Source organism: Streptomyces sp. NPDC088124, assembly GCF_040685895.1.
Lineage (GTDB): Bacteria > Actinomycetota > Actinomycetes > Streptomycetales > Streptomycetaceae > Streptomyces.
Genome location: NZ_JBFBJB010000032.1, coordinates 56,741 through 111,133 on the forward strand (window position 1 = coordinate 56,741; position 54,393 = coordinate 111,133).

51 protein-coding genes and 1 pseudogene (1 of these 52 running past the window's edge) are annotated in these 54,393 nt (G+C 73.0%); 34 read left to right on the top strand and 18 right to left on the bottom strand.

The features are described from left to right. The 3 genes from AB0P17_RS25485 to ssuE all read left to right on the top strand — a co-directional run. Positions 1-751 carry the 3' portion of an NtaA/DmoA family FMN-dependent monooxygenase gene (locus AB0P17_RS25485; protein WP_365814234.1) on the top strand. 587 nt of this gene lie to the left of the window's left edge, so the window shows 751 of its 1,338 coding nt (coding positions 588-1,338); its start codon lies beyond the left edge, outside the window; it ends in the stop codon at positions 749-751. Between the two features lies 1 nt (position 752). Further along, positions 753-1,520 carry an alpha/beta hydrolase gene (locus AB0P17_RS25490; protein ID WP_365814235.1) on the top strand — a complete coding sequence of 256 codons (768 nt, stop codon included), beginning with the start codon at positions 753-755 and terminating at the stop codon, positions 1,518-1,520. A 94-nt stretch (positions 1,521-1,614) separates the two neighbouring features. Then, positions 1,615-2,172, top strand: coding sequence for an NADPH-dependent FMN reductase (gene ssuE / locus AB0P17_RS25495; RefSeq protein ID WP_365814236.1), 558 nt, complete (start codon positions 1,615-1,617; stop codon positions 2,170-2,172). Positions 2,173-2,196: 24 nt separating this feature from the next. On the opposite strand, the gene AB0P17_RS25500 is transcribed toward ssuE, so the two are convergent. Then, positions 2,197-3,651, bottom strand: a complete 1,455-nt coding sequence (locus AB0P17_RS25500) for a glyceraldehyde-3-phosphate dehydrogenase (protein WP_365814237.1) — start codon at positions 3,649-3,651, stop codon at positions 2,197-2,199. Between the two features lie 120 nt (positions 3,652-3,771). On the opposite strand from AB0P17_RS25500, the gene AB0P17_RS25505 reads away from it, so the two are divergent. Continuing rightward, complete coding sequence (locus AB0P17_RS25505; RefSeq protein WP_365814238.1) at positions 3,772-4,197, top strand: SRPBCC family protein; 426 nt, start codon at positions 3,772-3,774, stop codon at positions 4,195-4,197. Positions 4,198-4,348: 151 nt separating this feature from the next. Here AB0P17_RS25505 and AB0P17_RS25510 read toward each other — a convergent pair whose 3' ends face one another. After that, the gene (locus AB0P17_RS25510) at positions 4,349-4,906 is read right to left on the bottom strand and encodes an NAD(P)H-dependent oxidoreductase (RefSeq protein ID WP_365814239.1); all 558 of its coding nucleotides are present in this window, start codon (positions 4,904-4,906) and stop codon (positions 4,349-4,351) included. Positions 4,907-5,026: 120 nt separating this feature from the next. On the opposite strand from AB0P17_RS25510, the gene AB0P17_RS25515 reads away from it, so the two are divergent. Continuing rightward, a complete protein-coding gene (locus AB0P17_RS25515; protein ID WP_365814240.1) occupies positions 5,027-5,695 on the top strand; it encodes a helix-turn-helix domain-containing protein in 669 nt (222 codons plus the stop codon). A gap of 123 nt (positions 5,696-5,818) precedes the next feature. Here the strand turns inward: AB0P17_RS25515 and AB0P17_RS25520 are convergent, their stop codons facing one another. Then, positions 5,819-6,322, bottom strand: coding sequence for a MarR family transcriptional regulator (locus AB0P17_RS25520; protein ID WP_365814241.1), 504 nt, complete (start codon positions 6,320-6,322; stop codon positions 5,819-5,821). Positions 6,323-6,429: 107 nt separating this feature from the next. Between AB0P17_RS25520 and AB0P17_RS25525 the strand changes: the two genes are divergently transcribed. Then, positions 6,430-6,840, top strand: a complete 411-nt coding sequence (locus AB0P17_RS25525; protein ID WP_365814242.1) for an organic hydroperoxide resistance protein — start codon at positions 6,430-6,432, stop codon at positions 6,838-6,840. A 33-nt stretch (positions 6,841-6,873) separates the two neighbouring features. On the opposite strand, the gene AB0P17_RS25530 is transcribed toward AB0P17_RS25525, so the two are convergent. From AB0P17_RS25530 to AB0P17_RS25540, 3 genes are all read right to left on the bottom strand, one after another. Further along, a complete protein-coding gene (locus AB0P17_RS25530; RefSeq protein WP_365814243.1) occupies positions 6,874-8,076 on the bottom strand; it encodes a cytochrome P450 in 1,203 nt (400 codons plus the stop codon). Positions 8,077-8,159: 83 nt separating this feature from the next. Beyond that, the gene (locus tag AB0P17_RS25535) at positions 8,160-9,353 is read right to left on the bottom strand and encodes a cytosine permease (RefSeq protein WP_365814244.1); all 1,194 of its coding nucleotides are present in this window, start codon (positions 9,351-9,353) and stop codon (positions 8,160-8,162) included. Positions 9,354-9,432: 79 nt separating this feature from the next. Then, positions 9,433-9,900 carry a flavin reductase family protein gene (locus AB0P17_RS25540; protein ID WP_365814245.1) on the bottom strand — a complete coding sequence of 156 codons (468 nt, stop codon included), beginning with the start codon at positions 9,898-9,900 and terminating at the stop codon, positions 9,433-9,435. On the opposite strand from AB0P17_RS25540, the gene AB0P17_RS25545 reads away from it, so the two are divergent. Next, on the top strand, positions 9,893-10,372 hold the full coding sequence (locus AB0P17_RS25545; protein ID WP_365814246.1) for a GntR family transcriptional regulator: 480 nt from the start codon (positions 9,893-9,895) through the stop codon (positions 10,370-10,372). The two genes, AB0P17_RS25540 and AB0P17_RS25545, sit on opposite strands and share 8 nt — an antisense overlap. 35 nt (positions 10,373-10,407) lie before the next feature. Here AB0P17_RS25545 and AB0P17_RS25550 read toward each other — a convergent pair whose 3' ends face one another. Both AB0P17_RS25550 and AB0P17_RS25555 read right to left on the bottom strand, forming a co-directional pair. Continuing rightward, positions 10,408-11,571, bottom strand: coding sequence for an FAD-dependent oxidoreductase (locus tag AB0P17_RS25550; RefSeq protein WP_365814247.1), 1,164 nt, complete (start codon positions 11,569-11,571; stop codon positions 10,408-10,410). Between the two features lie 116 nt (positions 11,572-11,687). Further along, positions 11,688-11,981, bottom strand: a pseudogene (locus AB0P17_RS25555) (bifunctional 3-phenylpropionate/cinnamic acid dioxygenase ferredoxin subunit); the annotation flags it as partial. Between the two features lie 149 nt (positions 11,982-12,130). Between AB0P17_RS25555 and AB0P17_RS25560 the strand changes: the two are divergent. From AB0P17_RS25560 to AB0P17_RS25575, 4 genes are all read left to right on the top strand, one after another. Further along, positions 12,131-12,940 (top strand): IclR family transcriptional regulator, encoded by an 810-nt coding sequence (locus AB0P17_RS25560; protein WP_365814248.1) that lies wholly within the window; start codon positions 12,131-12,133, stop codon positions 12,938-12,940. Positions 12,941-13,289: 349 nt separating this feature from the next. Next, the gene (locus AB0P17_RS25565; protein ID WP_365814249.1) at positions 13,290-15,746 is read left to right on the top strand and encodes an FAD-dependent oxidoreductase; all 2,457 of its coding nucleotides are present in this window, start codon (positions 13,290-13,292) and stop codon (positions 15,744-15,746) included. Positions 15,747-15,791: 45 nt separating this feature from the next. Beyond that, positions 15,792-16,952, top strand: coding sequence for an N-methyl-L-tryptophan oxidase (gene solA / locus AB0P17_RS25570; RefSeq protein WP_365814250.1), 1,161 nt, complete (start codon positions 15,792-15,794; stop codon positions 16,950-16,952). A gap of 14 nt (positions 16,953-16,966) precedes the next feature. Further along, entirely contained in the window at positions 16,967-18,115 is a 1,149-nt protein-coding gene (locus tag AB0P17_RS25575) for an aromatic ring-hydroxylating dioxygenase subunit alpha (RefSeq protein WP_365814251.1), read from the top strand. A 32-nt stretch (positions 18,116-18,147) separates the two neighbouring features. On the opposite strand, the gene AB0P17_RS25580 is transcribed toward AB0P17_RS25575, so the two are convergent. Together AB0P17_RS25580 and AB0P17_RS25585 are read right to left on the bottom strand one after the other, a co-directional pair. Continuing rightward, on the bottom strand, positions 18,148-18,882 hold the full coding sequence (locus tag AB0P17_RS25580; protein WP_365814252.1) for a ribonuclease H: 735 nt from the start codon (positions 18,880-18,882) through the stop codon (positions 18,148-18,150). A 112-nt stretch (positions 18,883-18,994) separates the two neighbouring features. Next, a complete protein-coding gene (locus AB0P17_RS25585) occupies positions 18,995-19,375 on the bottom strand; it encodes an MmcQ/YjbR family DNA-binding protein (RefSeq protein ID WP_365814253.1) in 381 nt (126 codons plus the stop codon). Between the two features lie 243 nt (positions 19,376-19,618). Between AB0P17_RS25585 and AB0P17_RS25590 the strand changes: the two genes are divergently transcribed. Together AB0P17_RS25590 and AB0P17_RS25595 are read left to right on the top strand one after the other, a co-directional pair. Then, entirely contained in the window at positions 19,619-20,971 is a 1,353-nt protein-coding gene (locus AB0P17_RS25590; RefSeq protein WP_365814254.1) for a M14 family metallopeptidase, read from the top strand. A gap of 179 nt (positions 20,972-21,150) precedes the next feature. Continuing rightward, a complete protein-coding gene (locus AB0P17_RS25595; RefSeq protein WP_365814255.1) occupies positions 21,151-21,975 on the top strand; it encodes a peptidoglycan-binding domain-containing protein in 825 nt (274 codons plus the stop codon). A 3-nt stretch (positions 21,976-21,978) separates the two neighbouring features. Here AB0P17_RS25595 and AB0P17_RS25600 read toward each other — a convergent pair whose 3' ends face one another. The 4 genes from AB0P17_RS25600 to AB0P17_RS25615 form a co-directional block, all read right to left on the bottom strand. After that, positions 21,979-22,731, bottom strand: coding sequence for a hypothetical protein (locus AB0P17_RS25600; protein ID WP_365814256.1), 753 nt, complete (start codon positions 22,729-22,731; stop codon positions 21,979-21,981). Further along, on the bottom strand, positions 22,731-23,294 hold the full coding sequence (locus AB0P17_RS25605; RefSeq protein WP_365814257.1) for a SigE family RNA polymerase sigma factor: 564 nt from the start codon (positions 23,292-23,294) through the stop codon (positions 22,731-22,733). Before AB0P17_RS25605 ends, AB0P17_RS25600 begins: the two co-directional genes overlap by 1 nt. 202 nt (positions 23,295-23,496) lie before the next feature. Further along, positions 23,497-25,080, bottom strand: a complete 1,584-nt coding sequence (locus AB0P17_RS25610) for an arabinogalactan endo-1,4-beta-galactosidase (RefSeq protein WP_365814258.1) — start codon at positions 25,078-25,080, stop codon at positions 23,497-23,499. Positions 25,081-25,255: 175 nt separating this feature from the next. Then, positions 25,256-27,283 carry a beta-galactosidase gene (locus AB0P17_RS25615; RefSeq protein ID WP_365814259.1) on the bottom strand — a complete coding sequence of 676 codons (2,028 nt, stop codon included), beginning with the start codon at positions 27,281-27,283 and terminating at the stop codon, positions 25,256-25,258. A 231-nt stretch (positions 27,284-27,514) separates the two neighbouring features. Between AB0P17_RS25615 and AB0P17_RS25620 the strand changes: the two genes are divergently transcribed. From AB0P17_RS25620 to AB0P17_RS25635, 4 genes are read left to right on the top strand one after another with little or no spacing between them, the layout of a single operon-like run. Beyond that, positions 27,515-28,843, top strand: coding sequence for an extracellular solute-binding protein (locus AB0P17_RS25620; RefSeq protein ID WP_365814260.1), 1,329 nt, complete (start codon positions 27,515-27,517; stop codon positions 28,841-28,843). Beyond that, positions 28,843-29,787, top strand: coding sequence for a sugar ABC transporter permease (locus AB0P17_RS25625; RefSeq protein ID WP_365814261.1), 945 nt, complete (start codon positions 28,843-28,845; stop codon positions 29,785-29,787). Before AB0P17_RS25620 ends, AB0P17_RS25625 begins: the two co-directional genes overlap by 1 nt. After that, positions 29,784-30,704, top strand: coding sequence for a carbohydrate ABC transporter permease (locus tag AB0P17_RS25630; RefSeq protein ID WP_365814262.1), 921 nt, complete (start codon positions 29,784-29,786; stop codon positions 30,702-30,704). The genes AB0P17_RS25625 and AB0P17_RS25630 overlap by 4 nt, the downstream gene beginning before the upstream one ends. Before the next feature lie 33 nt (positions 30,705-30,737). Beyond that, on the top strand, positions 30,738-31,769 hold the full coding sequence (locus tag AB0P17_RS25635; RefSeq protein ID WP_365814263.1) for a LacI family DNA-binding transcriptional regulator: 1,032 nt from the start codon (positions 30,738-30,740) through the stop codon (positions 31,767-31,769). A gap of 55 nt (positions 31,770-31,824) precedes the next feature. On the opposite strand, the gene AB0P17_RS25640 is transcribed toward AB0P17_RS25635, so the two are convergent. Both AB0P17_RS25640 and AB0P17_RS25645 read right to left on the bottom strand, forming a co-directional pair. Next, positions 31,825-32,337: a hypothetical protein gene (locus tag AB0P17_RS25640; RefSeq protein WP_365814264.1), complete on the bottom strand. Its 513-nt coding sequence runs from the start codon at positions 32,335-32,337 to the stop codon at positions 31,825-31,827. A 76-nt stretch (positions 32,338-32,413) separates the two neighbouring features. After that, a complete protein-coding gene (locus tag AB0P17_RS25645) occupies positions 32,414-33,757 on the bottom strand; it encodes a DUF1254 domain-containing protein (protein WP_365814265.1) in 1,344 nt (447 codons plus the stop codon). Positions 33,758-34,024: 267 nt separating this feature from the next. Between AB0P17_RS25645 and AB0P17_RS25650 the strand changes: the two genes are divergently transcribed. The 6 genes from AB0P17_RS25650 to AB0P17_RS25675 all read left to right on the top strand — a co-directional run bounded on the left by AB0P17_RS25650 (position 34,025) and on the right by AB0P17_RS25675 (position 41,414). Next, a complete protein-coding gene (locus tag AB0P17_RS25650) occupies positions 34,025-35,608 on the top strand; it encodes a glycosyltransferase family 39 protein (RefSeq protein ID WP_365814266.1) in 1,584 nt (527 codons plus the stop codon). Positions 35,609-35,932: 324 nt separating this feature from the next. Beyond that, positions 35,933-36,967, top strand: coding sequence for an iron chelate uptake ABC transporter family permease subunit (locus tag AB0P17_RS25655; protein ID WP_365814285.1), 1,035 nt, complete (start codon positions 35,933-35,935; stop codon positions 36,965-36,967). Then, positions 36,964-38,043, top strand: coding sequence for an iron chelate uptake ABC transporter family permease subunit (locus tag AB0P17_RS25660; RefSeq protein WP_365814267.1), 1,080 nt, complete (start codon positions 36,964-36,966; stop codon positions 38,041-38,043). The genes AB0P17_RS25655 and AB0P17_RS25660 overlap by 4 nt, the downstream gene beginning before the upstream one ends. Positions 38,044-38,125: 82 nt before the next feature. Next, positions 38,126-38,971 carry an ABC transporter ATP-binding protein gene (locus tag AB0P17_RS25665; protein WP_365814268.1) on the top strand — a complete coding sequence of 282 codons (846 nt, stop codon included), beginning with the start codon at positions 38,126-38,128 and terminating at the stop codon, positions 38,969-38,971. Between the two features lie 25 nt (positions 38,972-38,996). After that, positions 38,997-40,028: an iron-siderophore ABC transporter substrate-binding protein gene (locus AB0P17_RS25670; protein ID WP_365814269.1), complete on the top strand. Its 1,032-nt coding sequence runs from the start codon at positions 38,997-38,999 to the stop codon at positions 40,026-40,028. A 102-nt stretch (positions 40,029-40,130) separates the two neighbouring features. Then, the gene (locus AB0P17_RS25675) at positions 40,131-41,414 is read left to right on the top strand and encodes an acyltransferase (protein WP_365814270.1); all 1,284 of its coding nucleotides are present in this window, start codon (positions 40,131-40,133) and stop codon (positions 41,412-41,414) included. Between the two features lie 63 nt (positions 41,415-41,477). On the opposite strand, the gene AB0P17_RS25680 is transcribed toward AB0P17_RS25675, so the two are convergent. Beyond that, on the bottom strand, positions 41,478-43,535 hold the full coding sequence (locus tag AB0P17_RS25680; RefSeq protein ID WP_365814271.1) for an FUSC family protein: 2,058 nt from the start codon (positions 43,533-43,535) through the stop codon (positions 41,478-41,480). A gap of 389 nt (positions 43,536-43,924) precedes the next feature. Here AB0P17_RS25680 and AB0P17_RS25685 point away from each other — a divergent pair, with 389 nt between their 5' ends. Then, positions 43,925-44,641, top strand: a complete 717-nt coding sequence (locus AB0P17_RS25685; protein WP_365814272.1) for a hypothetical protein — start codon at positions 43,925-43,927, stop codon at positions 44,639-44,641. Between the two features lie 91 nt (positions 44,642-44,732). On the opposite strand, the gene AB0P17_RS25690 is transcribed toward AB0P17_RS25685, so the two are convergent. Next, a complete protein-coding gene (locus AB0P17_RS25690) occupies positions 44,733-45,488 on the bottom strand; it encodes an alpha/beta fold hydrolase (RefSeq protein ID WP_365814273.1) in 756 nt (251 codons plus the stop codon). A gap of 261 nt (positions 45,489-45,749) precedes the next feature. Between AB0P17_RS25690 and AB0P17_RS25695 the strand changes: the two genes are divergently transcribed. The 10 genes from AB0P17_RS25695 to AB0P17_RS25740 all read left to right on the top strand — a co-directional run. Continuing rightward, positions 45,750-46,598, top strand: coding sequence for a metallophosphoesterase (locus AB0P17_RS25695; RefSeq protein ID WP_365814274.1), 849 nt, complete (start codon positions 45,750-45,752; stop codon positions 46,596-46,598). Continuing rightward, on the top strand, positions 46,595-47,278 hold the full coding sequence (locus AB0P17_RS25700; RefSeq protein ID WP_365814275.1) for a 4'-phosphopantetheinyl transferase superfamily protein: 684 nt from the start codon (positions 46,595-46,597) through the stop codon (positions 47,276-47,278). The genes AB0P17_RS25695 and AB0P17_RS25700 overlap by 4 nt, the downstream gene beginning before the upstream one ends. Before the next feature lie 290 nt (positions 47,279-47,568). After that, positions 47,569-48,537: a glycosyltransferase family 2 protein gene (locus AB0P17_RS25705; protein ID WP_365814276.1), complete on the top strand. Its 969-nt coding sequence runs from the start codon at positions 47,569-47,571 to the stop codon at positions 48,535-48,537. Between the two features lie 87 nt (positions 48,538-48,624). Beyond that, a complete protein-coding gene (locus AB0P17_RS25710; protein ID WP_365814277.1) occupies positions 48,625-50,154 on the top strand; it encodes a DUF6056 family protein in 1,530 nt (509 codons plus the stop codon). A gap of 67 nt (positions 50,155-50,221) precedes the next feature. Further along, positions 50,222-50,599: a hypothetical protein gene (locus tag AB0P17_RS25715; RefSeq protein WP_365814278.1), complete on the top strand. Its 378-nt coding sequence runs from the start codon at positions 50,222-50,224 to the stop codon at positions 50,597-50,599. Positions 50,600-50,667: 68 nt separating this feature from the next. Beyond that, entirely contained in the window at positions 50,668-51,318 is a 651-nt protein-coding gene (locus tag AB0P17_RS25720) for a DUF6629 family protein (protein ID WP_365814279.1), read from the top strand. Positions 51,319-51,418: 100 nt separating this feature from the next. Then, entirely contained in the window at positions 51,419-51,820 is a 402-nt protein-coding gene (locus AB0P17_RS25725; RefSeq protein WP_365814280.1) for a hypothetical protein, read from the top strand. Between the two features lie 179 nt (positions 51,821-51,999). Then, positions 52,000-52,755 carry a beta-glucanase gene (locus AB0P17_RS25730; RefSeq protein ID WP_365814281.1) on the top strand — a complete coding sequence of 252 codons (756 nt, stop codon included), beginning with the start codon at positions 52,000-52,002 and terminating at the stop codon, positions 52,753-52,755. Positions 52,756-52,904: 149 nt separating this feature from the next. Then, on the top strand, positions 52,905-53,624 hold the full coding sequence (locus AB0P17_RS25735) for a VOC family protein (RefSeq protein ID WP_365814282.1): 720 nt from the start codon (positions 52,905-52,907) through the stop codon (positions 53,622-53,624). Positions 53,625-53,743: 119 nt separating this feature from the next. Beyond that, on the top strand, positions 53,744-54,393 hold a 650-nt coding region (locus AB0P17_RS25740; RefSeq protein ID WP_365814283.1), incomplete at its 3' end, for an FAD-dependent oxidoreductase.

A 54,393-nucleotide genomic window follows, 5' to 3' on the forward strand; every position in this document is an offset into this window, starting at 1 on the left:
CACGGTCGCCGGGCCGCTGAACCTCTCCCGCTCCCCGCAGGGTCAGCCGGTGATCTTCCAGGCCGGGGTCTCCGAGGAGGGCCGCGACCTCGCCGCGCGGGTCGCCGAGGGCATCTACGCGCCGGGCGGCACCCTGGAGCAGGCGCGGGAGTACTACGCGGACATCAAAAGGCGCACCGCGTCGTACGGCCGCGACCCCGACCACATCAAGATCTTCATCCACGGCGGACCGGTCGTCGCGGCCACGGACGGGGAGGCCCGGCGGCGCGAACGGGAGATCTTCGAGGAGGACAACGACTTCGACCGGAATCTCGCCCTGCTCGGCCGCTCGTTCGGCGCGTACGACTTCCGTGCGCACGACCTGGACGCGCCCTTCCCCGATGTGGCGCACCTCGCCGAGAAGGGCGGCCGCACCGGCGCCGCCAGGATCGTCGAGCGGGCCCGGGCCGAGGAGCTGACGTTGCGTCAGGTCGCCGAGTCCGTCGCCCAGTTCCGCCGGTCGCCGTTCGTGGGGGCGCCGGGGACCGTCGCCGACACCATCGAGCGGTGGTTCGCCGCGGGCGCCTTCGACGGCATCAACCTCGCCTTCCGCACCGACGACGACCTCGGCCTCTTCGTCGACGGCGTCGTGCCGATCCTCCAGGGGCGCGGCCTGTTCCGCACCGAGTACGCGGCGGACACCCTGCGCGGCAACCTCGGCCTGCCGGTCCCGGCCAACCGTCACACCGAGCCCGTATCCGCAGGAGTGTGACATGACCCAGTACGACGACCACCACGGCCCCGAGGGGCTGCGCACCCGCGGCACCGTCCTCGTCGTTCCCGGCCGCGGTGAGACCCGGGCCACCTACGCCCGCTTCGGCAGGCGGCTCGCCGCCGACGCCTACCGCGTCCGGGTGGTCGAGGCTCCGGTCCTCGACGCCGGTGACCCGGCCGCCTCCCTGGACCGGCTCGCCGTCCAGCTCTCCGACGCCGTCGAGGACACCGGGCCGCAGGACGGCGCCGTCCGGCCCGTCGTCCTCGTCGGAGCCGACTCGGGGGCCGTCGCCCTCGCCGCGTTCCTCGGCCGGGCGGGGGCTCCGGCCGTCCGGCCGCCGGACGCCCTCGTCCTCGCGGGCCTGCCCGGCCGGACCGGCGGCACCGCCGGCGCCTGGGACCGCGAGCTCGACGTCCGCACCGCCTGCCCCGCGCACCGCGGGGTGCTCACCGAGGATCCCCGGGTCCGGCGGGGCGCGCTCGACGAGGCGGTGCCGGAGTCCCTGCTGGCCGCCGCCGACGAGGGCGAGGTCACGGTCCCGGTGCTGCTCCTCACCGGCGACGCCGATCCCCTCGCCGATCACGAGGCGCTCGTGCGGACCGCGAAGTCATGGCCGCGCGCCCGGCTCTCGGTCGTCCACGGCGCCCACCACGACGTCCTCAACGATCTCCAGCACCGCTCGGTGGCGGCCGAGGTCGTCACCTTCCTGGAGACGCTGCGCAATGAACTGCGGCCGCTGATCACGGTGCGGTCCAGCCCGTGGTGAGCCCCTGGTGAGCGCCCGGCAGGGGGGACCATCCGGCCCCGCCCGCCCGCTCCGTACGTACGAACCCCCCATCCCGAACCCGAAAGGTCCCGCCATGGCCGTCATCCTGTCCGTCTCCGGAAGCCCTTCCCCCACCTCCCGCACCAACCGGCTCCTGCGCCACCTGGACGACCGGCTCCGCCGTCAGGGCCACGACGTGACCCCGTTCGAGGTGCGCACCCTCCCCGCCGACGCGCTGCTCGGCGCCGACTTCGGCCATCCGGCGATCGTCGCGGCCACGGCCCTGTTCGAACGGGCCGACGGGGTGGTGATCGGCACTCCCGTGTACAAGGCCGCGTACTCGGGACTGCTGAAGTCGCTGCTCGACCTGCTCCCCCAGTACGCGCTGGCCGGCAAGACCGTGCTGCCGCTGGCCACCGGCGGCAGCACGGCCCATGTCCTGGCCATCGACTACGCCCTGCGCCCGGTGCTCAGTTCCATGGGCGCGGGGCACATCGTGCCCGGCTGGTTCACCCTCGACAAGGACATCACGGCCGGCGGCGCGGGCGGCGCCGTGGTCGCGCCCGCCGCCGCGGAGGCGCTGGCGCAGGTCACGGACCAGTTCTCGGCCGCGCTGGGAGGGCGCCCGACCGTACTCGCGCCGACCGGGTGAGCACGGCCCGCCCGAGCGCCCGGGTCAGACGGCCGGGGCCGGGTAGGTCGGGTACTCCACCCCGGAGACGTGCTGCACGACACGGATGACCTGGCAGGAGTAGCCGAACTCGTTGTCGTACCAGAGGTAGAGGATCGCGTTGTCGCCGTCGACCTTGGTGGCGCCGGCGTCGACGATCGAGGCGTGGCGCGAGCCGATGAAGTCGCTCGACACCGCGTCGGGGGCGCTGATGAAGTCGATCTGGCGCTTGAGCGGCGAGGTGAGCGAGACCTCCCGGAGGTGGTCGAGGACCTCCTCACGGGTGGTCTCGCGTCCGAGCCGCAGGCTGAGGATCGCGATCGAGACATCCGGCACCGGGACCCGGATCGAGCTGCCGGTGATCGGTGCGTCGAGGTCGGGCAGCGCCTTGGCGACGGCGGAGGCGGCGCCGGTCTCGGTGATGACCATGTTGAGCGCCGCCGAGCGGCCGCGGCGGTCGGACCCGTGGTAGTTGTCCAGCAGGTTCTGGTCGTTGGTGTACGAGTGGACGGTCTCGACGTGGCCGCGCAGGACACCGTACTCGTCCGCCATCGCCTTCAGCGGCGGGACGATCGCGTTGGTGGTGCAGGACGCGCAGGACAGGATCCGCTCGTCCGGCTTGACCGTGTCGTGGTTGACGCCGTGGACGACGTTGGGGACGTCGCCCTTGCCGGGCGCGGTCAGGACGACCTTGGCGATGCCGGGGCGCAGGTGCTTCGAGAGGCCCTCGCGGTCGCGCCACCTGCCGGTGTTGTCGATGAGGATGGCGTCGTTGATGCCGTACGCCGTGTAGTCCACCGACGTGGGGTCGTCGGAGTAGATCATCTTGATCTCGTTGCCGTTGGCGATGATCCTGCTGTTCGCCTCGTCGACGCTGATCGTGCCCTGGAACTGGCCGTGGATGGAGTCCCGGCGCAGCAGCGAGGCGCGCTTGACGAGGTCGTCGGCGGCCCGGCCGGCGCCCTGGCGGACGACGATGGCGCGCAGCCGCAGGCCGTTGCCGGAGCCGGCCTTCTCGATGAGCAGGCGGGCGACGAGGCGGCCGATGCGGCCGAAGCCGTAGAGGACGACGTCCCGCGGGGCGCGGCGCTCGGTCTTGTTGGCGCCGGTGGCTCCGGCCACGGCCTCGGCGGTGAACTCGGTGACGGAGAGCCTGCGGTCGTCGCTCCGGTACGTCGCGGCGAGCATGCCGAGGTCGATCTGGGAGGGACCGAGGTCGAGCGTGGTGAGCGCTTCCAGGAACGGCAGCGTGTCGGTGACCGAGAGTTCCTCGCCGGCGATCTGCCGGGCGAACCGGTGGGTCTTGAGAATGCTGACGACCGATTTGTTCACCAGGGAGCGGCTGTGGAGCAGGACCGTGACGTCCCGCTCGCGGTGCAGCTTCCCGATGATCGGGATCATCGATTCCGCGATCCTCTCGCGGTTGTTCCAGTTGGTGAACGAATCCTCAATGACAGTCACAGACACATCTTTCGAGCTAGGCGGCGCTCATATGTTAACCCACTGACTGTTCGGCTCTTCGAACAGAGGTGGCCGATTCGTTCAAGACCACGACGTCGGAGGCTCGGTACCGTCACGCCCATGGAGAGTTTCACCGCGGAGTCGCGGCACATCAGCACGCATATCGACCGTCCCGCCGAGGAGGTGTACGACTACGCGTCGGACCCCGCCCATCTGCCCGAGTGGGCGCGGGGACTGGGGGACTCCATCGACAGGATCGACGGGCAGTGGATCGCGGAATCGTCGCCCATGGGGCGGGTCGTGGTCGCCTTCGCACCCCCGAACGAATTCGGCGTGCTCGATCACGATGTCACGCTGCCCTCGGGCGAGATCGTCCACAACCCGGTACGGGTGATCGCCGACGGCACCGGGTGCGAGGTGGTCTTCACGCTGCGCCGGGCGCCGGGGACGAGTGACGAGGAGTTCCGGCGCGACGCGGAGATGGTGTCCGCCGATCTCGCGCGGCTGAAGCGGGTGCTGGAGCGGGGCGGCGACCGGTCCGGGTGAACTCCGCCTCGCCCCTCGGCGGGGCCTCGCCCCTCGGAGGGGATATGACCGGAGGCGATACGACACCGCCCCGCGCCGGTGGTCCGGTGCGGGGCGGGGCGGGTGACGGAGAAGGCGCCGGCGGCGCGGGGTGCCGGATGCCGATGCCGGGTCAGGCGGCCACGGGGGTGGCGGCGGCGAGCTGGGCGAGGATCCCGGGGAGCTGCTCGGTGACCTCGGCGTCGTCCTGCGGGTGCAGTTCCGCGAAGCGGACCACGGAGCCGGGGATGGAGAGCTTCGCGTCGGCCAGGACCGCGCTGCCCGCGATACCGAGGGCCTTGCGGGTCTCGTCCTGGGCCCAGACGCCGCCGAACTGGCCGTAGGCGGTGCCGACGACGGCGGCCGGCCTGCCGGTCAGCGCGCCCGCGCCGAAGGGGCGGGACAGCCAGTCGATGGCGTTCTTCAGCACGGCGGGGATGGTGCCGTTGTACTCCGGCGAGAACAGCAGGAAGGCGTCCGCCTGTCCGGCGGCCTCACGCAGGGCGGCGGCACCGGCGGGGACAGCACCCTCGACGTCGATGTCCTCGTTGTAGAAGGGGACGTCCGCGAGACCTTCGTAGAGGACGACCTCGACACCCTCGGGGGCGAGCTTGACGGCCGCCTCGGCGAGCTGACGGTTGTGCGAACCGGCACGCAGGCTGCCGACGAGGGCGAGGACACGTACAGACATGACGGGCTCCTGAGCAGAGGGGGGAGATCGAAGTGGACCATGGTCCGCTTCCCTTTCCCTCATTAAACACCCCAAGCGGACCAGGGTCCACTTTCGCCGGAGCCGGTTAAGGTGAGTCTCATGAACGCGGACAGCGCCCCTCCGGAGAAGCGATCAACAGGCCTGCGGGAACTGCCCGTTCTTGGCCAGCCCGCCCGCGAACGCGCGGACGCCGCACAGAACCGCGTCCGGTTGCTCGACGCCGCCGCGACGCTGGTGCGCGACCTCGGCGCGCGGAACGTGACCATGGAGGCGGTGGCCTCGGCCGCCCGGGTGGGCAAAGGCACACTGTTCCGCCGCTTCGGGGACCGCGCGGGGCTCATGCTGGCGCTGGTGGACCACACCGAGCGGGAATTCCAGCGGGGGTTCCTGAGCGGGCCCCCGCCGCTCGGCCCCGGCGCCCCGGCGGCCGAGCGGCTGGCCGCGTTCGGCACGGCCACCATCCGCCTCAACCTGGACCACCTGGACCTGTTCCTCGCCGCCGAGCTCAGTACCGAGCGGCGCCATCTGGTCCCCGCCCTGACGGTCCGGCTGACGCACGTGATGGAGCTGCTGCGCCAGGCGGGGGCGAGCGGCGACATCGAGATGCTCGCCCACGCGCTCCTCAACTACCTGGACACGGCGCTGCTCCACCACCTCCATGTACAGCGGGGGTTCTCGCTCGCCCGGATCGAGGAGGGCTGGCGGGAGCTGGTCGCCAGAGCGGTGCTCCCGGCACCGGCCCGCGCACACGACGAGCGGGACGCGTAGCGCCGTACCCGCGCGGCCGGGACCAGGCCGGGCCGTACCCGCGCGGCCGGGACCAGGCAGCGCCGCACCCGCATTGCCGGGCGCACGGCCCGGCCGCGCGGGTACGGCCGCGTGGGTACAGCCTCAGAGCCCCGGCTCGGCGCGCGGGCCGTCGTCGAGTTCCACCGCGTCCAGCGCGCGGGTGAGCCGGTCCAGCCGGGACCGCAGGTCGTCGATCTCGTCGACGCCGAACCCGGTAGCCGCCGCGATCCTGCGCGGCACGCTCAGCGCGCGCTCCCGCAGGGCCGCTCCCCGCTCGGTGAGGTACACCCGCACCGAGCGTTCGTCGCGCGCGTCGCGCTCGCGCCGGACGAGCCCCGCGCCCTCCATCCGCTTCAGCAGCGGGGACAGCGTGCCGGAGTCGAGCCGCAGATGCTCGCCCACCTCCTTGACCGGAAGCGTGCCGTGCTCCCACAGCACGAGCATGACCAGGTACTGGGGGTAGGTGAGCCCGAGGTCCTTGAGCAGCACGCGGTAGACGCCACCGAAGGCACGCGAGGCGGCGTTCAGGGAGAAGCAGATCTGCCGGTCCAGGCGGAGGAAGTCCGCATCGGGCACGGCAGCGGTCGGCGTCGGCGTCGCGGTCATGGGTCCAGGATAGCCCGACCGGGCTATTAGATTGTGCACAACTTAATTGTGTACTCTCATGATGACGGCGGCACACCGGACCGCCGACGACGAGAGGGATGGTTTCGATGGACGCGCTGTACACCGCTGTGGCGACCGCCAACGGCCGGGAGGGACGTGCGGTCAGCTCCGACGGCCGGCTGGACCTGCCGCTGGCCATGCCGCCGGCCCTGGGAGGCTCCGGCGAGGGCACCAACCCCGAGCAGCTCTTCGCCGCCGGATACGCCGCCTGCTTCGCCAGCGCGCTGGGACTGGTCGGCAGCAAGGCGAAGGTCGACACGAGCGACGTGTCGGTGACCGCCGAGGTCGGCATCGGCAAGGACGGGGCCGGCTTCGGCCTCACCGTCACGCTGCGGGTCGAGCTGCCCGAGTCGCTCGCGGGCGAGACGGGTGAACTCCTGGTCAAGCAGGCCCACGAGGTCTGCCCCTATTCCAAGGCGACGCGGGGCAACATCCCGGTCGAGCTCGTCGTCGAGTAGTCGCCCGCAGGGCGCCCCGCGGGCCCCGTTCCGTCACACCTGGACCGGCAGTCCTTCCAGTCCCCGGATCACGAAGTTCGGCTTGCGCACCGGCTCCCCCGCCGGGCGCAGGCCGGGGGCCAGGTCCAGCAGCGCGGAGAGCGAGGCCGCCAGTTCGATACGGGCCAGCGGGGCGCCCACGCAGTAGTGGATGCCCGCGCCGAAGGAGATGTGCGGGTTCTCGCGACGCGAGAGGTCCAGGGTCTCCGGCGCCGCGAAGACGGCCGGGTCGTGGTTGGCCGAGCCGAAGAGCAGCGCGACCTCGGCGCCGCGCGGCACCCTCGTCCCACCGACCTCGATCTCGTCGAGCACCCACCGCTCGAAGAGCTGGAGCGGGGTGTCGTAGCGCATCAACTCCTCCACCGCCGTGGACAGCAGGGCCCGGTCCGCGCGGAGCGCGGCGAGCTGACCGGGGTTGCGGAAGAGCGCGTGCCAGCCGTTGACCGTGGCGTTCACCGTCGCCTCGTGTCCGGCGTTCAGCAGCAGCGCGCAGGTCGCGACCATCTCGGCCTCCGTCAGTCTCTCGCCGTCGTCATGGGCGGCGATGAGCCCCGAGACGAGATCGTCGCCGGGCTTCTCCCGGCGGGCCGCGATCAGTTCACGCAGATACGCGGAGAACTCCACCGAGGCGGTGACCGCGCGCCGGGCCGTCTCCTCCGGCGGATTCAGCTCGTACATCCCGCAGATCGCCGCCGACCACGGCCGCAGCAGCGGGCGGTCCGCCTCGGGCACGCCCAGCATCTCCGCGATGACCGCGACCGGCAGCGGCTCCGCGACGGCGGTCAGCAGATCGCCGCCGCCCCGCTCCACCAGCCGCGCCACGAGGGTACGGGCGAGCTGCCGTACGTACGGGGCGAGCCGCTCGACGGTGCGCGGGGTGAACGCCTTCGACACCAGGCGCCGGATCCGGGTGTGGTCCGGGGGCTCCAGCTCCAGCATCCCCTGGTCGTTCAGCTCGTGGAACGGTTCGTGCCCGGCCGGCGGCGGGGTCCTGCCGAACTCCTCGTGGGTGAACCGGTGCCCGTAGGAGCGGCCGAGGCGGCGGTCGCGCAGCAGCGCCGAGACATCCGCGTGGTGCGGGACGAGCCACTGGTCGCTCGGCTCGTAGTAGTGCGCCCGGCCGCGGGCCCGCAGTTCGGCGTAGGCGGGGTACGGGTCGGCGAGGAAGGCGGGAGACCCTGGGTCGAAGTCCGGCATTCCAGGACCGTAACGGGAGCGGGGGGCCGGCACCAGGTGCGCCCGCGCCGGGCTCCGGGCACACCTCCTTCCGGAAGGCGGCGTCAGCCCGTCGGGCCGGTGGCCGCCGGCTCCCGTTCCGCGGCGTGCGCGTCCGGCGGCGAACCGGTGCCGGGGGTACGCGTCCACAGCGGTTTCAGCCGGTAGGTCAGCAGGTAGAGGACGACGGCGGTGCCGGCCGCGACGAACATGCTCAGGTCGCCCGCGCCCGGGTACGCCGCCGCGAACGGGCCGGTGAAGGCGCTGGACTGCCAGAACGGCACCGAGGCCAGCACCCCGGCCACCCAGACGACGATGCCCCAGTCGAGGATCCGGTTCCGGTCGTAGAGTTCGGCGATCCTCGCCGGGTCGGCCCGGCCGCCGAGCACGTAGTCCAGCAGGACCACGGCCGCGAAGGGCGCGATGAAGTTCGCGGTCAGGTTGAGGAAGACCTTGAACTTCTCCTCCGTGCCCGTCTCGCCCCACAGGCTGATCCCGTACGCCAGGGCGCAGATGATGGTCACCGCCTGGGTCCGGCTGACCGGCACCTTGAGCGTCTGGACGGAGATGGCGCCGCCGTAGACGTTGAGGAAGTTCTGGGCGAGCGCGGAGAGCGCGATGGCGATCAGCGCGGGAACGGCGAAGGGGCCCGCGAGCTGGTGGAGTGCCGTGATGGAGTCCGTGCTCGTGGAGCTGGAGCCCACCAGCACGCCCAGGATGCCCAGCCAGCAGATGGTGACGAAGTCGCCGAGGCCGGTGTACCAGGCCGTACGGCGCACCACGTGGTCCGTGTCGGGGAGATAGCGCGAGTAGTCCGAGGCGAACGGCACCCATGCGACGAGGAACGACAGGAACCAGCCGCCGAAGGTGACCCAGCCGCCGGTGGCGCCGACGTATCCGTCGGCTCCCGGGTCGGCCCCGAAGGTGCCGCCGCTGCCGTAGAAGCCGAGGGGGCCGCGGGCCTGGATCTGCTGCGGTACGCCGAGCCGTACCCCCATCCGGGACATGACGGCCATCAGCACCGAGCCCAGGCCGGCGCCGGCGACGATCGCGGTGACCGCGGCGCCGAAGCTCAGCCCGAACCGGGCCGCGCTGAACCCCAGCAGGATGATGGGGAAGTTGAGTCCGGCGGCGAACCAGACGAAGAACTGGGAGCTGGGCTTCCCGTGGCGCTCGCTGTCGGGGATGTGGTCGACCCCGAAGGGTTCCACCTTCGTGACCGCGCTCCCGTACACCGGTGGCGGGGCGTCGTGCGTCATGGCGTGCTCCTGGGAACAGAGGGAGGCATGAACGGAGGGGCGGGGTTCGGAACGAGGGGCGGGCGGCGGGTCCGGTGGCTCACCACGGCAGGGGCGCCGTCTGCGAGATGTCGAAGAATCCGCCCCCGCTGTAGACCAGCGGGGCCAGGTCGTCGTGACGGGCGGAGACGACCCGGCCGGTGAAGACGGTGTGGCTGCCGGCCTGGAGGCGTTCACCGATCTCCACCTCCAACTGGGCGCAGGAACCGCCGATCAGCGGCGCCCCGTGGGGACCGGGGGTCCAGGCCGGCCCGGCGAACTTGTCCTCCGCCTTGGAGGCGAAGGTCCTGGCGACGTCGAGCTGGTCGGCGGCGAGGATGCTGATGCCGAGATGGCTCGCGCGGCTCAGGGCCGGGTGGGTGCTGGAGCTGTTCTGTACGCAGACCAGGACCATCGGCGGGTCGAGGGAGATGCTGGAGAACGCGTCGGTGTGAGCCGCACCCCGATCCGGGAGGCCCTCAAGCAGCTTCAGATCGAGGCTGGTCGAGGTGCGGCCCCGGGTGGGCACCTTTGTCGCGGTGCCGTCCCGGCGGGAGCTGACCGAGTTGTTCCAGATGAAGGAGCTGCTGGAGGGCGCCGCCGCCCGGCTGCCGGCCTTCCGCGGGAACGTACCGGAACTGGCCACGCTGGAGGCGAACATGCGCGCGGCCGACGACGCGGTCCGGGACGGTGACACCGACCGTTACGCCTCGCTCGTCCACGAGTTCCACGACCTGATCGTCAGCGGGGCCGACAACGGAAAGCTGGAGGCCCACTACCGCACCCTGATGTACCAGTTGGCGTACGCGCGCCTGGTACGCACCTCACTGTCGCGGCCCGGGAGGCTGAACGCGTCGGACAGCGAGCACCACCGGGTGCTCGGCCTCATCGCCGCCAAGGACGGCGACGGCGCCGAGCGGGTGATGCGCGAGCATGTCCGGCTCAGCCACCAGGCGTTGATGGCCGGGATCGACGAACGGCGGGGCGAGGAGCTGCTGTAGGGCCCCGGACACCGGCCGTACACAAAAAACCAACCTCAGGCTCGGGCGAGTTGGCGGCGCAGCCGGGTGAAGGGGCGCGGCCGGTTCGCGGAGAGGACGGCCGTGGTCCTGCCGTCGCGTTCGTACACGGCGAGGAAGTCGCCCAGCGCCGGCTCGCCCTCGACGACGCGTACGGTGTCGCCCGGCGCCCGGTGGCCGGCGAACTGTACGCGTACACCGTACTGGTCGGACCAGAAGTAGGGCCGCGCCGTGTACGTGCCGACGGTGTGCCCCGCGAGGAGGTTGCGGACGGCCACGGCCGGCTGTTCGACCGCGCTGGTCCAGTGTTCCGCCCGTACGGGTGCGCCCAGTTGGGGCCGGTGGACCCGGGCGACATCGCCGACGGCGACGATGTGCGGCGCGGCGGTCACACACCCCGCGTCGCAGAGCACACCGTCGTCCACACCGAGCCCGGAGCCGGCCAGCCAGTCGGTGCGCGGGGTGACACCGATACCGACGACGACCACCTCGGCCGGGAGTGTGCGCCCGTCGGCCAGCTCCACCGACTCCACCCGGGTACGGCCGCGCAGCGCCACCACCCCGGTGCCGCACAGGAGTTGTGTGCCCCGCAGAGCGTGCAGCGCGGCGAGCGCCGCCGCCATCTCCGTGCCGAGCTGGGGCAGCAGCGGCCAGGCGGCGGCCTCGACCACGGTGACGTCGTGGCCCAGTTCCCGGCAGGAGGAGGCGACTTCGGCGCCGATGAAGCCCGCGCCGATCACCACCACCCGGCGGGGCCCCGTGTGCAGATCGGCCCGCAGTGCCACGGCGTCGTCGAGGGTGCGCAGGGTGTGGGCGCCCGGCGGCCTGCGCGCGGCGCCGGGGAGGGCCCGCGCGGCGGCGCCCGTGGCGAGGACGAAGCCGTCGGCACGGAGCCGGCGCCCACCGGCCAGGGTGATCTCCCGCGCGGCCGGGTCGAGATGCGTGGCGCGCGCGCCGAGGAGCCATTCCACGTCGAGCGCCTCGTCGTCGGGTTCGAGCAGGGCCTCGGGGGCGGGCGGCGCCGCGGCGGTGAGGAACCGTTTGGAGAGCGGCGGGCGGTCGTAGGGGCGGTGGGGCTCCTCGCCGATCACGGTGACGCGTCCGTCGAACCCCTGGTCGCGCAGCGCCCGTACGGCGTGCACCGCGGCCAGCGAGCCGCCGACCACGGCGACCGACCTCATACGGCGCCGCCTTCGGCGGCGACGGCCAACGGCACGGCCACCTCGGCCGACACCGACACCGACACCGGTACCGCGACGCCGGCCACGGCCACGGCCACGGCAGGGGCCGGTGTGGCCACCCGTACATGGATCACACCGTCGATAATCTCGACACGGTGGGTCCGGACGGGCCTGCGCGCGGGCGGGCAGCTCGGCGCGCCCGTGCGCAGATCGAACGAGGCGGCGTGCAGCGGGCATTCGACCTGGCAGTTCTCGACCCAGCCCTCGGAAAGCGAGGCATCCTGGTGGGTACAGGTGTCATCGATCGCGTAGAACTCACCCTCGGCGTGGAACACGGCGATGGGTGGTTCTGTGTCGATGCGTATGGCTTCGCCCTCCGGCAGATCCTCAAGGCGGCAGACAGGAATCACAGGCCCCCCTCACGCGAATCAATATCGTACGGTTGTACATGACGCATCGCGAGGCGCGATGCGCAACAGAATCCTGGCCGAACGCCCGGCCGTCAAGGGCTTCCAGAAACGACGGCCGGAACGGGACGCCGGTGGATGGGATCGGAAACGTGGCGGACACAACTGAAGAGACGAACGAGGGAAAACGGAGCCCTTCGGGCTCCGTCCAGTCGGTCGACCGGGCGGTGAGCGTGCTGGAGATCCTCGCACAGCAGGGCGAGGCCGGAGTCACCGACATCGCCGACGAGTTGGGCGTCCACAAGTCGACCGCGTTCCGGCTGCTCGGGGTGTTGGAGAGCCGGGGACTGGTCGGCCAGGAGAAGGACCGCGGGAAGTACTACCTCGGCGCCGGCGTGCTCCGCCTGGCCGGCGCGGCGGCGCTGCGCCTGGACATCTCCCAGGAGGGCGTCGGGGTGATCAGGACGCTGGCGGAGGAGACCGGCGAGACGGCCAACATCGCGATCCTGGACAGCGACGCGGCGGTCAACATCATGCAGGCGCGCGGCCCCGCGGCCGTCACCGCGCACAACTGGCTGGGGCGGCGCTTCGCCCTGCACGCGACGGCCACCGGCAAGGTCCTGATGGCCCACCTCCCGAAGGAGCGGCGCGAGGTGCTGCTCGCGGACCCGCCCGAGCGCTTCACCGAGCGGACGATCACCGACCGGACGGTCCTGCGGGCGGAGCTGGCGGTCGTGGCCGAGCAGGGGTACGCCTGCACGACGGAGGAGCTGGAGAGCGGACTGAACGCCGTCGGGGCCGAGGTCAGGGCGCACGACGGCTCGGTCATCGGGGCGATCGGGGTCTCCGGGCCCGCGTACCGCATGACCGGCGACGCACTGCCGGAGGCGGTCAAGAAGGTGGTGGAGGCGGCCCAGGAACTCTCCCGCCGCATGGGGCACAGCGCCCGGGACACCACCTGACGGCACGTCGGATTTTCTTTGCCGTCGCGCGGGGACCGGTGAGCAGCGCTTCCCCGGGGGCCTTTACCTGTCGTTAACCGGGCACCCTTGACACCCCCTGCCGCCGTTCCCAGGATGTCTCACATAGCGCAACGCGCACCGCACCACGCAACAGGACGGGGCGGTGTGGCCGGTCCCCTCTGTCCGGCCACAGCCCCGCCCTGTCGCCGCCGCACACCGCACACCTCGCATCGCACCGCATACCGCGCATCGCACGCCGCACCGCACACCTCGCGTCCGCACGCCGCACCGCACACCTCGCACAGCCCGTACCTCGCACACCCCTGACCGCACCGATCCGAGGAGGGGTATGTCCCGCACGCTCGACCCCGCAGCGCGTGTCGTCATCATCGGGGCCGGCATCGTCGGCTGCTCGCTCGCCGACGAGCTCACCGCCCGCGGCTGGCGCGACGTCACCGTACTGGAGCAGGGGCCGCTCCCCGCCCCCGGCGGCTCCACCTCGCACGCCCCCGGCCTGGTGTTCCGGACCAACCCCTCGAAGACCATGACCGAGTTCGCCCGGTACACCGCCGAGAAGTTCGCCGGTCTCGACGTCGACGGGCTGCCCTGTTTCCACCGGGTGGGCGGGGTGGAGGTGGCCACGACACCCGAGCGGTGGGCCGATCTGCACCGCAAGGCCGGTTACGCCGCCTCCTGGGGCGTGGCCGGTGAACTGATCACTCCCGAGCGGTGTGCCGAGCTGTGGCCGCTACTCGATCCCGGTCAGGTGCTCGGCGGCTTCCACACCCCCGGCGACGGGCTGGTCCGCGCCGTGCTCGCCTGCCGGGCACAGACCCGCCGGGCCGAGGAGCGCGGTGCCCGCTTCCTGGAGCGGCACACCGTGACCGGGATCGACCGGGCGGACGGCCGGGTCACCGGGGTCGTCACCGACCGGGGGAACTTCCCCGCCGATGTCGTGGTCTCGGCGGCGGGCTTCTGGGGGCCGGTCATCGGCGAGCTGGCGGGGGTGCCCGTACCCCTGCTGCCGCTCGCCCACCAGTACGTACGGACCGCGCCGCTGCCCGCACCGGCCGGTCCCGACGGCCCGCGGACCGGGACGAGCCGGCCGATCCTGCGCTTCCAGGACGCCGACCTCTACTTCCGCGAACACACCGACCGCATCGGCATCGGCTCGTACGACCACCGGCCGCTGCCCGTCGACCCGTTCACGCTGCCCGCGTACGACGACGCCGACGTCATGCCGTCCTCGCTCGCCTTCACCGAGGACGACTTCGCCCGCGGCTGGGCGGAGGCGGCGCGGCTGCTGCCCGCGCTCGCCGCGAGCCGTGTCGAGGAGGGCTTCAACGGGGTCTTCTCCTTCACCTCCGACGGGATGCCGGTCCTCGGCGAATCCCGTGAGCTGCGCGGATTCTGGCTGGCCGAGGCCGTGTGGGTGACTCACTCCGCCGGGGTGGCGAAGGCCGTCGCCGAGTGGCTGACGGACGGGCGGCCCTCGGTCGATGTCCACGAGTGCGATCTCCACCGCTTCGAGGAGGTCGAGCTCTCCCCCGGTTACGTGGCCGAACGCGGCGCGCGCCAGTTCGCCGAGGTGTACGACATCGTCCATCCGCTCCAGCCCGCCGAGCGGCCCCGGCCGCTGCGCGTCTCGCCCTTCCACGCCCGCCAGCGGGAGTTGGGCGCGGTGTTCCTGGAGAGCGGCGGGTGGGAACGGCCGCACTGGTACGAGGCGAACGCGCCGCTCGCCGCCTCGGTGCGGCTCCCCGGACGGGACGCCTGGTCGGCCCGGTACTGGTCGCCCGTCGCGGCGGCCGAGGCCCGCGCCACCCGCGAGAGGGTGGCGCTGTACGACATGACACCGCTGCGGCGGCTGGAGGTCACCGGCGCCGGGTCCCTGGACTTCCTCCAGCGCATGACCACCAACCAGCTCGCGAAGAAGCCGGGCGCGGTCACGTACACCCTGCTGCTGGACGAGGCCGGCGGGATCCGCAGCGATCTGACCGTCGCCCGCCTCGGGGAGCGGCACTTCCAGGTCGGCGCCAACAGCGGGCAGGACCTGGACCGGCTGCTGCGGCACGCGCCGGACGGCGTCCAGGTCAGGGACATCACCTCCGGCACCTGCTGCATCGGGGTCTGGGGCCCGCTCGCCCGCGCGCTGGTCCAGCCGCTGACCCGCGACGACTTCTCGCACGGGGCGTTCGGCTACTTCCGGACCCGGCGTACCTGGATCGGGGACGTACCGGTGACCGCGATGCGGCTGAGCTACGTCGGGGAGCTGGGCTGGGAGCTGTACACCGGCGCCGACACGGGGCTGCGGCTGTGGGACACGCTGTGGGAGGCGGGCCAGGAGCTGGGGGTCGTCGCCGCCGGGCGCAGCGCCTTCGACAGTCTGCGGCTGGAGAAGGGGTACCGCGCCTGGGGCCGGGACATGACCACCGAGCACGATCCGTACGAGGCGGGCCTCGGCTTCGCCGTGCGGATGGACAAGGGCGACTTCGCCGGCCGGGACGCCCTGGTGGGCCGCTCGACGGAGAGCCGCACACGCGCCCTGGCCTGTCTGACACTGGACGATCCCGCGGCGGTGGTGCTCGGCAAGGAGCCGGTGCGGGTGGACGGAACCGTGGTCGGGTACGTCACCAGCGCCGGGTACGGCTACTCGATCGGCAGGACCGTGGCGTACGCCTGGCTGCCCGCGGCCCACGCGGTGCCGGGGACGGCGGTGTCCGTCGAGTACTTCGGGGAGAAGATCTCCGCGACGGTGGCGGCGGAGCCGCTCTTCGACCCGGGCATGTCCCGTATCCGCCGCTGACCCGCTGACGCCCCGGCCCGCCCCGCTCGTCCCCTGGAGGAACCCATGGCACCGACGTATGACGTGATCGTTCTCGGACTCGGCGGTATGGGCTCGGCCGCCGCCTGCCACCTCGCGGCGCGCGGCGTCCGGGTGCTGGGCCTGGAGAAGTTCGGTCCGGTCCACAACCGGGGCTCCAGCCACGGCGGTTCCCGGATCACCCGGCAGTCCTACTTCGAGGACCCGGCGTACGTGCCACTGCTGCTGCGCAGTTACGAGCTGTACGAGCGGCTGGAGCGGGACACCGGGCGCCGGGTGGCGACGTTGTGCGGCGGTGTGATGGTGGGCCGTCCCGGGAGTCTCGCCGTGTCGGGGTCGCTGCGTTCGGCGCGGCAGTGGGATCTGCCGCACGAGATGCTCGACGCGAAGGAGATCCGGCGGCGCTTCCCGACCCTGACACCGCGCGACGACGAGGTCGCCCTGTTCGAGGCGCGCGCGGGCCTGGTCCGCCCGGAGAACACCGTCGCCGCCCATGTCCAACTGGCCACCCGGGCGGGCGCGGAGCTGCGCTTCGAGGAGCCGGTGACCCGCTGGGAGGAGCTGCCGGGCGGCGCGGGCGTACGGGTGCACACACCGGAGAACACGTACACCGCGGGCCAGTTGGTGATCTGCCCCGGCGCGTGGGCGCCGGAGCTGCTGGCCGATCTGGGGGTGCCGTTCACCATCGAGCGGCAGGTCATGTACTGGTTCCGGCCGGAGGGCGGGATCACCCCCTTCCTCCCCGAGAACCATCCCATCTACATCTGGGAGGACGCCGACGGGGTACAGGTGTACGGCTTCCCCGCCATCGACGGCCCCGGCGGCGGCGCCAAGGTCGCCTTCTTCCGCAAGGGCACGGTGTGCACCCCGGAGACCATCGACCGGACCGTGCGCGAGGAGGAGACCGAGGCGATGGCCGCGCACATGCGCCGCCACATCCCGGCCCTGCCGGGCACCTTCCTGCACGCCGCGACGTGCATGTACTCCACCACCCCCGACGAGCACTTCGTCATCACCCGGCATCCGGCCCATCCGGCGACCGTGACCGTGGCCTGCGGCTTCTCCGGGCACGGCTTCAAGTTCGTCCCCGTGGTCGGCGAGATCCTCGCCGATCTCGCGCTCACCGGCACCACCGGTCACCCCATCGAGCTGTTCGATCCGCGCCGGCTCTCCGCCGCGGCCAGCTGAGAGGCAGAACCGCCATGACGACCACGCCTCCGTCCGTGCGGAGCGGCACGGCCCCGAGCCTGATCTCCACACTCCCCGGCCCCTGCTACACCGACCCCGCGATCTTCGCCCTGGAGCAGGAGAGGATCTTCGAGTCGCTCTGGTTCTGCGCGGTGCGCGGCTCCGATCTCGCGGGCCCGGGCGCGTTCCGTACCGTACGGATCGGGCGCGAGTCGGTGCTCGTCACCCGGAACAGAAAGGGTGAGCTGCGCGCCTTCCTCAACGTGTGCCGGCACCGGGGGGCCCGGCTGTGCACCGAGGGGTCGGGCGAGGTGCGCCGCACCCTCCAGTGTCCGTACCACGCCTGGACCTACGACCTGGACGGGAGGCTGATCGCGGCGCCCAACCTGGTGAAGATGCCGGATGTCGACCGGGTCGCGTACGGGCTGCGCCCCGTCCATCTGCGGGAGTGGCTGGGGTACGCGTGGCTGTGCCTGGCCGAGGAGCCGCCGTCCTTCGAGGACACGGTGCTCGGCGCGGCGGTGGAGCGGCTGGGGGACGCCGCGTCCATCGAGCGGTACCGCACCGAGGAGCTGGCGCTCGGCCGGCGCATCACCTACGACGTGCGGGCCAACTGGAAGCTCATCGTCGAGAACTTCATGGAGTGCTACCACTGTGCGACGATCCACCCCGAACTCACCGAGATCCTGCCGGAGTTCGCGGAGGGTTTCGCGGCCCAGTACTACGTGGGACACGGCGCGGAGTTCGCGCCGGAGGCGCGGGGCTTCACGGTGGACGGCAGCGCGGGGCAGGGCCGGCTTCCGTCGATCGCCGACGAGCAGGACCGGCGGTACTACGCGATCACGGTGAAGCCGACCGTCTTCGTCAATCTGGTCCCCGACCATGTGATCCTGCACCGGATGTTTCCGCTGGCCGCGGACCGTACGGTGGTGGAGTGCGACTGGCTGTACGCGCCCGAGGTGGTGGCCCGGGGCGCGGACCTCTCGAAGTCGGTGGAGCTGTTCCACCGGGTCAACGCCCAGGACTTCGAGGCGTGTGAGCGCACGCAGCCGGGGATGAGCTCCCGGGTCTACCGGGAGGGCGGTGTGCTCGTCCCGTCGGAACACCACATCGGCGCCTTCCACCACTGGGTGACGGAGCGGCTGGCGGACCGGCCGGGCTGACGGCTCCGGGGCGGGGCCGGCGACCGGGTGGTTCAGGTCGCGGGGGTGGTGGCGCAGGCCGGGTGGCCCCATCCGTCCGGGTTCTTGGCGATGGACTCGCCCGCCGCGTAGGAGCGTCCGCAGCGGCAGCGGCCGGGGAACTTGGCGTTGAGGGTCCTGCGCGCCCCGGACTTCGCCCCGGGCTTCGACCCGGATTTCGCCGCGCGTTCTCCGCGGGTCTTCGACGCCGGTCCCGTACGAGACCCACCGGGGCGTACGGTGTCGGGCGCGGGCGGCGGCTGCGGGGAGCCGTGCTCGCTGCCCGCGGCCCGCTGGGCGAGAGCGGCCTGGCTCGCCGCGCGGTCGGCGAAGTCGTTGAGCCGGTCACCGTCGACCTGGTGGGCGGGTACGTAACGGAACTCCACGGACCGGCCACCGAGCAGGGTGTCGATCCGGGCGACCAGCTCCTGGTTGGCGACCGGCTTGCCCGAGGCGGTCTTCCAGCCCTTGCGTTTCCAGCCGGGCAGCCAGGTCGTGACGGCCTTCATCGCGTACTGGGAGTCCATCCGGACCTCCAGCGCGACCTCGGGGTCGGTGGCGGTCAGCAGCCGCTCCAGCGCGGTGAGTTCGGCGACGTTGTTGGTCGCCGTGCCCAGCGGGCCCGCTTCCCAGCGGACGGGGGTCTCCTCGCCGTCGGCGATGACCCAGGCCCAGCCGGCGGGCCCGGGATTTCCTTTCGACGCCCCGTCACACGCGGCGATTACGCGTTCAGCCATGCCGCAGATCATGCCAGGACTCCGGCCCGCCGGCCGCCACACCCCCGGCCGGGCGCCCCGCAGCCCCGCTCCGCCCGGCCCGGGGGGGCGGCGAGCCCGAGGACCTGCCCGGGACCCGGCAAGTTCAGCCGGCCCGGGGACCTTCCGGGGCTCCCGGGCCGGATCCCCGGCCGGGGAAGGACTCCAGCAGGCGCGGCGGCGCGGCCTGCTTCCAGGAGTCCACCAGGATGTCGTACAGCTCGTCGACATCGTCCAGGGCGCGCAGCCGCACCCGGACCCACGCGGAGCCCGCCTCGTGGGGCGGCACCCAGAACTTCTCCGGCTCGGCGGCGATCAGCTCCACCCGCTCGTGCCGGGGGCAGCGGACCGCGAACGACGTCTCGTCGTCCGGGACCGTGATGAACATCTTTCCCGCGACCCGGAAGGTCGGCATGGACCAGGCTTCCTTCTCCACCGTCTCCGGCAGGGAGAGCGCGATACGGCGAACATCGTCAGAATCGATCACGCTCGTCAGCGTAGACGGGGGCACTGACAGCGGGGCCGGCTGAGGGAGCGGGCCGCGGCCGGGTCCCCCCCTCCCGCCCGCCGGAGGACGCCGTACCGGGGTTGCCTCATTCGCGCTCTTGACCGGTTCATGTCATGCATTCAGGATGGCCCGCACACGGGCCGCGCCCGTGCGTGCCACCAGCACGGCACAAGGGGGCCGCACGGCTCCCGATCCCCCACACCTCCACCTCCAGGAGACCCCATGCGACTGCGTATCCGCGGAAGCGGTGCCGTCCGCCGCAGACGGACCGTCACCCTCACCGCCCTCGCGCTGGCCCTCGCCCTCGGCGTCAGCGCCACGGCCAGCGGCGCCGACGACACCCCCTCGGCCGCCGCGGCCCGGGCCGCCGCCGGCGAGGACCTCCAGCAGTACGAGATCCGCACGCACTCCACCTCCGCGACGCGCACGGCGCTCGCCAGGACCGGTGTGACCATCGACGAGTCGGACAGCGAGACCGTGGTCGTCTCCGCCCGCGCCGCCGAGCTGCGGAAGCTGCGCGCGCTGGGGTACGACCCCACGCCGCTGGGCGCCGTGCCCGACCGTTCCGCCGGGGGCGAGGCCGTGCCCTTCGACTTCCCCTCGGCCGACTCGAATTACCACAACTACGCCGAGATGACGAGCGAGATCAGCTCCGTCATCGCGGCGAACCCCGGCATCGTGAGCCGGCGCGTCATCGGCACCTCGTACCAGGGCCGCGACATCGTCGCGATCAAGATCAGCGACAATGTCGCCACCGACGAGAACGAGCCCGAAGTCCTGTTCACCCACCACCAGCACGCGCGCGAACACCTCACCGTCGAGATGGCGCTGTACCTGCTGAAGAACCTGACCTCCGGGTACGGCACCGACTCGCGCGTCACCGACATCGTGAACAACCGCGAGATCTGGATCATCCCGGACCTCAATCCGGACGGCGGGGAGTACGACATCGCCACCGGCTCGTACCGGAGCTGGCGCAAGAACCGTCAGCCCAACTCCTCGGCCGGCGCGGTCGGTACCGATCTCAACCGCAACTGGGCCTACCGCTGGGGCTGCTGCGGCGGTTCCTCCGGCAGCGCCTCGTCCGAGACCTACCGGGGCGCCGCCGCCGAGTCCGCGCCCGAGGTGAAGGTCGTGGCGGACTTCGTACGGAGCCGGGTCGTCGGCGGCGGCCAGCAGATCAAGGCGGCGATCGACTTCCACACCTACAGCGAGCTGGTGCTGTGGCCCTTCGGCTACACCACCGCGGACACCACGACCGGGATGACCGCGGACGACCGCAACGCGTTCGCCACGGTGGGACGGAAGATGGCCGCGAGCAACGGCTACACCCCGGAGCAGTCCAGCGATCTGTACATCACGGACGGCTCGATCGACGACTGGCTGTGGGGTGCGCAGAAGATCTTCGCGTACACCTTCGAGATGTATCCGTCGTCGAGTTCGGGCGGCGGCTTCTACCCGCCCGACGAGGTGATCACCCGGGAGACGAGCAGGAACCGCGACGCGGTGCTCCAGCTCCTGGAGAACGCGGACTGCATGTACCGGTCCATCGGCAAGGAGTCCCAGTACTGCTGACGGCGCGCTGCTGACAACGTACTGCTGACGGGCCGGCCCGATGCACGCAGGGGTGCCTCCACCGCGGTGGGGGCACCCCTGTCACCTGCCACTTGACTCCATTCGCACACATGTCTCGCGAGATCAAGGTAGCGTCCCGATCCGAACGGACAGTCCGGCAAGGGGTGAAGGAGGCGGGAGTGACGGAGCCATCCGATCACACGCGGCCCGGGCGACGCACGGTGCTGGAGCCGACGCATGTCATGCGCCGGCGGCGGCCCCGCGCACTCTCCGACTTCACGGAGCTCTTCCGGCCGGAGGACACCGACCCCGAGAGCCGGGAGGACGGCCGGGGCGAGGGCTGGGAACATGTCCCGCTCGACGCGAAGTCGGCCGGAGCGCCGGGGCCGTCAGGAGCATCGGGGCAGTCTGGTCCTGCCGGGCCGTCCCGGGGACCCCGCGGGGGTCGGGCGGCCCCGAACTCCGCCCAGGACAGCGAGGACACCGAGGAGTTGCCGCCCGTCCCCGCCCAGGCCGGCGCGGGCGGGTGGACGGCCGGGGTGGTACGGCCCCGCAGCGCCCGGTTCACCGCCCTGGTCTCGGTGGCCGCCGCCGGGGTGGTGGGTTTCGGGATCGCGCTGCTGCTCACCTGGGGCGGTACGGGCGGCACCAGCGAGGCCGCCGAGCCGCCCGCCGCTCCGGCCCCCGCCACGGAGCCGCCCGGGAATCCCGCCCCGGCCACCACGCCCCCGCCCGCCACCACACCCCCGCCCGCCCCCGCCGACCCGGGCGCCACCGCCCCCGTACTCCAGGAGGGCGACAGCGGCCCGGAGGTCAGCGAGTTGCAGGAGCGGCTGCTGCGCATCCCGAACGTGTACGAGGGCGGCAGTGTCACCGGTACGTACGACACGACACTGACCGAGGCCGTCGGCCGGTTCCAGCTCTGGTACGGCATCCGCGGTGACGAGACCGGCGTCTATGGCGACGACACCCGCCGCGACCTGGAATCCCGTACCGGCGCTTAAGGGTCAGCCGCCCGGGGCGAAGCCGCCCGTCACCTCGGCGGGGCCACCGGAAGCGGTCGCCCGTGCCGTGTAGCGGTCGTCCTCGGCGTCGCGGCCGCCCTCGGCGTGGTTGTACTGGCCCGCGAAGACGTGTTCGCCGGCCGGGACCGTCGCGCCGTCCCGCAGGGTCCACCGGTAGACCAGCGCGCCGTCCCGCACCCGGACGGAGACGGTGAAGTCCCGCTCGGGCAGCGACCGCCAGGAACCGGCGTCCTCGATGCCGCCGGTCTCGGCGATGCGCAGCTCCACGGTGAGCGCCGTCAGCGGCTGTTCGGTCCTGAGGGTGATGTTGCTCTGCGCCCAGTAGGCGTTGCTGTTCGGGTCCACGACACCGTCCGACCGGAGATAGCCGCTCCCGGCCGTGGCGGGATCCTCCGGGCTCCGGCTCGGCGACCGCTCCACCGGGGCGCGCGGGGACGAGACCCCGGGAGCGGGGGCCGCGGGCGGTCCCGCCGGGTCCGGGGAGGCCACCACCGTCTGGTGCGGGGAGTCCTGGGTGGTGACGAGCGCCAGCGCCCCGACGCCGAGCGCCCCTGCCGCCGCGGCCGTCACCACGGCCACCCGCGGCCAGCCGGCCGGCCGCCGGGGGCGCGGGAGGTGTCCCGCGGGCCTCGGGCCCGCCATTCCGCGCTCCACGCGCGCGAGCATGCGCTCCCGGTCGGGGCGGTGCTCCCCGGCCGCCTCCCGCAACCGCGCGGGCAGGTCGTCGTCCACCATCAGCCCCTGCCTCCTCCGGTACCGTCCGCCGCGACCGTGGCGTGCACCCGCTGCGGCGACGTGCCCGGTCCGAGCAGCCGTTGCAGCTCGGCCATGCCCCGGGACGTCTGACTCTTGACGGTACCCACCGAGATGCCGAGGGTGAGCGCCGTGTCCCGTTCCGAGAGGTCGAGGGCGTGGCGCAGCACCACACAGGCGCGTTTGCGGAACGGCAGCCGGCGCAGCGCCGTCCGTACGTCGAGCACGGCGGGCACGTCGGGCCCGTCGAACCGGTCGCCGCGCTGCGACCAGAACAGCGCGACGCGGCGGCGCTCCCGTACGGCGCTGCGGATACGGGACTTGGCCAGGTTCGTGACCACCCCGCGGGCGTACGCGACGGGGTGGTCGGCCGCCCTGACGCGGTCCCAGCGGTGCCAGAGCGCGAGCAGGGCGTCCGAGGCGAGATCGTCGGCCGTGTCGGCCTCGCCGGTCAACAGGTAGGCCAGCCGGGAGAGTTCCGCGTAGTGCCGTTCGAAGAACGCGTGGAACTCGGCGGCGGTGGCGTCGTCGACGACTGTGCCCACGATGCCGCTCCTTGTCTCCTCCTGGCCCGGCCGCCGGCCGGGTCACGGCACCGGGGTTCGTGAGCGTAGCAGCGGGATCCGCCGATGGCGTCTCCTCTGCGCACGGCCCGGTGCCGGGACCTGTTCCGCCGTCAGTAATCGGCCATACCGGTCGAGTCGCACCGTGTGGGGCACCGGGACGGCGGCCGGGCGCGTCCAACGGTCAGCGGTGGGCGAACCAGCCGGCGGCGGGCAGGAGCCTGGTGTCGTACCCGAAGAGCGCCTGGTTCTCCCAGGCGTTGCCCGAGGACGGGTCCTGCGGGTCCCAGCCGCTGCCCTTCACCGCGGTCCAGGCCGGCTCCCAGTAGACGATGCCCAGGCCGCGCCCGCCCGGGACCGCCTCGACGACGTTCATCACGTCGCGCAGATTGGCGGCCTGGCCGGCGGGGGTCGCCGGGTAGCCGGGTGCCAGCTGGCCGCTGGTGGCGATGTTGTTCTCCAGGAAGTCGCCGCCCGCGAGGGTGCTGGCGTACGCGGTCTCGGCGACCAGCACCGGCTTGCCGTAGCGGGCGGACACATCGTCCAGATTGGCCTGGAGTCCGGAGAGCGGTCCGTGCCAGTACCCGTAGTAGGAGAGGGCGATCACGTCGAAGGGCACCTGACGGGCAACCGCCTGGTCGAACCACCAGCGGGTGCCGGCGTTGTCGCCGCCCTTGGCGAGGTGCAGCGCGACCTGGGTGGTGGACGAGACGGCCTTCACGGCCTGGGCGCCGGAGGTCAGCAGGCCGGCGAGCTGGGTCCAGTTGTCGGTGGAGCCCTCCGGCCAGAGCATGCCACCGTTGATCTCGTTGCCGATCTGGACCATGTCGGCCGTGGTGCCCTGCGCCTTGAGGGCGTTCAGCACGTCGTAGGTGTGGTTGTAGACGTCGGTACGGAGCTGGCTGTACGGGTGCGAGGCCCAGGCGGCGGGCTTGTTCTGCTGGCCGGGGTCGGCCCAGCGGTCCGAGTAGTGGAAGTCGATCAGTACCTTCATGCCCTCGGCCTTGGCCCGCTTGGCCAGGGCGAGGACGCGTGCCTTGTTGTTGTAGCCGTCGGCCGGGTTCACCCACACCTTGAGCCGTACGTAGTTCATGCCCGCCCCGCGCAGCAGGCCGAGCGCGTCGCCGCGCTGCCCGGTGGCGCTGCTGTAGACGGCGCCGAAGGCCTCGTTCTTCGGGAGGGTGGAGAGGTCGCCGCCCTTGATGGAGAGCCCGGTGGCGCCCGGCGCGAACGTCAGGTCGTCGAAGTTGGCCCACTCCCCCGCGTGCGCGTCCGAGTTGAGGCTGATGGTGCAGTTGCCGCCGGTCACCCGGACCGAGGTGACGACACGGATCCAGGCGCCGTCGGCGGTGGGCGGCAGATCCGTGCGCTGTTCGGCGCTGCCGCAGTTGCGCAGGGCGATGTACGCGGAGTTCTGGCCGCCGCTGGAGCGGACGCGGGCGCTGAGTGTGTACGTGCCGTCGGCCAGCCCGGTCAGGTACTGGTAGGTCTCGACCTTGTACGCGGAGGCCGACCAGTGGCTGAGGCGGCGGTTCCCGGAGGCGCCGCCGCTCTCGGTGAAGGAGGCGGCGTGCTGCCCGGCGGCCGAGTAGGTCGACCAGCCGGTGGGGGTGGCGGTCCCGGTGGCGTCGGCCTCGAAGCCGGGGTTGGTGAGCGTCGCGGCGGCCCGGGCCTGCTGGGCGGGGAGCGCGGTCAGGAGCAGCGCGCCGAGCGCGGCGGTGGCGGTGGCCCCGAGTCGGGTGCGCCAGGTGCGGTGTGCGAGGTGCATCGTCGATGTCCCTTCGACCGGTGGGCGGGCAGGCGGTGTGTCTCGGTGGTGCTCGGTGGCACGTGTGCGGCTCGTCGACGCGTGTGCGGCTCGTCGGCACGCGCCCTGCTCGGTGGTACGTGTGTCCATCGGTGGTACGCGCGGGGCGGCCGGGCGTACCACCGGGAGGCGGCCCTCAGCCGTCGAGCTTCACGACCCGTACGGCTCCGGCCGGCAGCGCGAGCCCGCCCGAGGCCCGTTCGCCGGTGAGGAGTTCGGTGCCCGCGGCGGGCAGCGGCACCTTGGCGTCCGCAGCGGTGTGGTTGATGGCGAACACGTACTCTCCGCTCTCCCCGGACCGGCGGACGACCTCGACGTCGTGCGGCAGTTCGGCGCGCGGCGCGATCCCGGCGTCGTCGGCGGCGGCGCCGAGGACGGTGTCGAGCGCGCCGGGGGCGAGCCGGGTGGAGACGTACCAGGCGGTGCCGCGGCCGAGGCGGTGGCGAGTGACGGCCGGGTGGCCCGCGGCGAGCCCGTCGGCGTAGGTCCACACCGTCTCGGCGCCCCGCGGGACGACGAACTCGCTCCACACATCGGCGGTCAGTTCGGATCCGTCGGCGGCGGTGATCCGGACGCGTTCCCCCTCGCCGAGCGGGGAGAACTCCTCGACGGTCAGGCCGAGGACATCGCGCAGCGCGCCGGGGTGGGCGCCGGGGTGGACGGCGTCGTGTTCGTCGACGATGCCGGAGAAGTACGAGACGACGAGCGTGCCGCCGTTCTCGACGTAGGCGCGCAGGTTGCGGCCGGTCGCCTCGGTGGCGAGGTAGAGGGCGGGCACCACGACGAGCGGGTAGCGGGAGAGATCGGCCTCGGGGTGGGCGAAGTCCACGGTGAGGTGGCGGTCGTAGAGCGCCTCGTAGAAGGAGTCGGCGCGCTCGCGGGCGTCGTGGTCCTCGCTCGGCCGCCATTCGAGGCGCTGCGCCCACCAGGACTGCCAGTCCCAGACGACGGCGGCGTCGGCGACGGTGCGGGTGCCGCGTACGGTGGCGAGGCTGTCCAGGTGGGCGCCGAGGCCGACCACCTCGCGCCAGACGCGGCTGTCGGTGCCGGCGTGCGGCACCATCGAGGAGTGGAACTTCTCGGCGCCGCGCCGGGACTGGCGCCACTGGAAGAACAGCGCGCCCTCCGAGCCGCGCGCCACGTGGGCGAGGCTGTTGCGGGCCATCTGGCCGGGCGCCTTGGCGGGGTTGCGGGGCTGCCAGTTGACGCCGCTGGTGGAGTGTTCGAGCAGCAGCCAGGGGGCGCCGCCGGCCACGGACCGGGTGAGGTCGGCGGCCATGGCGAGGTTCACGTGGGTGCGGCGTCCGTCGGTGATCAGGTAGTGGTCGTTGGTGACGAGGTCGACCTCGCGTCCCCAGGCCCAGTAGTCGACGGAGTCGCACTGGCTGAGGGCGGTCATGAAGTTGGTGGTGACGGGGATGCCGGGGGCGAGCCGGTGGAGCAGGTCCCGTTCCCGTACGAAGTTCTCGCGCATGGTGGCGTCGGCGAAGCGCGCGTAGTCGAGCCGGTGGGCCGGGTTGCACACGGTGGGGGTGGCCCGGGGCGGCTGGATCTCCTCGAAGGAGCCGTAGCGCTGGCCCCAGAAGGCGGTGCCCCAGGCCTCGTTGACCGCGTCGAGGTCCTGGTAGGCGGCGCGCAGCCAGGTGCGGAAGTGGACGGCGCACCGGTCGCAGTAGCAGGCGCTGACGGGGACGCCGTACTCGTTGTGGACGTGCCAGAGGACCACCGCGGGGTGGGAGCCGTAGCGCAGGGCGAGCTGTTCGGTGATGGCGGAGGAGGCCGCGCGGTACGCCGGTGAGCTGTGGCAGATCGCACCGCGGGAGCCGAACGCGTACCGCGTGCCCTCGCGGCTGACGGGGAGCGCCTCCGGGTGGTCGCGGTAGAACCAGGCGGGCGGGGCGACGGTGGGGGTGCCGAGGTCCACCCGTACGCCGTTCTCGTGGAGCAGGTCGACGACCCGGTCCAGCCAGCCGAAGTCGTAGCGGCCCGGCTCCGGTTCGAGCAGGGCCCACGAGAAGATGCCGACCGACACGAGGTTGACGCCGGCCTCGCGCATGAGGCGTACGTCCTCCTGCCAGACGGCCTCCGGCCACTGCTCGGGGTTGTAGTCCCCGCCGAACGCCAGGGCGTGTTTCGGGGGGCCCTCGGGTGCGGTCTGCGGCATGGATTGCCTCCTGTGGTGCGGTACGGCTGACGAGCGGACGGGGCCGCCGGGTGCGTCGGGTGTGGGAACGTGCACACATGGCGACGACCCGATGTATCCAACATAAGCGCACAGGAACAACCATTGACAAGTGTCCGGGAAGTTTCTCTACTGTGAACGCTCACAGAGCAGGGCCGGTCCGCCGTACTCAGGTGGCGGACCTCCGTCAGGGTTCGTCAGGGGAGTAACACCATGCAATTCACGACGCGCAGACGCCTCGTGGCCACGTCCCTCGCCATCGCGCTCGGAGCCACCGCGCTCGCGGCGTGCGGCTCCGGTTCGGGTTCCGGCGACGACGACGCGGGGGCCGACGGGCCGGCCGACCTCACCTACTGGGCCTGGGCGCCCGGCATGGACAAGGTCGCCGAACTCTGGAATACGACGGAGGGCGAGAAGACCGGCATCAAGGTGACGGTGAAGAAGCAGGCGTCGGGCGACGACCTGGTCACCAAGATCATCACCGCGGCCAAGGCGAAGCAGGCCCCCGACCTGGTCCAGGCGGAGTACCAGGCGCTGCCGACCCTGGTCAGCAACGACGTCCTCGCCGACATCTCCGGCGAGGCCGGCGACGCGAAGGACGAGTTCGCCGCGGGCGTCTGGCAGCAGACCACCCTCGGCACGGACGCCGTCTACGCGATCCCGCAGGACTCCGGGCCGATGATGTTCTACTACCGCGCGGACCTCTTCAAGGAGTACGGGCTCACCGTGCCCACCACGTGGGACGCGTTCGCCGAGACCGCCCGCGCGCTGAAGAAGAAGGACCCGTCCAAGGCCCTGACGACGTTCTCCAGCAACGACGGGGGCCTGTTCGCCGGTCTCGCCCAGCAGGCGGGCGCCCGGTGGTGGACCACCCGGGGCGACTCCTGGAAGGTGGGGATCGACGACGCCGCCACGAAGAAGGTCGCGGACTTCTGGGGCGGTCTCGTCAAGGAGGGCGCCATCGACAACCAGCCCATGTACACCCCGTCGTGGAACAAGGCGCTCAACACGGGCAAGCAGATCGCCTGGGTCAGCGCGGTCTGGGCGCCCGGCACCCTGACGACCGCCGCGCCCGACACCAAGGACAAGTGGGCCATGGCGCCCCTGCCGCAGTGGGACGCGGCCAAGCCGGCGACCGGGAGCTGGGGCGGCTCGTCCACCGGTGTCACCAACGACTCCAAGCACAAGAAGGCCGCGGCGAAGTTCGCCACCTGGCTGAACACCGACAGCGCCGCCCTGGCCGCGATGGTCGAGGAGGGCGGGATCTACCCGGCCGCCACCGCCGCGCAGTCGGGCGGCGCGCTGAGCCAGGCGCCCGCGTACTTCTCGAACCAGCCGGACTTCTACACCACGGCCGCCGAGATCGCGAAGACCACCGCGCCCTCCGCGTGGGGCCCGAACGTGAACGTCGCGTACACCACCTTCCGGGACGCCTTCGCCACCGCGGCCAAGAACAAGTCGGACTTCGGCGCGGCCCTCACCAGCATGCAGGAGGCCACCGTCGCCGACCTGAAGAAGCAGGGCTTCGGGGTCACCGGCTGATGGCCGCCACCCCGCGCCCGGCGGGCGCCCCGGGCCGGACGGGCCGGCGGGTGCGCGGCGCGCCGTACGCCTTTCTCCTGCCGGCCGTCACGCTCTTCGCGCTCTTCTTCGCCCTGCCCATCGGGTACGCCCTCTATCTGAGCCTGCGCAAGGTCGAGGTCAAGGGGCTCGGCCTCGGCCGGGGCGCCCGCCAGGAGGTCTGGGCCGGGCTCTCCAACTACGCGGACGCGCTCACCGACTCCCAACTGCTCTCCAGCGCGCTGCGCGTGCTGGGGTACGGGGCGATGGTGGTCCCCGCGATGCTCGGCCTCGCGCTGGTCCTCGCCCTGATGCTGGACGCCGAGCGCACCCGGCTCAGCGGCTTCTCCCGGCTCGCGATCTTCCTGCCGTACGCCGTGCCCGGTGTGATCGCCGCGATGATGTGGGGCTTCCTCTACCTGCCGGACGTGAGCCCCTTCTACTACCTGCTGGACAAGGCCGGACTGCCCGGGCCCGACCTCCTGGACGGCGGGCCGCTGTACCTCGCGCTCGCCAACATCGCGCTGTGGGGCGGCACCGGCTTCAACATGATCGTCATCTACACGTCGCTGCGCTCGATCCCCGTGGAGATCTACGAGGCGGCCCGGCTGGACGGCTGCTCGCAGCTCCAGACCGCGCTGCGGATCAAGATCCCGGTCGTGGCGCCCGCGCTGGTGCTGACGTTCTTCTTCTCCATCATCGCGACCCTCCAGGTGTTCAGCGAACCCACCACCCTCAAGCCCCTGACCAACTCGCTCTCCACCACCTGGTCCCCGCTGATGAAGGTCTACCAGGACGCCTTCGTCAACGGTGACATCCACGCGGCGGCGGCCACCTCCGTGGTCATCGCGGTCGTGACCCTCGTCCTGTCCTTCGGCTTCCTGAAGGCCGCGAACTCCCGCTCGAACCAGGGAGAGACCCCGTGAACACCCTCACCACCCGCCGTACCGCGCCCGCGGCAGGCACCACGCCGGGCACCGCGCAGGGGCCGCCGCCGCCCCGGCCGAAGGCCCGGCGCCGGATCGCCTGGGTGCCGACGATCACCCTGCTGGCCGGCGCGCTCTACTGTCTGCTGCCCGTGGCGTGGATCGTGGTGGCCGCCACCAAGTCGGGCCGCGAGCTGTTCTCCACCTTCACCTTCCTGCCCGGCACGGGGTTCGCGGACAACATCACGGAGCTGTCCGCGTACCGGGAGGGCGTGTACTGGCGGTGGATGCTCAACTCCCTGTTCTACTCCGGCGCCGGCGCCCTGCTCTCGACGGCGGTCTCCGCCCTCAGCGGCTACGCCCTGGCCGTCTACCGCTTCCGCGGCCGCGAGACGCTCTTCAACGTGCTGCTCGCGGGCGTGCTGATGCCGCCGGTCATCCTCGCCGTACCGCAGTACCTGCTGATGGCGAAGGCCGACCTGGCCGACAGCTACCTGTCCGTGCTGCTGCCGGTGATCCTCTCCCCGTACGGGATCTACCTCGCCCGGATCTACGCGTCGGCGTCCGTGCCCCCCGACGTGGTGGAGGCCGGCCGGATGGACGGCGGGGGTGAGTGGCGGATCTTCCGGTCGGTGGCGCTGCCGATGATGCTGCCGGGACTGGTGACGGTGTTCCTCTTCCAGTTCGTGGCCATCTGGAACAACTTCCTCCTCCCCTACATCATGCTCGGCGACGATCGGAAGTTCCCCATCACACTGGGTCTGTACACCCTCCTCCAGCAGGGCTCCAACACTCCGGCGCTCTACACTCTGGTCATCACGGGTGCGCTGCTCGCGGTGGTACCGCTGATCGCCCTCTTCCTGGTCATCCAGCGGTTCTGGAGCCTGGACCTGCTGTCCGGGGCCGTAAAGTCCTGACGCGACAGGCACGATCACGAGAGAACGACAGGTATGAGCCGCACGGGCACCAACGGCCGGCGCAAGCCGCCGACCATCCACGACGTGGCACGGGAGGCCGGTGTCTCCCGGGGCACCGTCTCCCGGGTCCTCAACGGCGGCCACTACGTGAGCCCGGCCGCGGAGGAGGCGGTCAACGCCGCGATCCGCAGGACGGGTTATGTCGTCAACCGGCATGCCCGCAGTCTCATCACGGGCCGCTCCGACTCGGTCGCCTTCCTGCTCACCGAGCCGCAGGAGCGGTTCTTCGAGGACCCCAACTTCAATGTGTTGCTGCGGGGGTGCACCCAGGCGCTGGCCGCGCACGACATCCCGCTGCTGCTGATGATCGCGGGGACGAAGGACGAACGGCGCCGGATCGCCCGGTACATCACCGCGGGCCATGTCGACGGCGTCCTGCTGGTGTCCAGCCACTCCGGCGACCGGGTCGCCGAGCAACTGCGGGCGGCCCGGGTGCCGTTGGTGGCCTGCGGGAAACCGCTCGGGCAGAGCTCCAAGGTCAGCTACGTCGCGGCCGACGACCGGGACGGCGCGCGCGAGATGGTGCGCCATCTCGTACGCGGCGGGCGCCGGCGGATCGCCACGGTCACCGGCCCGCTGGACACCCCGGGCGGCACGGAACGGCTGGCGGGCTACCGGGAGATCCTCGCCGAGGCCGGTATCGAGGCCGACGAACGGCTGATCGCCGCCGGGGACTACAGCCGGGCGAGCGGGGAGGCCGCCGCCGCGGAACTGCTGCGGCGGGCACCGGATCTCGACGCGGTGTTCGTCGCCTCCGACCTGATGGCGCAGGGGGTGCTCACGGCGCTGCGGGAGGCGGGGCGCCGGGTGCCCGAGGATGTCGCGGTGGGCGGTTTCGACGACTCGCCCGCGGCGCTGGACACCAGGCCCGCGCTGACCACGATCCGTCAGCCGTGGGACCGTATCAGCGCGGAGATGGTACGGGTGCTGCTCGCACAGATCGGCGGCGAGGACACCTCCACGGTCATCCTCCCCACCGAACTGGTCCGGCGCGACTCGGCCTGACACCGCCGCCGGTGACGTGCTGCCGCGGTCCGGCGCCGGACCCGCCCCGGCGCCGTCAGCCGGGCAGCGCCTCGCCGCAGCGGGCGCAGAACCGCGCGTCGCGCTCCCCGCAGAGCCGTCCGCACGCGGGGCAGACATGGTTCAGCGCACAGGGCGGCTCGCCGCCCTCCGCCGCGGGCGCCCGCACAGGGACGGCGTCCGGCGGCGCGGAGGCGACCGTCAGACCGGGGCGGCGCGGGTGCGCGGTCAGATAGACCAGCCCGCGCTCCCCCGCGGTCAGCGAACGGCGCGAGGTCCTCGGCAGCCACACCACGGCACGCGGGGCGAGCGGCTCGGTCCCGGTGGGCGTGGCGAGCACCCCGTCGCCGTCCAGGACGACGAGCAGCACGTCGAGCACATGGTCGGTGTGTTCGCCGACGGCCGCGCCCGGTGGCAGCCGTACGACATTGGCGTCCAGGGCCCGCCCGGACTCGGCCAGTTTCCACAGCGCGCCCTGGCGGTCGGCGGCGGCCCGCGCGAGGTCCTCGTCGAGGGTGACCAGGACCCGGGCGGTGGGCGGCGGCGTCATCGGGGGCTCCGGACGTGGTGCGGCGGACGGCCCCACGATCATAGTGACGGCGGCGGACCCCCGGCCCGCGCACCGGTCAGGTCACCCGGCGGATCGCCGGCAGCTCGTAACCCCCGTCGAAGAGCGCGGCCCGCGGCTCGTACATCCGCAGAACGGGGCGGAACCGTCCGGGCGGGGTGGGCAGCCAGTTGGCGGCGGCCTCCTCGTCCTCCGGGCGGCCCGGCCGCAGATGGAGGGTGAGGGAACCGTCGGCGGCGCGGCGCAGTCCGCCGGTGCGGTCACCGATCGCGTACCGGTCGAGCGGGTTGGCGACGAGGTGGTACTCGGGCAGGTCGTACATGGTGAGCGACCAGAACGCGTCGACGGGCGGCGGCTGTTCGAAGCGCAGTGTGTAGGTGTGGCGCCCCTCCAGCGGCTCCCCGTCGGCGTCGTTCCACGTCATCGCGGAGGCGGCCTCGTAGCCGTGGCCGCCCCACAGGCCGCCGCGGGCCGCCGCGGCGCGCAGCAGCCGGGCCGCGTCGCGGTCGCGGACCGTCCACTCCGGGTCGGTCAGCACCCCCGTCTCGAAGAAGTCCGCGTTGTGGTCGAAGGCGTGGTACGCGAGCCGCCAGCCGTTCTGTTCCGGTCCTTCGGCGTGCGCGGCGGCGTACTCGACCCGCTCCCTGCCCTCGGTGAATCCCTCGCGCAGGGCGTCGGCCAGCTCGGGCTCCGAGGACCGGTAGGGGCTCGACGACGCCAGCAGGCCGAGGGGCGCGAAGCGCCGCTGGTACTCGGCGTCGACGGGGGCGGGCGGGAACGCGGCCGTGCGGACCCGCAGCTTCTCGAAGAACATGAGGGTGCCGTCGGTGACGTCGGGATCCGAGAGCGGCAGGCCCGCGAGGGGGTCGGCGCTCCCACCGCCGGGCGCGAGCGCCTCCAGGCGGGTGGCCCGCTGGAGCGCGGCGGTGGCCGGGAGGTCCTCGGGCCCCGCGCACGCCCAGCGGCCGATGAGCGAGGCCACGGCGGTGGGGCAGGCGATCCGGGTGACTCCGGCGGGTACCTCGCCGCGCCATCCGGGCCCGGTGAGCAGGAAGCTGCCCGCGGCGGTGCCGGTGGCGCGCCGTCCGACATAGGCGAAGTTGTTGGTCCAGGCGTCCACGAACCGCAGGACGTAGTAGCGCCCGGCCGTGTCGGGCACCGTCAGCAGCAGCGGGCCGCCGGACAGGTCGAGCTGGGCCACGGTGTGGACGGCATCGTTGTTGACACCGGCGAAGGTGTCGTCCGGTCCGGCCAGCCGGGTGCTGTGGGCGAGGGTGTTGAAGGGCGCGGGCGGCACCGGGCCGAGCCCGGCGTGGGTGAAGCGGTCGGCCTCGTCCAGGTTGAACACCATCGGATAGCCGTAGACGTACGCCTCGGCCGCCAGCGCCCGCAGATCGCTCATCCCGTCCGCCTCTCCCACTGTGCGGCCATCGTCCGCCGCCCCGGGCGGTGCTCGCCATCCGGCGGGCGCCGTCCAGGTGAGCCGGTCCCGCTCGCCGCGCGCCGGGGGACCCGGACGGCGTACGGGGGCGGGGCCCGGCGGTGGGACCGTCCGGCCGGTCCCGGGGCGTCGCGGGCCGGCTCGTGTGCGGATCGGGGACAGTGGGCCGGTCAGCCCGCAGCGCCGGTCAGCCCGCAGCGCCGCGCCGCGCCGACCGGCGCCGCGCGGGTGGGAACGGAGCCCGCCATCCTTCTCGTCCCGCCGCCCCCGCGGCCCGTGGCGCCCGCCCCGCCGCTCCGCGCGCGGGTGCTGGACTCGCGGGCGCTCGCCGTGCTCGCCCCGTCCGTCCTGGCGCTGGCTCTGGGGATGTGGGGGATCGGCCGCCGCGGGACGCTGTGGGGCGACGAGGCCGTCACGTACGAGGTGGCGCACCGTACCCCGGGGCAGATCTGGGCCACGGCGGGTCACGCCGACGCGGTCCACGGCCTCTACTACCTCCTCATGCACGGGGTCTTCGCCCTGTGGGACGGCGGGCTCGTCGCGCTGCGGCTGCCCTCGGTCCTCGCGGTGGCGGCGGCGTCCGCCGGGGTCGCGCTGCTCGGCCGCACCCTCGCCGGGCCGCGCGCCGGGCTGCTCGCCGGGCTGGTCCTCCCGCTGCTCCCTGCCGTGCAGAGGTATGCGCAGGAGGGCCGTTCCTACGCGCTGGTGTGCGCGCTGGTCACCTGGGCGAGCCGGCTGCTGGTCCACGCGCTCGCCCGCCCGGCGCGCCGGCGGTGGGCGGCGTACGCCGGGGTGGCGCTGACCGCCTGTCTGCTGCACGAGTTCGCGGTGCTGACCCTGCTGGCCCACGGCGTGACGGTGGTGTGTTCGACGGTGGACCGGCGGGTCGTCAGGGCGTGGGGCACCGCGGCGTGCGCGGTGGGCGCCGGGCTGCTGCCGCTCGCGGTCTTCAGTACGACGCAGTCGGCGCAGGTCGACTGGATCGGCGCCCCCGGCGCGCGGCATGTCCTGGGCTTCGCGGCGGTGACGGCGGTGGGCGTGGCGTGCGCCCGTACGGCGCGGTGTGGCCCCGGGGCGCCCGCCGGCCCGTGCGGCGCCGTCGCACCGGTCGCGTCGGGCGCCGCCCCGCCGGTCCTGCCACCGCCGCTGCCGCTCCCCCGGCCGGCGGCGCTCGCGCTGCCCCTGCTGATCCTGCCGACCGCGCTGCTGATGGCGCTCACCCCGCTGCGGCCGTTCTACGTCGAGCGTTACGTCCTCTCGTACACCCTCGGTCTCGCGCTGCTCCTGGGCGCGGCGCTCGACCGGTCCCGGGGGCGGGGCGTCGGCGCGGGCACGGCCCGCCGCCGGGCGGTGGCCGTGGTCGCGGTGGCGGCGGCGCTCGCCGCGCTGTGGCCGGTGGGCACGTATCTGCGGACCCCGCAGAGCCGTCAGAACGACGCCACCGCGGTGGCCCGCGCCGTACGGGAGTCGGCGCGGCCGGGCGACGGCCTGCTCTTCCTGCCGGCGCGGCGCCGGGTGTGGACGCTCGCGCGGCCCGGTGACTTCCGGGGGCTGACGGATCTCGCCCTCGACCGCTCGCCCGTCGCCTCGGACACCCTGCACGGCACGGAGCTGCCGGCGGCGCGGGTGCGCGAGCGGATGCTGGGCGCACGGCGGATCGTGGCCGTCCACGACCTGCCGGGGCAGCCGCTGGAGCCGGCCGGCGGGGAGGCGGTGAAACGCGCGGTGCTGCGCGCGTACTTCGAGGAGTGCGGCGGCCGGACCGTGACCCGGGCCCGGATCACGGTCCACGCCCGGCCCGGCCACTGCTGAGCTTCAGGTGAACTCGTGGGCGGGGTGCGCTCCGTGCTCCGTCGTCGCGGCGTGGGACAAGGGAGATCTCTTCCGTGTACGGGCCGGGCTGGACGGGACAGAACAACTGATCGGTAATGTTAGGCTCACCTTACTTTACGGGTTCAGTGGCATCCGCGGCGCGGCCGGCCGCGCCGGGAACGGCACAGTGGGGGCGGGACAGATGCACGGTGGGACGCTGCGCGCGAAGGCCCACGAGGCGTGAGCGCGCGCTCCGGCACGGAGACCGGGCCCCGCTCCCCCGAGGGGCCCGCCGGGTCCGCGAACCGGTCCCGGCGCGTACCGGTGCCCGCAGGAGCGGCGGGCCCCGGTACGCGCCGGGGCCGTCCGCTGCTCGGGGCGGGGCTGCTGGTGGCCCTCGGCCTCCTGGTGGCGGCGGTCTGGGCGAGCCTCGCGTTCGGCTCCGGCGAGGCGGCGACCGGCGATGTGCTGCGGGCCCTGTTCGACCGGGATCTCTCCGACAAGGGGCAGCTCATCGTCCTGGAGGAGCGCGTTCCGCGTACGGCCGCCGGGCTGATGACGGGCGCCGCGCTGGGGCTCGCCGGAGCGGTCATGCAGGGCGTGGCCCGCAACCCGCTGGCCGATCCGGGCATCCTCGGTGTCAACGCCGGTGCCTCGGTGGCCGTGGTGACCGCGATCGGCCTGCTGGGCCTCGGCTCCCCCTCCGACTACATCTGGTTCGCGCTCCTGGGCGCGTTCGCCGCGACCGTACTGGTCTACGGCGTCGGCTCGCTGGGCCGGGACGGTGCCACACCGGTGAAGCTGGCGCTGGCCGGGGCCGCCACCACGGCCGTCCTCGGGTCGGTGACCACCGCCATCATGCTGACGGACCGGCAGGTCTTCGACCGGTTCCGGTTCTGGAAGGTCGGTTCGCTCGCCGGGCGGGACGCCACCCTGCTGTGGCAGGCCCTGCCCTTCATCGCGGTGGGCGTGGTGCTGGCGCTGGCGCTGGGGCCGCAGCTCAACGCCCTGTCGCTGGGGGACGATCTCGCGCGGGCGCTGGGCCAGCGGGTGGGCGCGGCGCGGCTGGTGTCGGCGGCGACGGTGATGCTGCTGTGCGGGGCGGCCACCGCGGTCGCCGGGCCCATCGGCTTCGTCGGCCTGGTCGTACCGCACGCGGCCCGGATGTTCACCGGCCCCGACTACCGCTGGATCCTGCCGTACAGCGCGCTGCTGGCGCCGGTGCTGATCCTGGTCTCCGACATCGCGGGGCGGCTGATCGCCCGGCCCGGTGAGGTGCAGGTGGGGATCGTGACCGCGGTCGTCGGGGCCGTGCCCTTCGTGATCCTGGTGCGCCGTCGTCGTCCGGTGGAGCTGTGAACGGCCTGACGGCTGGAACCGCCGGGCACCCGGACCCGCGGCTGGCCGCCGCCGTGGCGGACGTCGTACGGGCCCGGCGCGCCGGACGGACTCGTACCGTCGCGGTCTGCGGGGCCCTGACCGGCGCCGTACTGGCCGCGTTCTGCGTGTCGCTGACCTTCGGCGACCTGTACGTACCGCTGGGCGATGTGGTCGCGACACTCGCGGGCGGCGGCGACGGCGGCTCCCGGTTCGTCATCCTCGACCTGCGGCTGCCGCGCGCGCTGATCGGCCTGCTGGTCGGCGCGGCGTTCGGGCTCTCCGGCGCGGTGTTCCAGACGCTGCTGCGCAATCCGCTGGCCAGTCCCGATGTGATCGGGATCAGTTCGGGGGCGGGCGCGGCCGGGGTGCTGGCCGCGGTGGGCTTCGGAGCCAGTGGTTTCGTGCTCTCCGCCTGCGCGCTGCTGGGCGCGGTGGCGGCCGCGACGGCGATCTACGCGCTCGCGTGGCGCGACGGCGTCGCCGGATACCGGCTCGTGCTGGTCGGCATCGGGATCGGTGCCGCGCTGTCCAGCATGATCTCGCACCTCCTGACCAGTTCGGACGTGGCGGACGCGCAGAACGCCCTCGCCTGGCTGACCGGCAGCCTCAACGGCCGCTCCTGGGAGCAGCTCCGGCCGCTCGTCGTGGCCCTGGCCCTCCTCGTGCCGCCGACGTTTCTGGCGGCGCGGTCCCTCGGGACCCTCCAACTGGGCGACGACATGGCGGTGGGGCTCGGCACCCGGGTGGAGCGCGCCCGGCTGGCGCTGCTCGCCTGCGCGGTGGCGCTGGCCGGGGTGGCGACGGCCGCGGCGGGCCCGGTGGCGTTCGTGGCCTTCGTCTCCGCGCCGATCGCCCGCCGGCTGGTGCCACGCCAGGGCGCGGCGCTGCTGCCCGCCGCCCTGACCGGGGCGCTGATCGTCCTGGTCGCGGACTTCGCCGCACAACACCTGCTGGACTCCGTCCAGTTCCCGGTGGGTGTGGTGACGGGGGTGATCGGCGCGCCCTATCTGCTGTGGCTCCTGGCCCGTGCCAACCGCGCGGGCAGGGGCGGCTAGGGCGTGTGACAGGAAACCCCGCGAAAGAGCCGGGCCTGCTCCGAACAACAAGCCCCGAGTGACATGAGGGAAGGATCTGCACATGAGTGCGGAGCACACACTCCAGGCGCGGGACGTCCGCCTCGGCTACGACGGGCGTGAGGTCGTCGCCGGGCTGAGCGTCGGCATACCGCCGGGCCGGATCACGATGATCGTCGGGCCGAACGCCTGCGGGAAGTCGACGCTGCTGCGCTCGATGGCCCGGCTGCTGACGCCCACCGAGGGGAGTGTGCTGCTCGACGGGCGGGACATCCGGGCGATGCCCACCAAGGAGGTCGCCGCGGTGCTGGGGATCCTGCCGCAGAGCCCGGTGGCGCCCGACGGCATCACAGTGAGCGATCTGGTGGGCCGGGGACGCTATCCGCACCAGGGGTGGTTCCGGCGCTGGACCGCGGAGGACGACGCGGCGGTGGCGCGGGCGCTGCTGGCGACGGACGTGCTGGAGCTGGCGGAGCGGCCGGTGGACGAGCTCTCCGGCGGTCAGCGGCAGCGGGTGTGGATCGCCATGGCGCTGTCGCAGCGTACGGACATCCTGCTGCTGGACGAGCCGACGACCTTCCTCGACATCAGCCACCAGCTCGACGTACTGGATCTGCTCACCGATCTGAACCGGACGTACGGCTCGACGATCGTGGTGGTGCTGCACGACCTCAATCTGGCCTGCCGGTACGCCGATCATCTCGTCGCCATGAAGGACGGGCGGATCGTGGCGGAGGGGGCGCCCAAGGAGATCGTGTCGGCGTCCCTCGTCACCGAGGTGTTCGGGATGCGCTGTTCCGTCACCGAGGATCCCGCCTCGCTGACGCCGATGATCGTGCCGATGGGCCGTCACCACATCGCCGGGCGGACGGTGCCCGCCGGGGACCGGGCCCCGGCCACTGCGGAGTGATCTAAGGTTAGGCTAACCTAATTTCATGTCACGTAAAAGGAATCTTCGCGCTGCCCTGTGGGGCGTTCTCACCGCGCTCTTCGTCGGGCTGCTGACCGCCTGCGGCTCGTCCTCGTCCTCGTCCGACGACGCCTCCGCCGGCTCCTCCGCCGCCAAGGACGACGGTGCCTTCCCCGCCAAGGTCGCGACCAAGTTCGGCGAGGTCACCGTCGACGAACGCCCCCAGCGCGTCGTGGCGCTGGGCTGGGGCGACGCCGAGGCCGCCCTGGCGCTCGGCGCCCAGCCCGTCGGGGCCAGCGACTGGCTGGCGTTCGGCGGCGACGGGGTCGGCCCCTGGGCGAAGGGGCTCTACCGGAAGAGCCCGCAGATCATCGGCACGCTTGAACCGCAGTTCGAGAAGATCGCGGCGCTCCGGCCCGATCTCATCCTGGACACCAAGTCCAGCGGGGACCAGGAGCGTTACGACACCCTCAGCAAGATCGCCCCGACCATCGGGGTGCCGAAGGGCGGCGACCAGTACAAGATCTCCTGGAGCAAGCAGACCGAGATGATCTCCGCCGCGCTGGGCATCCCCGAGAAGGGCGAGCGGCTCATCGCGGAGACGGAGCGGAAGTTCCAGGACTCCGCCGCCGCCCACCCCGAGTTCAAGGGCAGGACGATCGCCCTCGGCTCCCGGACGGCCGACGCGTTCGGCGCGTACGTCCACGGCACCGGCCGCGTCGACTTCGTCGAACGCCTCGGTTTCCGCAACAGCCCGGCCGTCGAGGCCAAGGCCGGCGCGTCGTTCTCGGTACCCGTCAGCCGCGAGAACCTCGAACTGCTGGACGCCGATCTGACGGTGATGGCGCCCATCGGCGTGGATGCGAGAAAGATCACCGATGACCCGCTCTATCAGGCCGTTCCCTCCGTCAAGGCGGGCCGTTCCGTGGTGTTCGACGACGACACGCTCAGCAACGCGTTCGCGACGGACTCGGTGCTCTCGGTGGCGTACGCGCTGGAAAAGGTCGTCCCGCTGTTCGCCGCACCGCTGAAGCAGGAACCTCTCCTCCCTCAGTAGCAACCTCTCCTCCCGTCCTGCCGTCTTCCTCCAAATGGCCGCGCTTTCTGAGAATCGCATGAACAACCGCGTGGGCGTTCACTTTCCGGGCACGGGCACGGGATGGACAGCACACCTACCGAGACAGCGACGCGCACAGGCCGAGGGGACGGAGCCGCCGAGGAACAGAAGCCGCACAGACCGGGTGGGCCCGGAGGGCACACGCGGGAACTGCCCCGGCACACCGGTCACGACGGTGCGCCGGGGCTCGCTCTGGGTCTCATCCCGGTACGCGTCGACGGCCGGCCCGACCGGGGAGCGCGCGGCTTCCCGGGAACGCTGCGCCGGGGCGGCCGGGTGCGCGGCGTGGACGGGCTGCGGGCGCTGGCCGTGGTGCTGGTCATGGTGTACCACCTCGAACCCGACCTGCTGCCCGGCGGCGCACTCGGGGTGGACGTCTTCTTCACCATCAGCGGCTTCGTCATCACCCGCCTGCTGCTCGCCGAGTTCGCCAGGACCGGCGACGTCGCGATGCGGTCGTTCTACTGGCGGCGCTGGCTGCGGCTGGTCCCGGCGTTGCTCGCGGTCTGCGCGTTCTGCGCCGTACTGGTGTTCACCACCCGGCTGCCCTCGTTCGACGGTGCGTGGCCCGCCGTCGTCCTGGCCGCCACCTTCCTCGTCAACATCGTCAGGGCCTCCCAGCCCGGCGTCTACTCCAGCGACACCTCCCTTCTGTCGCACACCTGGTCGCTCGGCGTCGAGGAGCAGTTCTACTTCGTCTGGCCGCCGCTCCTGCTGCTGCTCCTGCGCCGGTTCCGGGCGCGTACGGTGCTGATCTGCACCGCCGTGGTGTGTCTGCTGCCGCTGGTGTGGCGCCTTGTGCTGTGGGACCCGGATGCCGCGCACCGTATCTACAACGGCATGGACACCCGCGCCGACCAGCTCCTGGCCGGCGCGCTGTTGGCCGTGGTGGTGGCCCGGCTGCCCACGGACGATCCCCGGCTCGCGGCGCTGGGGCGGTGGGCCGGACGGCTCGCCTGGCCCGCGCTGGCGCTGCTCGCCCTGATCGTCTGGCAGGTGCCGATGACGGGCGAGTCCGCCTGGACCGTGCCGTGGTACACCGTCGGGTTCCTGGTGACGGCCGTCCTGTCGGCGACACTCGTCGCGGCGCTGGAGCTGTGTCCCGACAGCCGGCTGGCCCGGTCGCTCTCCCTGGCCCCGCTGGTGTGGACCGGGCGGAACCTCAGTTACGGCCTCTACCTGTGGCACTATCCGCTGTCCTGGCTCATGTCGGACCTGGGGCTCGACACCTGGCAGGGGCCCGCCACGGTGGCCGCCAGTTTCGTGGCCGCGTACGCCTCGTACCGGCTCCTCGAACGGCCGCTCACCCGCCGCGGAAGAAAATAACCCGTCTCGTCCGGGCCGGACACACCGTCGGGCCCGGGCGGGCCGAGGTCGGGCCCGGGCGGGTCAGGCCGCCGTGGTCAGGGCCCGGATCCCGTGGAGATGGGTCACCACGTCCCGCAGGGAACGGCACCGGCTCGGGACCGGCGGCAGGGCCGCGGCGGCCGGCGGGCGGCCCTCCTCCAGCGCGTCGGCCGTCGCGGCCAGCGCCCGGATGACGTCCCGCGCCTCGGCGGCCGACGGCAGCGGGACGCCCTGTTCGACCCGTACGGCACAGGCGGTCGCCGCCTCGACGATCCGCTCCGCGCGCGCCACCACCGCCGCCCAGTCGTGGCGGTGGGTACGGTGCGGCCCCGGCAGCTCCGCGGCGGCCGTCTCCGCCGCGGCCCGTGCCTCCGCGAGCGCGCGGTAGGCGGCGTGCCGCAGCGCGATGCCGGCGGCGTCGCCGCCGCGCGGCGGGACCGGTGTCCCCGCTCCGTGCGGGGCCCGCGGAGTGCCCGGCGCGCCGCCGTCGGACGGTGTGTCCAGTACGTGGCGCAGGTACCGCTCCGTGCAGCGCAGCGCGACCGCGAAGCGGTGACCGACCCGTACCCGGGGATCGGTGAGGTGCGGAAGGTGCCCGACGAGCAGCACGATGGCGCAGGCGAGCCCGGTGTCCAGCAGCCGCGCGGCGGTCGCCTCGGTGTCCCCGGCCGCGTACAGGAACGCCAGGACGAGCAGGGTGACGACCGCGGTCTGGAAGCCGAAGTGCCGGGTGGCCACCGGGATCAGCGCCCCGCCCGCCACCACCACGCCGAGCACCCACCAGGGTCCGCCGAGGCCCGTGGCCACCGCCGTGACCAGGGTGAAGACCAGCACCCCCGCCGCCGTGCCCACGACGCGGTTCACCACCCGGGAGAAGAGCGGGCCCAGGTCGGGCTTGACGAGGAAGGCGGCCGTGGCGGGCAGCCAGTACCAGTGCGTCTGGTGGAGGCTCAGGGCGACGGCGGCGCTCACGGCGACGCACAGCGCCACCCGCAGCCCGTTCTCCCGGCGCGCCGGGGCGAACACCCGGCCCGGCCGCCGGAGAACGGCGCGCGGAGCGCGGGGCCGGGTGACGGCGATCCCGTACGGCAGGGGCCTCCCCTCCGGTTCCGTACGGTCGAAGGCGACCGCGGCGTCCAGCAGCGCGCGGTCGAACGCGCCGCGCTGGACCGTGTCGGAGGCCGGGCTCGGCAGGGCGCCGGGCGCCGCGTCCGCGCGGACGGCCGCGGCCAGCCTGCGGGGCCCCTCCGCCACCTGGCGGGGCAGCGGCCTGCCCTCCCAGAGCAGCGCTATCCCGGCCTCGCACAGCGCCGTCGCCGCGCCGAAGCGGGTGACGATCCGGTGGACGGCGGCCGGGCCACCGCCGCGCGCCCCGGCCGGCCGGGACAGCAGCCGCATCAGGCGCACCGACTCGTCCGCGCGCTGCTGGGCGGCGGTCAGCCGGCGCCGGGCGGCCCCGGCGTCCGGCCCGCCCACGGCGCGCAGCGCGTCGGCGAGCGCGTCGAAGACGGCGGCGACGGCCTCCCGTTCCCCGTCCCACCGGGCCCCGCGGCGCAGGCCGGGAGCGCGCAGCAGGAACCGGAGCAGCAGCAGCCAGGCGGCGCCACCGAGGTAGCAGGACGCGTTGAGCCAGGCGGGGCCCGCCAGGGGCATCCCGGCTCCGATGGACGCGGTGACGAGCAGTTGCGTCGCCGCGGCCGACCACACCGGACCGGCGACGCTCAGCGCCCCGGAGAGCCAGCCCACCACGAAGAGGGCAGGCACGGCGGCCCACCGGCCGCCGGTGTCCGCGAGCAGGCCGCCGCACAGCAGCCCGAAGGCACCGGCGACGGCGGGCAGGCCGATGTGCACGACACCGGTACGGCGGGTGCCGGGGCGGTCGTTGACGCCGGCGAGCATCGCGCCGAGCCCGGCGAGCACGGCGGGGCCGGGACCGCCGGTCAGCACACCGAGCGCGAGCAGCGGGCCGGCGCCGAGCGCGCCGCGGATCACGGCGGCCCGGGGGATGGGTCCCGAGTGCCAGCCCAGCGGGTGGCTGAGCCAGGCGGGCACGGCGGAACGGCGGGCGGAACGCGCGCGGCGTGGGAGGGAGGCGGTCACGAGTCTCCTGGGACAACCGGTCGGGGGGCGAACGGACCGGCGGGCAGCGGTGACCGCACCTCTCCGACCGTAACAGCACACCTGGCCTTTCGAGTCGCCGTTCCGTTACGGGCAGATGTCCTTCCGTACGGGATACCTGCCACCACAGCGCGCCACACACCTCTCACGGGTCCCACCACCGGGGCGCTCACCTGCGGCCCGCCCCCGTCGCCCCAATGTGTTGATTCCGCTAACTGACGTATTTACAGGGCGAGTTCGGGCCGTCCGTAAGGATGAGCGGCAGCAGTTCACACGTTCTCACCACAACACGACACACCGCAGGGCCTAGGCTTCACCCCAGAGGCGGCCGACGGGGGCAACGGCGGCGGCCAGAACGAGAGGGCGACACCATGACAACCACACCCACCACACCGGGCAGCATCGAGGCGACCACGGCGCTTCTCCGCTCGGAACTCCCGCAGTTGGAATCACACCAGCAGACGCTGGAGAAGGAACTGGCCACGGTCACCGAGCGGCTGGAGTCGGTGCGTACCGCACTGGGCGCGCTCCAGGCGCTCTCCCCCGCGCCGGAGGCCGCCGAAGCGCTGCCGCCGGTGGCCGCGCCCGCGGTGCCGGAGCAGCGGGCGGTGACACCGGAGCCCGTGGCGGAGGAGGCACCGGCCGAGGAGGCGCCCGCCGCGACGGCCCCGGCGCCCGCACGCGGAAAGGCGCGCGCGACCGCCAAGGCCACGAAGGCGGCGGCCGGTTCCGAGGCCGACGCGGAGGCTCCGGCCGGGACCAAGGCGGAGACGCCGGCCAAGGCGCCGAAGGAGACCAAGCGCCGCCCGGCGAAGAAGACGCCGCCGGCCAAGTCCGCGAAGAGCGCCGCGAAGAAGGCGGCTCCCGTCGCCGGCGATCAGCAGGGCGCCGGGCTGACGGACCAGATCCTCGCCATCCTCGCCGCGGCGGGCGGCGACCCGGTCCGGGCCCGTGACGTGGCGGCGCAGCTGGGGCGCGACGGTACGCCCGGCAGCATCAACGCGGTACGGAGCACCCTCGACCGGCTGGTCGGCACCTCGCGGGCGCACCGCGCCGGGCGCGGTCTGTACCAGGCGTCCGGCAGCTGACGGTCGTCGCCGCATCCGGTGTCCGTGCCGCCCGCGCCCCTGGACGGACCGGCGGTGGCCGTGGCCACCGCCGGTCCGCACCGGGCGCGGCTCAGGCGACGGACGCCAGATGCTCCCGCAGGGCCGCGGTCACCGCGGGCGCCTGCGGGCCGAGGTAGAAGTGCCCGCCGGGAAACACCTTCAGGTCGAAGGCTCCCGTGGTGTGCTGACGCCACTCCTCGGCTTCCTCCACCGAGGTCTTGGGATCGCTGTCGCCGGTGAACGCGGAGATCGGAGCACGGAGCGTGGCACCCGGTTCGCACCGGTATGTCTCGATGGCCTCGTAGTCACTGCGCAGGGCCGGCAGGATCATCCGGAGGATGTCCTCGTCACCGAGGAGCGCCGCGTCCGTCCCCGACATCGACTTCAGCTCGGCGACGATCCCGTCGTCGCCGCGCAGGTGCACGTTCTCGTCCCGGACGCGCGACGGGGCGCGCCGCCCCGAGGCGAAGACGCGGGAGAGCTCACCGCCGTCGGCCTCGAAGCGCCGTGCCACCTCGAAGGCGAGGACGGCGCCCATGCTGTGCCCGAAGAACGTCGTCGGCCTGGCGCCGAGCCGCCCGCGGACCGCGGCGTAGATACGGTCGGCCATCACCCCGATGTCACGGGGGCCGGCCTCCTCGCGCCGGTCCTGGCGTCCCGGGTACTGCACCGCGAACACCTCCGCCACGGAGGAGAGTTGTGCGGAGAGAGGGAAGTAGAAGGAGGCCGAGCCGCCCGCGTGGGGGAAACAGAGGAGCTGGCCGCGGCTGCGCGGCGCCGGATGGAAGCACCGGACCCAGCGGCTCGCTTCGGTGGACGTCGCCATCGTTTCGCATCCTCCTGAAATCCGGGTACGGACCGAGGAATCCGGGCCGCCGACGGGCGGGACCGGAGGCCGGCTCCACTCTACTGCGGCGGTGCGCCGCACGTCCGCGCAATCGTCAGGGCCTGAGATCGCGCACACGCGGGCGGACTTCCCCCGGAACGCCCCTGATCCACTCCCTGTCGCGGCCCCGGAGCCGTAATCTCGCAGGGGGAACACCGGTGCCCGGACCGGTGTTCGAGCCCGATCCAGAAGGACGGTACCGTGCCCGACGGAAAACTCCTGGCGGTCAGCGATCTGCACATCGCGTACGAGGACAACCGCGCGCTGGTCGAGGGGATGCGCCCGGACTCCGACGAGGACTGGCTGATCGTCGCGGGCGACGTCGCCGAGAAGTACGCCGATGTCGCCTGGGCCCTGCGCCTGCTCAGCGAGCGGTTCGCCAAGGTGGTGTGGGCGCCCGGCAACCACGAGTTGTGGACGCACCCGAAGGACCCGTGCGATCTGCGCGGCGAGAAGCGCTATCTGCATCTGGTGGAGCTGTGCCGGGAGTTGGGCGTCGCCACCCCCGAGGACCCGTATCCGGTGTGGCGCGGTGCGGGCGAACCGGTCGCGGTCGCACCGCTGTTCGTGCTCTACGACTACTCGTTCCGGGCCCCCGGCGCCACCACGACGGAGGAGTCGCTGCGCGTGGCCCACGACGCGGGCATCGTCTGCACCGACGAGTACTTCCTCCACCCCGACCCCTATCCGGGCAGGGACGCGTGGTGCCGGGCACGGGTCGAGGAGACCGAGCGGCGGCTGTCCGCCGTCGATCCCGGACTGCGTACGGTCCTGGTCAACCACTTCCCGCTGGTACGGCACCCCACCCTCATCCTGCACCACCCCGAGTTCGCGCAGTGGTGCGGCACGGAGCGGACCGCGGACTGGCACACCCGGTTCCGCGCCGCCTCCGTCGTCTACGGACATCTGCACATCCCCCGCGTCACCTGGCACGACGGGGTGCGCTTCGAGGAGGTCTCGATCGGCTATCCGCGCGAGTGGGGCAAACGGCCGCCGAGGACACCGCTGCGGGAGATCCTGCCCGTACCCGACGACCGGAGCGCCTGGTGATCGAGGCGATCCTGCCCGCCGCGGTCGCCTGCGAGGCGGCCTACGACGACCCCGCCCCCGGGCCCGGCGAACTGCTGTACGCGCAGGAGCGCGAGCGGATCGCCAAGGCCGTGCCCAAGCGGCAACGGGAGTTCACGACCGTACGGCTGCTGGCCCGCCGCGCGCTCCTGCGGCTCGGGCAGCCACCCGTCCCCCTGCTGCCGAGCCCCCGGGGCGCGCCGGGCTGGCCCGACGGGATCGTCGGCAGCATGACGCACTGCGACGGGTACCGCGCCGCCGTCGTGGCACGGGCGGACGGGACGGCGTCGGTGGGGATCGACGCGGAGCCGGACGCGCCGCTGCCGGAGGGCGTGCTGGACGTCGTCGGGCTGCCCGGCGAGACCGAGCAGGTCATGTCCCTGGCGGAGCGGCACCCGGGGACGAGCTGGGACCGGCTGCTCTTCAGCGCCAAGGAGAGCGTCTTCAAGGTCTGGTACCCGCTGACCGGGACCGAACTGGACTTCTCCGAGGCGCGGATCGACATCGACCCGGTCGAACGGACCTTCCGCGCGGAGCTGCTGGTGCCGGGACCGCTGGTCGGCGGCCGGCGCGTCGACGCCTTTCCCGGCCGCTGGACCGCGGGACGCGGCCTGGTGGCCACCGCGATCCATCTCCCGGCGCCACGGGAGCCCCTCGCCTGACGGGACGCGGACCGGCCTCCCGGACGGTGCGGCACGAAAGCGCCGCACCGTCCGGCATGTCCCGTTGAGATGAAGATCGCCTCATCCTATGGTTGCCACCGGCAACGGACATGCGGCACGGACCGGAGGAAGCAGCGTGGACGCGATGCGGCGACGGAATCCCGGCGAGCGGACAGCCGGGTAGTACGCGGTGAACTCCCACTCCTTCCACGGCGGCATATCCCGCTGATTCCTCCGCCCCGCCCTTCCCGGGCGCGACTGTCGCATCAGCCATGTGGAGTGGGATGACCATGCTTCAGGTTTCCATCGTCGTACCGTGTTTCAACGAGAGCGAAGTCCTCGGTTCCTTTCACAGCGCGCTGCTCGCCGCCCTCGAACCGACCGGGCAGACCTTCGAGATCTGCTACGTGGACGACGGCAGCACCGACGGGACCCGGCTTCTGCTGAGCGGACTGGCCGGTGCCGATCCGCGGGTCCGCTACAACTCCTTCAGCCGCAACTTCGGCAAGGAGGCCGCCATGCTCGCGGGGCTGCGGATGTCCCGCGGCGACGCGGTGGTCCTGATGGACGCCGACCTCCAGCACCCGCCCGACCTCGTGCCCCGCATGCTGGAACTGCACCGGCACGGCTACGACCAGGTCGTCGCGCAGCGCGACCGCGCGGGCGAGGGCGCCGTGCGCACCGCGCTCAGCCTCGCCTACTACCGGCTGGTGCGCCGCTGCATGGAGGTCGAAGTCGTCGACGGGGCCGGGGACTTCCGGCTGCTCTCGCGCCGCGCGGTGGAGAGTGTGCTCTCGCTGCCCGAGTCCAACCGGTTCTCCAAGGGAATCTTCTCGTGGATCGGTTTCGACACGGCGAGCTTCACCTACCGGAACGTACGGCGAGCCGCGGGAACCTCGAAGTGGGGCGGCCGGAACCTGCTCAACTACGGGATCGACGGGCTGCTCTCCTTCAACAGCCGCCCGCTGCGCCTCGCGATCCACACCGGACTGTGGCTCTTCCTCTCCGCGCTGGGATACGCCCTGTGGATCATCGGGAACGTGGCGCTGAACGGTGTGGACGCGCCCGGCTACACCACTTTGATCACCGCCGTCGTGGCGCTCAGCGGGATCCAGCTCGCGACGCTCGGCATCGTCGGCGAATACGTGGGCCGCATCTATCACGAGGCGAAGCACCGCCCGCACTACATCGTCCGCGAGACGGAACAGTCCCGTACCGGACCGAGGAACACCGGTCCGAGGAACAGGGCCGCCCTGTAGCCGGCCGGAGCCGTCCCCGCCTTCCTTCCAGTCCTCAGCCCTCAGCTCTCAGTCCCCAGCCCTCAGCTCCGAAAGGCGGTGGTGCGCATGGCCACGGGCGCGTCGAGCGTCACCCTCCCCGGCGAGCCGGCCGGGCGATCCGCTCCCGGGACCGTTCCCGTCCCCGCCCCGGAGACCGGGAAGAGGCGGTCCGCGCGCGGGTGGGCGGCGTACGGACCGCCCGCCCTCGCGGCGCTGCCCCTCGGTCTGCTGGCGATGGCGGCCTGGCTCGGCCGCCATGTGCGCCCCAGCGCGGACGACTGGTGCTTCCTGCCCGAGGTGCGCGACCACGGCATCACGGGGCTGATCGGGAAGTTCTACGGCACGGACAACGGCCGGCTCGGCAACGGACTGCTGGTCGGGCTGTACGCGAAGCCCGGTGTGGCGGGACACCAGTGGTTCGCCGCGGTCAGCGCCGTCGTCATGCTGGCGCTCCTGTGGGGAGCGGTCCGTACGCTGCTGGGTCTGACCGGGCGTACGGCGCCGCGCGGTGTCCCGCTGCTCGTGGCCGCCATGACGGCCGTGGTCTTCCTCTTCCCGACGCTCAACATCTACAAGACCTTCTACTGGCCCGCCTCGTCGGTCTCGCACACCGTCGCGCCCGTGCTGGCCTGCGCGGCGGTGATCCCCCTCGCGTGGGCGCGCTCGCGCCGGGGCCGGCGCGCCGCCCTGGCGGCCGTGTTCGCCGTCGGCTGCTTCCTCGGCACGCTCTCCGAGGAGACCTCGGCCGTCGCCGCGGTGGCGCTGGCGGCCGGATTGCTGGCGCACCGCGGGCTCTTCGTCCCGCGCGTACGCCGGTACGCGCGGGCCTGGTGCCTGACCGGGCTCGCGGGCGTGGTGACCGGCCTGCTCGTCCTGGTCACCTCCCCGGGATCGCGGCAGCGCCGGGAGCGCTACGGGGCCCGGACCGGTGACCTGTTCGCGCCCGACTCGCTGGCCGAGTCGCTGGGCGGCTTCCTGGACATCCTGGGCACGGTCCTGACGACCTGGCAGTACGTGGGTGCCGTCGCCGCCGGTCTGCTCCTCGGGCTGCTCGTCCGGGACCGGGGCGCGCGCCCGTCGGTGCTGGGGCCCTGCCGCCCCGCCTTCCTGCTGGCCGGCGGGGCCCTGACGCTCGTCGTCGCCGGCTATCTCTGCACGGTCCTCACCTATCCGCTCTTCGGCGACGGTGTGGCCCGCGCGACGCGGACCTGGAACGACTACCTCCTGCTGTACGTGGTGCTGCTGACGGGCGCCGGCGCCCTGCTGGGGCGCGCGCTCCGGCGCGCCGGGTGGCGTACCGGCGCCGCGACGGCGGTCGGCGCGGCGGTGTGCGCCGCGTGCTGCGCCGGACTCGCCGTCCCCGTCGGCGATCTGGGCCAGGAGATGCGCGTACGGGCGGAGCGGTGGGACCACCAGGACCGGTGGCTGCGCGAGCGGGCGGCGCGGGGCGCGCGGGTGCTGCCGTACCACCCCCTGCCGATCAGCGGGATGGGCGAACCGTTCGGCGACCACGGGCACCGGCCCTGGCCCGCCCGGTGTGTCGCCGCGTACCACGGGCTGGCGCGGGTCACGTTCGCGCCGGAGGGAGTGCCGTGACGGCGGCACGGCCGCGCGGCGAAGGACCGCCCCGTGGACGGCCGTTCGCGTAGTAGAGTCGGCGCCCATGTCGAAGCCTGATCATCTGCTTGTTGACATCGCCACCACCGTGGAGTCCGAGCAAAGCAATCAGATGTCCCTCACCGTGGTCGTCCAGGGGGCCGTCATCACGGGCCGCCTGGCACCCGAAACCGTCTGGCGGGAGCGCGTCGCGGAGGTCCTGAAGGACTCCGAGCGCCTGGGCCCGTTCGCCGCCGTCTTCGAAGCGCCCGGCCGGAACACCCGCCCGCGTCCGCGCGACGAACCCCCCACCCACCTGCACTTCCATGTCGCCCGGATCCTCCAGGGCACGCTGGGCATCCCCGAGACCGGCGGCATGTACCGCATCGCCGTCAAGGACGTCAGCGCCTGGACCGTGGGGGACGTCAGCTACTACGACGGCTGAGAACCCGGCGGCTCCCCGGCCGTCGCGCCCGGCCGCTCCGTCCCTTCCGCACTACTTTGGAAGGCGTCATGTGCTGGAGCGCGACGGCCGATCTCGTGGCGGGCACCGCGATCACCGCGATCGGGGTGACCTGTGTGGCGCGTGCGCGCTCGCCTCGTGAACTGCCGCTCGCCGCGCTGCCGCTGATCCTGGGGGCACATCAGATCATCGAGTCCGCCGTATGGCGGGCCGGCGGCGGCTCCGGTCCCGCCACCCTGGCCTGGGCCGTCGTCGCCCTGCCCCTGCTGGCCGTCTGGGTGCCGGTCGCCGTGCTGCTCGCCGCCCCGCCCGGGGCGCGGCGCCGGTTGGCGGTCCCGGTGGCTGCCGGGCTCGGCACGGCCGGATTCCTCGCGTACGCCCTCACGCGCCGTACGGTGACCGCCGAGATCCGGGGCCACACCGTCGGATACGTGATCGACCTGCCGTATGCGGCGCCGCTCGTCGTGGGTTATCTGGTCGCCACGGTCGGCGCCCTGCTGCTCGGCGGGGACCGCTGGGTGCGGCTGCTGGGCGTGGCGGTGGCGGCCGGCGCGGGCCTCTGCGCGGCGCTGTGGCGCCTGGAGTACGTCTCCACCTGGTGCGCCCTGGCCGCGGTGGCCTCCGTCGTGCTGCTGCTGCGGGGACGGCCCCCGGCCGGGGTGGCGCGGAGGGCGAACGGCGGGAATCGGCCACCGGGGTGAACGCCCCGTGGCGGCGGCGCGTATCACTCTGCAGCACCCGTGCCCGCGCGGTGCGGCCCTCTCTGCCAGGGTTCCGTTCCGAGACCCAGAGGATCTGTCCATGAATGACCCCGTCAACACCTCCCTCCGCGCGCTGCCCGACGGGGAGGCCGAACTCCGTCTGGTGGTTCGGCTGGGATGGGAGGACGTCGCCTCGCTGGGGCAGGAGGCGAGCCGGCTGGCCGCCCAGATGAAACGTCCCGTCAGCCTGGACGAGGCCGCGAGCCACCGGCTGCGCACCCGGGCCGCCGCCGGTCACGCGAAGCCCGCACAGGACTGGCCGGTCGCCGCCCCGGCCTCCACGGTGTCGTCGCTGACGGCACGTACCGGCGAGCACGCCCGGCAGGCGATCGAGAAGATCAACGGCTCCGCCGCGGACCAGGCGGCGCAGCGTACGGCGCCTCCGGCGGTCCAGGCCGCCGTACCGGGCTCCGTACCGCCCCAGACCCAGACCTCGGCATGACGGGACCGCCGCCCACCCGATGGCGGAAGTCTCCGGGCCGAAGGGCGCCCGGGCCCGCGTGGCGGGTTTCCCGCGTGCCCCGCGCCTGATTGCCTGGCCCGGCGGGCAGCGCGGTCGCGGGCCCGGCAGTCGCGCCGGGTCCCGCCGGCGCGTATCCCGGCCCGGAGAAGAGGCACGTCATGGGGCACCCCGGTTCCGCACTTCTGGAGTGGCTGTCCGGCCGGCTCGGTCCCTGGCCGCGCCCGACCGTACCGGCTCCCGGCGGTCCGCCGGGGCCGGGCGGACCGCCCTGCTTCACCGCCGACTTCTCCTCGCCGCGGCAGTGGGTCGCCGGCCGGTCCTGGGCGTATCCGGGTGGCGGGCCGACCAATCCGGACGACGACAAGCTGGACCATCTCGTCACCGATCCGGAGTACAGCCGCACCGGTGTCTTCCGGGCGACCCGCCGCCCCGACGGCAACTGGGACGCGGGGCTGCTCACCACGGAGGGCAGCCCGGACGGCTTCATGCTGCGCACCGGGGACGTTCTGGAGACCCTGGTGAGGCTGCCCGCCGAAAGGGGCGCGTGGCCCGCGATCTGGACCTGGCGGGACGGCGGGAACGAGATCGACGTCTTCGAGTACCACCCGGACAACCCGGGTCTGCTGGAGCTGTCGAACCACGTCAGGGGCGGCGGGACCGCCTATGCCCACCCCTCGGTCCGGCCGGGCGCGTGGGTGAACCTGAAGGTCGAGTTCCGGGCGAGAACCGTGGTCTGGTGGGTCAACGGGATCCGGGCCTTCGCGGACGGCAGGGGCGTCGGCCGGGACTGGTCCGCCTCGCTGATCGTGAACCTGTCGGTCAGCGCCGGCCGCCACCACCCGGCGCCCGACCCGGACACGTCGGCCATGTCGTACCGGGTCGGCTTCCTGCGCGTCCACCGCGCCCGCCCCTGAGGCGCCGACATGCGCGGCGCCCCGCCCGGGTGAAGCATGGCTACGGGAGTGCCGAGCGCCGCTCCCGCGGACCCGCCGGAAGGGAGTGGACCAGAGCCATGCCGGCGTCACCACATGCCGTACCCGGGGCACCCTGCTGGGTGAGTCTGATGGCCCGCGACCTCCCGGCGGCCCAGGAGTTCTACGGCACGGTCCTGGGCTGGACGTTCCGCCCCACCGAGTTGGGTGACGCGTTCTCCGTGGCACTGTCGGGCGGCCGGGCCGTCGGGGGGATCGGGGCGCTGGCCCCCAGTCTGCAGGCCGCGGTCGCCTGGACCCCGTACTTCGCCGTGGACGACGCGGACGCGACCGCCGCGCGCATCCGGGAACGGGGCGCGACCGTCGCCGTCGGGCCCCTCGCCATGAGCACGGGCCGCGCCACCCTCGCCGCCGACCCGGACGGCGCCGTGTTCGGCTTCTGGGAGGGCAGGACCGTCCTGGGCTGGTCCGTGGGGCGGGGCGGCGGGCCCGCGCGGCTGGAGCTGCACACCCGGGACGCCTTCGCCGCGGCCATCTTCTACGCCCAGGTCCTCACCTGGGGCTCCGACGAGGGGCGGGGCTGCGAGGTGCACTACGAGGACGACCAGGTCCTGGTGCGCGACGGTGCGCACACGGTCGCCGCGCTGCGCGGCGGGGCCGTCGAGAGCGCCCCCGACCCGCAGATCCGGCCCCGCTGGCATGTCTACTTCCGGGTGGCCGACGTGCCCGCCGCCGCGGCGGCCGCGGCGGCGGCCGGGGGCGGCGTCGTCGCTCCCCCGGCCGTCTGCGCCTCGGGCGACGAGGCCACGCTCCGCGACCCGGACGGGGGGCTGTTCACCGTCGTGGCGTGAGACGGGCGCCCCGGGAGGCCCGACGCGGACCGTGACCGCCGGCTGCGACGCGGACCGTGGCAGCCGGCCGGCGCGGGTACGCCCTTCCGGGATGCGTCCCCGGCTGACAGACTCCTCCCGTGCGTGACTTCGACATGCTTGTCATCGGATCAGGTCCGGGTGGCCAGAAGGCTGCCATCGCCGCCGCGAAGCTCGGCCGCCGGGTCGCCGTCGTGGACCGGCCCCACATGATCGGCGGGGTGTCCCTGCACACCGGGACGGTGCCGTCCAAGACCCTGCGCGAGGCGGTGCTCTACCTCAGCGGGCTGACCCAGCGCGACCTCTACGGGCAGAGCTACCGGCTCAAGGACGAGATCACCGTCGCCGATCTGACCGCCCGCACCCAGCATGTCGTCGGCCTCGAAGTGGACGTCGTCCGCAGCCAGCTCGCCAGGAACCAGGTCACGCTGGTCTCCGGCACCGGACGCTTCATCGACGAGCACACGGTCGCCGTACGGAACGAGGCGGGCCAGGAGCGGCTGCTGACGGCGGATCATCTCGTGATCGCCACCGGTACGCGTCCGGCCCGCCCCGCGAGCGTCGAGTTCGACGACCGTACGGTCATGGACTCCGACAGCGTCCTCAGCATGGCGGAGGTGCCCCGGTCCATGGTGATCGTGGGCGCCGGGGTCATCGGACTCAACTACCGCCAAACACTAACACTCGCCCCGGTATGGGGCCCCGCGTCTGAAGGCTTCCTGGCCTCCAGGCGCAGGGCCGTCTCTGCACG

What these genes read in the sequence shown, in the direction of transcription:
- AB0P17_RS25610 (WP_365814258.1), bottom strand. Translation starts at nt 25,080, where the DNA reads ATGCACCTCGCACACCGCACCTGGCGCACCCGACTCGGGGCCACCGCC.
- AB0P17_RS25620 (WP_365814260.1), top strand. Translation starts at nt 27,515, where the DNA reads ATGCAATTCACGACGCGCAGACGCCTCGTGGCCACGTCCCTCGCCATC.
- AB0P17_RS25625 (WP_365814261.1), top strand. Translation starts at nt 28,843, where the DNA reads ATGGCCGCCACCCCGCGCCCGGCGGGCGCCCCGGGCCGGACGGGCCGG.
- AB0P17_RS25710 (WP_365814277.1), top strand. Translation starts at nt 48,625, where the DNA reads ATGGCCACGGGCGCGTCGAGCGTCACCCTCCCCGGCGAGCCGGCCGGG.
- AB0P17_RS25735 (WP_365814282.1), top strand. Translation starts at nt 52,905, where the DNA reads ATGGCCCGCGACCTCCCGGCGGCCCAGGAGTTCTACGGCACGGTCCTG.
- AB0P17_RS25670 (WP_365814269.1), top strand. Translation starts at nt 38,997, where the DNA reads ATGTCACGTAAAAGGAATCTTCGCGCTGCCCTGTGGGGCGTTCTCACC.
- AB0P17_RS25640 (WP_365814264.1), bottom strand. Translation starts at nt 32,337, where the DNA reads ATGACGCCGCCGCCCACCGCCCGGGTCCTGGTCACCCTCGACGAGGAC.
- AB0P17_RS25515 (WP_365814240.1), top strand. Translation starts at nt 5,027, where the DNA reads ATGAACGCGGACAGCGCCCCTCCGGAGAAGCGATCAACAGGCCTGCGG.
- AB0P17_RS25720 (WP_365814279.1), top strand. Translation starts at nt 50,668, where the DNA reads ATGTGCTGGAGCGCGACGGCCGATCTCGTGGCGGGCACCGCGATCACC.
- solA (WP_365814250.1), top strand. Translation starts at nt 15,792, where the DNA reads ATGGCACCGACGTATGACGTGATCGTTCTCGGACTCGGCGGTATGGGC.
- AB0P17_RS25520 (WP_365814241.1), bottom strand. Translation starts at nt 6,322, where the DNA reads ATGACCGCGACGCCGACGCCGACCGCTGCCGTGCCCGATGCGGACTTC.
- AB0P17_RS25690 (WP_365814273.1), bottom strand. Translation starts at nt 45,488, where the DNA reads ATGGCGACGTCCACCGAAGCGAGCCGCTGGGTCCGGTGCTTCCATCCG.
- AB0P17_RS25490 (WP_365814235.1), top strand. Translation starts at nt 753, where the DNA reads ATGACCCAGTACGACGACCACCACGGCCCCGAGGGGCTGCGCACCCGC.
- AB0P17_RS25635 (WP_365814263.1), top strand. Translation starts at nt 30,738, where the DNA reads ATGAGCCGCACGGGCACCAACGGCCGGCGCAAGCCGCCGACCATCCAC.
- AB0P17_RS25685 (WP_365814272.1), top strand. Translation starts at nt 43,925, where the DNA reads ATGACAACCACACCCACCACACCGGGCAGCATCGAGGCGACCACGGCG.
- AB0P17_RS25505 (WP_365814238.1), top strand. Translation starts at nt 3,772, where the DNA reads ATGGAGAGTTTCACCGCGGAGTCGCGGCACATCAGCACGCATATCGAC.
- AB0P17_RS25725 (WP_365814280.1), top strand. Translation starts at nt 51,419, where the DNA reads ATGAATGACCCCGTCAACACCTCCCTCCGCGCGCTGCCCGACGGGGAG.
- AB0P17_RS25565 (WP_365814249.1), top strand. Translation starts at nt 13,290, where the DNA reads ATGTCCCGCACGCTCGACCCCGCAGCGCGTGTCGTCATCATCGGGGCC.
- AB0P17_RS25645 (WP_365814265.1), bottom strand. Translation starts at nt 33,757, where the DNA reads ATGAGCGATCTGCGGGCGCTGGCGGCCGAGGCGTACGTCTACGGCTAT.
- AB0P17_RS25600 (WP_365814256.1), bottom strand. Translation starts at nt 22,731, where the DNA reads ATGGTGGACGACGACCTGCCCGCGCGGTTGCGGGAGGCGGCCGGGGAG.
- AB0P17_RS25705 (WP_365814276.1), top strand. Translation starts at nt 47,569, where the DNA reads ATGCTTCAGGTTTCCATCGTCGTACCGTGTTTCAACGAGAGCGAAGTC.
- AB0P17_RS25675 (WP_365814270.1), top strand. Translation starts at nt 40,131, where the DNA reads ATGGACAGCACACCTACCGAGACAGCGACGCGCACAGGCCGAGGGGAC.
- AB0P17_RS25535 (WP_365814244.1), bottom strand. Translation starts at nt 9,353, where the DNA reads ATGACGCACGACGCCCCGCCACCGGTGTACGGGAGCGCGGTCACGAAG.
- AB0P17_RS25715 (WP_365814278.1), top strand. Translation starts at nt 50,222, where the DNA reads ATGTCGAAGCCTGATCATCTGCTTGTTGACATCGCCACCACCGTGGAG.
- AB0P17_RS25730 (WP_365814281.1), top strand. Translation starts at nt 52,000, where the DNA reads ATGGGGCACCCCGGTTCCGCACTTCTGGAGTGGCTGTCCGGCCGGCTC.
- AB0P17_RS25580 (WP_365814252.1), bottom strand. Translation starts at nt 18,882, where the DNA reads ATGATCTGCGGCATGGCTGAACGCGTAATCGCCGCGTGTGACGGGGCG.
- AB0P17_RS25615 (WP_365814259.1), bottom strand. Translation starts at nt 27,283, where the DNA reads ATGCCGCAGACCGCACCCGAGGGCCCCCCGAAACACGCCCTGGCGTTC.
- AB0P17_RS25510 (WP_365814239.1), bottom strand. Translation starts at nt 4,906, where the DNA reads ATGTCTGTACGTGTCCTCGCCCTCGTCGGCAGCCTGCGTGCCGGTTCG.
- ssuE (WP_365814236.1), top strand. Translation starts at nt 1,615, where the DNA reads ATGGCCGTCATCCTGTCCGTCTCCGGAAGCCCTTCCCCCACCTCCCGC.
- AB0P17_RS25525 (WP_365814242.1), top strand. Translation starts at nt 6,430, where the DNA reads ATGGACGCGCTGTACACCGCTGTGGCGACCGCCAACGGCCGGGAGGGA.
- AB0P17_RS25665 (WP_365814268.1), top strand. Translation starts at nt 38,126, where the DNA reads ATGAGTGCGGAGCACACACTCCAGGCGCGGGACGTCCGCCTCGGCTAC.
- AB0P17_RS25590 (WP_365814254.1), top strand. Translation starts at nt 19,619, where the DNA reads ATGCGACTGCGTATCCGCGGAAGCGGTGCCGTCCGCCGCAGACGGACC.
- AB0P17_RS25530 (WP_365814243.1), bottom strand. Translation starts at nt 8,076, where the DNA reads ATGCCGGACTTCGACCCAGGGTCTCCCGCCTTCCTCGCCGACCCGTAC.
- AB0P17_RS25575 (WP_365814251.1), top strand. Translation starts at nt 16,967, where the DNA reads ATGACGACCACGCCTCCGTCCGTGCGGAGCGGCACGGCCCCGAGCCTG.
- AB0P17_RS25550 (WP_365814247.1), bottom strand. Translation starts at nt 11,571, where the DNA reads ATGAGGTCGGTCGCCGTGGTCGGCGGCTCGCTGGCCGCGGTGCACGCC.